Annotated in this window: 46 protein-coding genes (2 of these 46 cut by a window edge); 18 read left to right on the top strand and 28 right to left on the bottom strand. The window is 44.7% G+C overall.

Going from position 1 to position 57,671, the window contains the following annotated elements; all coding sequences use genetic code 11:
* On the bottom strand, positions 1 to 535 hold the 5' end (the start) of the coding sequence (mnmG, locus tag DWU89_RS04385) for a tRNA uridine-5-carboxymethylaminomethyl(34) synthesis enzyme MnmG (protein ID WP_115498463.1). Its footprint begins 1,343 nt before the window's first position; the window shows 535 of its 1,878 coding nt (coding positions 1-535); its start codon is at positions 533 to 535; its stop codon lies off the left edge, out of view.
* Positions 536 to 650: 115 nt separating this feature from the next.
* Between mnmG and DWU89_RS04380 the strand changes: the two genes are divergently transcribed.
* Entirely contained in the window at positions 651 to 1,148 is a 498-nt protein-coding gene (locus tag DWU89_RS04380) for a PH domain-containing protein (protein ID WP_115498462.1), read from the top strand.
* 15 nt (positions 1,149 to 1,163) lie between these two features.
* On the opposite strand, the gene DWU89_RS04375 is transcribed toward DWU89_RS04380, so the two are convergent.
* Together DWU89_RS04375 and DWU89_RS04370 are read right to left on the bottom strand one after the other, a co-directional pair.
* The gene (locus tag DWU89_RS04375; protein WP_115498461.1) at positions 1,164 to 1,919 is read right to left on the bottom strand and encodes a LytR/AlgR family response regulator transcription factor; all 756 of its coding nucleotides are present in this window, start codon (positions 1,917 to 1,919) and stop codon (positions 1,164 to 1,166) included.
* Positions 1,920 to 1,930: 11 nt separating this feature from the next.
* Positions 1,931 to 4,558 (bottom strand): sensor histidine kinase, encoded by a 2,628-nt coding sequence (locus tag DWU89_RS04370; protein WP_115498460.1) that lies wholly within the window; start codon positions 4,556 to 4,558, stop codon positions 1,931 to 1,933.
* 168 nt (positions 4,559 to 4,726) lie between these two features.
* Between DWU89_RS04370 and DWU89_RS04365 the strand changes: the two genes are divergently transcribed.
* Entirely contained in the window at positions 4,727 to 5,020 is a 294-nt protein-coding gene (locus DWU89_RS04365; RefSeq protein ID WP_115498459.1) for a nucleotidyltransferase family protein, read from the top strand.
* Positions 5,004 to 5,387 carry a HepT-like ribonuclease domain-containing protein gene (locus tag DWU89_RS04360; protein WP_392391921.1) on the top strand — a complete coding sequence of 128 codons (384 nt, stop codon included), beginning with the start codon at positions 5,004 to 5,006 and terminating at the stop codon, positions 5,385 to 5,387. Before DWU89_RS04365 ends, DWU89_RS04360 begins: the two co-directional genes overlap by 17 nt.
* A 100-nt stretch (positions 5,388 to 5,487) precedes the next feature.
* Here the strand turns inward: DWU89_RS04360 and DWU89_RS04355 are convergent, their stop codons facing one another.
* The 9 genes from DWU89_RS04355 to DWU89_RS04315 form a co-directional block, all read right to left on the bottom strand.
* On the bottom strand, positions 5,488 to 6,651 hold the full coding sequence (locus DWU89_RS04355; RefSeq protein WP_115498457.1) for a 6-bladed beta-propeller: 1,164 nt from the start codon (positions 6,649 to 6,651) through the stop codon (positions 5,488 to 5,490).
* A 131-nt stretch (positions 6,652 to 6,782) separates the two neighbouring features.
* On the bottom strand, positions 6,783 to 7,304 hold the full coding sequence (locus DWU89_RS04350) for an energy transducer TonB (RefSeq protein ID WP_115498456.1): 522 nt from the start codon (positions 7,302 to 7,304) through the stop codon (positions 6,783 to 6,785).
* The gene (locus DWU89_RS04345) at positions 7,301 to 7,657 is read right to left on the bottom strand and encodes a LytTR family transcriptional regulator DNA-binding domain-containing protein (protein WP_115498455.1); all 357 of its coding nucleotides are present in this window, start codon (positions 7,655 to 7,657) and stop codon (positions 7,301 to 7,303) included. The genes DWU89_RS04350 and DWU89_RS04345 overlap by 4 nt, the downstream gene beginning before the upstream one ends.
* Before the next feature lie 4 nt (positions 7,658 to 7,661).
* Complete coding sequence (locus DWU89_RS04340) at positions 7,662 to 8,912, bottom strand: 6-bladed beta-propeller (RefSeq protein ID WP_115498454.1); 1,251 nt, start codon at positions 8,910 to 8,912, stop codon at positions 7,662 to 7,664.
* Between the two features lie 122 nt (positions 8,913 to 9,034).
* Positions 9,035 to 9,448, bottom strand: coding sequence for a hypothetical protein (locus tag DWU89_RS04335; RefSeq protein WP_147292089.1), 414 nt, complete (start codon positions 9,446 to 9,448; stop codon positions 9,035 to 9,037).
* A 628-nt stretch (positions 9,449 to 10,076) separates the two neighbouring features.
* On the bottom strand, positions 10,077 to 10,499 hold the full coding sequence (gene ybeY, locus DWU89_RS04330) for an rRNA maturation RNase YbeY (protein ID WP_115498452.1): 423 nt from the start codon (positions 10,497 to 10,499) through the stop codon (positions 10,077 to 10,079).
* Between the two features lie 16 nt (positions 10,500 to 10,515).
* Positions 10,516 to 10,836, bottom strand: a complete 321-nt coding sequence (locus DWU89_RS04325) for a nucleotidyltransferase family protein (protein ID WP_115498451.1) — start codon at positions 10,834 to 10,836, stop codon at positions 10,516 to 10,518.
* Positions 10,809 to 11,222, bottom strand: a complete 414-nt coding sequence (locus tag DWU89_RS04320; RefSeq protein ID WP_115498450.1) for a nucleotidyltransferase substrate binding protein — start codon at positions 11,220 to 11,222, stop codon at positions 10,809 to 10,811. The genes DWU89_RS04325 and DWU89_RS04320 overlap by 28 nt, the downstream gene beginning before the upstream one ends.
* A gap of 40 nt (positions 11,223 to 11,262) precedes the next feature.
* Positions 11,263 to 12,495 carry a nucleoside recognition domain-containing protein gene (locus DWU89_RS04315; protein WP_115498449.1) on the bottom strand — a complete coding sequence of 411 codons (1,233 nt, stop codon included), beginning with the start codon at positions 12,493 to 12,495 and terminating at the stop codon, positions 11,263 to 11,265.
* Positions 12,496 to 12,668: 173 nt separating this feature from the next.
* Between DWU89_RS04315 and DWU89_RS04310 the strand changes: the two genes are divergently transcribed.
* The 5 genes from DWU89_RS04310 to DWU89_RS04290 are packed head-to-tail and all read left to right on the top strand — an operon-like array spanning position 12,669 to position 16,541.
* Entirely contained in the window at positions 12,669 to 13,478 is an 810-nt protein-coding gene (locus DWU89_RS04310; protein ID WP_115498448.1) for an alpha/beta hydrolase, read from the top strand.
* Positions 13,479 to 13,524: 46 nt separating this feature from the next.
* Complete coding sequence (locus DWU89_RS04305) at positions 13,525 to 14,487, top strand: 2-hydroxyacid dehydrogenase family protein (RefSeq protein WP_115498486.1); 963 nt, start codon at positions 13,525 to 13,527, stop codon at positions 14,485 to 14,487.
* Positions 14,484 to 15,191 carry a DNA alkylation repair protein gene (locus tag DWU89_RS04300; RefSeq protein ID WP_115498447.1) on the top strand — a complete coding sequence of 236 codons (708 nt, stop codon included), beginning with the start codon at positions 14,484 to 14,486 and terminating at the stop codon, positions 15,189 to 15,191. The genes DWU89_RS04305 and DWU89_RS04300 overlap by 4 nt, the downstream gene beginning before the upstream one ends.
* A gap of 4 nt (positions 15,192 to 15,195) precedes the next feature.
* The gene (locus tag DWU89_RS04295) at positions 15,196 to 15,942 is read left to right on the top strand and encodes a TIGR02757 family protein (protein ID WP_115498446.1); all 747 of its coding nucleotides are present in this window, start codon (positions 15,196 to 15,198) and stop codon (positions 15,940 to 15,942) included.
* Positions 15,942 to 16,541, top strand: coding sequence for an LOG family protein (locus DWU89_RS04290; protein WP_115498445.1), 600 nt, complete (start codon positions 15,942 to 15,944; stop codon positions 16,539 to 16,541). Before DWU89_RS04295 ends, DWU89_RS04290 begins: the two co-directional genes overlap by 1 nt.
* Before the next feature lie 27 nt (positions 16,542 to 16,568).
* Here the strand turns inward: DWU89_RS04290 and DWU89_RS04285 are convergent, their stop codons facing one another.
* From DWU89_RS04285 to DWU89_RS04205, 15 genes are all read right to left on the bottom strand, one after another.
* The gene (locus tag DWU89_RS04285; protein WP_147292088.1) at positions 16,569 to 17,318 is read right to left on the bottom strand and encodes a VOC family protein; all 750 of its coding nucleotides are present in this window, start codon (positions 17,316 to 17,318) and stop codon (positions 16,569 to 16,571) included.
* Between the two features lie 118 nt (positions 17,319 to 17,436).
* Entirely contained in the window at positions 17,437 to 19,428 is a 1,992-nt protein-coding gene (locus DWU89_RS04280) for a DUF2264 domain-containing protein (protein WP_115498443.1), read from the bottom strand.
* A 17-nt stretch (positions 19,429 to 19,445) separates the two neighbouring features.
* Positions 19,446 to 20,516, bottom strand: coding sequence for an aldo/keto reductase (locus tag DWU89_RS04275; protein WP_244205847.1), 1,071 nt, complete (start codon positions 20,514 to 20,516; stop codon positions 19,446 to 19,448).
* Positions 20,507 to 22,015, bottom strand: coding sequence for a RagB/SusD family nutrient uptake outer membrane protein (locus DWU89_RS04270; RefSeq protein ID WP_115498442.1), 1,509 nt, complete (start codon positions 22,013 to 22,015; stop codon positions 20,507 to 20,509). The genes DWU89_RS04275 and DWU89_RS04270 overlap by 10 nt, the downstream gene beginning before the upstream one ends.
* A gap of 23 nt (positions 22,016 to 22,038) precedes the next feature.
* Entirely contained in the window at positions 22,039 to 25,191 is a 3,153-nt protein-coding gene (locus DWU89_RS04265) for a SusC/RagA family TonB-linked outer membrane protein (RefSeq protein WP_115498441.1), read from the bottom strand.
* A gap of 184 nt (positions 25,192 to 25,375) precedes the next feature.
* Positions 25,376 to 29,482, bottom strand: a complete 4,107-nt coding sequence (locus DWU89_RS04260; protein ID WP_115498440.1) for a hybrid sensor histidine kinase/response regulator transcription factor — start codon at positions 29,480 to 29,482, stop codon at positions 25,376 to 25,378.
* 86 nt (positions 29,483 to 29,568) lie between these two features.
* Positions 29,569 to 34,188, bottom strand: a complete 4,620-nt coding sequence (locus tag DWU89_RS21000; RefSeq protein WP_244205846.1) for a cyclically-permuted mutarotase family protein — start codon at positions 34,186 to 34,188, stop codon at positions 29,569 to 29,571.
* A gap of 7 nt (positions 34,189 to 34,195) precedes the next feature.
* Entirely contained in the window at positions 34,196 to 35,815 is a 1,620-nt protein-coding gene (locus DWU89_RS04250; protein WP_115498439.1) for a sialidase family protein, read from the bottom strand.
* Positions 35,816 to 35,830: 15 nt separating this feature from the next.
* Complete coding sequence (locus DWU89_RS04245) at positions 35,831 to 37,078, bottom strand: MFS transporter (protein ID WP_115498483.1); 1,248 nt, start codon at positions 37,076 to 37,078, stop codon at positions 35,831 to 35,833.
* Entirely contained in the window at positions 37,078 to 38,274 is a 1,197-nt protein-coding gene (locus DWU89_RS04240; protein ID WP_115498438.1) for an AGE family epimerase/isomerase, read from the bottom strand. The genes DWU89_RS04245 and DWU89_RS04240 overlap by 1 nt, the downstream gene beginning before the upstream one ends.
* A 14-nt stretch (positions 38,275 to 38,288) precedes the next feature.
* Positions 38,289 to 39,206 carry a dihydrodipicolinate synthase family protein gene (locus DWU89_RS04235; RefSeq protein ID WP_115498437.1) on the bottom strand — a complete coding sequence of 306 codons (918 nt, stop codon included), beginning with the start codon at positions 39,204 to 39,206 and terminating at the stop codon, positions 38,289 to 38,291.
* Between the two features lie 132 nt (positions 39,207 to 39,338).
* A complete protein-coding gene (locus DWU89_RS04230; RefSeq protein ID WP_115498436.1) occupies positions 39,339 to 40,553 on the bottom strand; it encodes an ROK family transcriptional regulator in 1,215 nt (404 codons plus the stop codon).
* 98 nt (positions 40,554 to 40,651) lie between these two features.
* On the bottom strand, positions 40,652 to 41,341 hold the full coding sequence (locus tag DWU89_RS04225; protein ID WP_115498435.1) for an ATP-binding cassette domain-containing protein: 690 nt from the start codon (positions 41,339 to 41,341) through the stop codon (positions 40,652 to 40,654).
* Positions 41,328 to 42,281, bottom strand: a complete 954-nt coding sequence (locus DWU89_RS04220) for a hypothetical protein (protein ID WP_115498434.1) — start codon at positions 42,279 to 42,281, stop codon at positions 41,328 to 41,330. The genes DWU89_RS04225 and DWU89_RS04220 overlap by 14 nt, the downstream gene beginning before the upstream one ends.
* Positions 42,282 to 42,945: 664 nt before the next feature.
* Complete coding sequence (locus tag DWU89_RS04205) at positions 42,946 to 44,238, bottom strand: ATP-binding protein (RefSeq protein WP_115498431.1); 1,293 nt, start codon at positions 44,236 to 44,238, stop codon at positions 42,946 to 42,948.
* A gap of 307 nt (positions 44,239 to 44,545) precedes the next feature.
* Between DWU89_RS04205 and DWU89_RS04200 the strand changes: the two genes are divergently transcribed.
* From DWU89_RS04200 to DWU89_RS04160, 9 genes are all read left to right on the top strand, one after another.
* Positions 44,546 to 46,222, top strand: a complete 1,677-nt coding sequence (locus DWU89_RS04200; protein WP_115498430.1) for a hypothetical protein — start codon at positions 44,546 to 44,548, stop codon at positions 46,220 to 46,222.
* Between the two features lie 272 nt (positions 46,223 to 46,494).
* Positions 46,495 to 46,848 carry a DUF3244 domain-containing protein gene (locus DWU89_RS04195; RefSeq protein ID WP_115498429.1) on the top strand — a complete coding sequence of 118 codons (354 nt, stop codon included), beginning with the start codon at positions 46,495 to 46,497 and terminating at the stop codon, positions 46,846 to 46,848.
* 6 nt (positions 46,849 to 46,854) lie between these two features.
* Entirely contained in the window at positions 46,855 to 47,937 is a 1,083-nt protein-coding gene (locus DWU89_RS04190; protein WP_115498428.1) for a hypothetical protein, read from the top strand.
* 96 nt (positions 47,938 to 48,033) lie between these two features.
* Positions 48,034 to 48,486: a porin family protein gene (locus DWU89_RS04185; RefSeq protein ID WP_115498427.1), complete on the top strand. Its 453-nt coding sequence runs from the start codon at positions 48,034 to 48,036 to the stop codon at positions 48,484 to 48,486.
* 74 nt (positions 48,487 to 48,560) lie between these two features.
* A complete protein-coding gene (locus DWU89_RS04180) occupies positions 48,561 to 49,184 on the top strand; it encodes a hypothetical protein (protein ID WP_115498426.1) in 624 nt (207 codons plus the stop codon).
* 84 nt (positions 49,185 to 49,268) lie between these two features.
* On the top strand, positions 49,269 to 49,877 hold the full coding sequence (locus DWU89_RS04175) for a hypothetical protein (RefSeq protein ID WP_115498425.1): 609 nt from the start codon (positions 49,269 to 49,271) through the stop codon (positions 49,875 to 49,877).
* A gap of 117 nt (positions 49,878 to 49,994) precedes the next feature.
* On the top strand, positions 49,995 to 51,344 hold the full coding sequence (locus tag DWU89_RS04170; RefSeq protein ID WP_115498424.1) for an ATP-binding protein: 1,350 nt from the start codon (positions 49,995 to 49,997) through the stop codon (positions 51,342 to 51,344).
* A gap of 35 nt (positions 51,345 to 51,379) precedes the next feature.
* On the top strand, positions 51,380 to 52,405 hold the full coding sequence (gene ruvB, locus DWU89_RS04165; protein WP_115498423.1) for a Holliday junction branch migration DNA helicase RuvB: 1,026 nt from the start codon (positions 51,380 to 51,382) through the stop codon (positions 52,403 to 52,405).
* A 6-nt stretch (positions 52,406 to 52,411) separates the two neighbouring features.
* Positions 52,412 to 53,917: a lipopolysaccharide biosynthesis protein gene (locus tag DWU89_RS04160; protein WP_115498422.1), complete on the top strand. Its 1,506-nt coding sequence runs from the start codon at positions 52,412 to 52,414 to the stop codon at positions 53,915 to 53,917.
* Positions 53,918 to 54,075: 158 nt separating this feature from the next.
* Here DWU89_RS04160 and DWU89_RS04155 read toward each other — a convergent pair whose 3' ends face one another.
* Complete coding sequence (locus DWU89_RS04155; RefSeq protein ID WP_115498421.1) at positions 54,076 to 56,145, bottom strand: sensor histidine kinase; 2,070 nt, start codon at positions 56,143 to 56,145, stop codon at positions 54,076 to 54,078.
* Between the two features lie 231 nt (positions 56,146 to 56,376).
* Between DWU89_RS04155 and DWU89_RS04150 the strand changes: the two genes are divergently transcribed.
* Positions 56,377 to 57,671, top strand: partial view of a TIGR00341 family protein gene (locus tag DWU89_RS04150; RefSeq protein ID WP_115498420.1) — the 5' portion only. It continues 64 nt past the right edge of the window; 1,295 of the gene's 1,359 nt are visible here — the first part of the coding sequence; it begins with the start codon at positions 56,377 to 56,379; its stop codon lies off the right edge, out of view.

Below are 57,671 nucleotides of genomic sequence, written 5' to 3'. Positions count from 1 at the left end.
TTGCAGCCGGTTCGGCTATACGGCCGCCGCGCAACTGTGTACGTCCGATATGAAGCAGGCCGTTCAGGAAAGTCCCGTTTGTGAGCACTACGCTTTTGGCACGGAACTCGACGTCCATATAGGTTTTTACGCCGCATACCGTGTCTCCATCGAGCAAAAGCTCGCGCACGGTATCCTGCCAGATATAAAGGTTCGGAAGGTTCTCGAGTATTCCCCGCCAGCATTCGATAAAGCGGGCGCGGTCGCTTTGCGAGCGCGGACTCCACATAGCCGGCCCTTTGCTCTTATTCAGCATACGGAACTGGATGGCTGTATGATCCGTCACAATTCCCATATAACCGCCTAAAGCGTCTATTTCACGAACGATCTGCCCCTTGGCTATACCACCAACCGCCGGATTGCAGCTCATCTGCGCAATCTTGTTCATATCCATTGTTATGAGAAGTGTCTTCGAACCCAGGTTGGCTGCAGCCGCTGCGGCTTCACAGCCTGCGTGTCCGGCACCTACCACGATCACATCGTAATTGAAAGTCATTGTCCTAATTATCTTTGTTTTTGCAAAGATAGTGCAAATCGAATGCATTTTGTATGGGTTTTTGGTTATATTTGTAAATCTTGGAATATCTAAGTAATACCTAAAGAATGACATTATGGAAGCCCGGATCTCTTCTTCGACAATGGATAGTGCCAATAAGATAAAAACATCTGTCACGCTTTTTATCTTGTATGGCGTTTGCTTATTCCCGGCCTACTATGGAGATCTGTATGCATTGCTTGGCATGTTTGCTTTTAGCACCCTCCTTTCTGTTACAACTCGGGGCTTTATGCCGAAACGCTTTATCGTGGATGGGGAAAAGTTGACAATCGACACACCCTTTCGGAAATATTATATCCGCATTGAAGAGATCATTTCGGCACGAGAAGTAGATCAATCGGATTTAGGAGTTGGGATCCGTTCGTTCGGTTCCAGCTGGTTGTTTGGTTATCTTGGATATTTCTCTTTTACCACTATCGGACATGTGAAGATCTTTGCCCGTCGTTCCAATAACTGCATTCTGATTACGACAGCCGGTCGTGGAAACTTTATCATCGCCCCCGACGATCCAGAATTTATCAATTACCTGAATCGGGCAATACTATGGAGATAGGAACAGGAGGGTGGTTTATAACTGCTTTAGAACCTCCAGCACATAGTTACGCCGTTGCCGGGAGATACTGACGGTCGAACCGTCTTTCATCCGGATATAGCCGCCGTCCGTTTTGATGAAACTTCTGATTTCATCCAGATTGATCAGATGTGACTGGTGGACGCGGAGGAAATTGTAGGGCGTTAGTAATTCGTCAAACTCCTTGAGTGTTTTGGAAACGATCAGTTTTTCTCCGGACTTCAGGTAGAAGGTCGTATAATTGCTTTCTGATTCGCAGCGGATGATAGAACCGATCTCCACAAACTCTACTTTATCGGCTACGGACAAAGCTATTTTCTTCTGCTTGTCCAGTGCCCGGACGTTCTGTAGCAGGTTTTGCATCCGCTTATTTTCCTGTTTCCTGAGAATAACCTGTACCGCTTTATCGACCGCATGTACCAGCTCTTCCGGGTCGATCGGTTTCAGCAGGTAATCGAGCGCGCTGAAACGGATGGCCTGGATTGCATAGCTGTCGTAGGCTGTGGTGAAGATCACTTCAAACGAAATATCCGGGAGACTTTCCAACAGGCTAAAACCGGTATCATCCCCCAGCCGGATATCCAGAAAAAGGATATCCGGTTTTGTTTCGGGGAGGATGCTACGGGCTTCGGTCACGGAACTGCAGATCGCTGAAATCCTGATTTGCGGACAATAGGTTTCAACCATACGGAGCAGGTTTTCCCTATTCCCCTGTTCGTCTTCAACGATTGCTGCAGTTATTTTCGTTTCCATATTTCGTCTTGTTATAAAGGAATGGACAATCGGACATGGCAACCGGAAACAGATTCTTTCTCCTGTCTGTTTTCAATTGTAATACTGATTTCCGTATTATATAAAGTCTTTAATATCTCGAATTGGCTGCTGATGGCACGGATGCCGAAGCCTCCGTCTGTGTCTGTCGCTATTCCGGGACCGTCGTCTGTAATATCGATTATCAGCACTTGCTTCTGCAAAGATAATCGAATTATGATTTCTCCTTCCCCCCGCGGAGCGATTCCGTGCTTTACGGCGTTTTCAACGAACGGCTGTATCAGCATTCCCGGTATTTCGATCAGTTCCGGTTTGATGTTTTCATCAATAGCGAACGAGTAGGAGAAGGGGAAACGAAGCTGCTCGAGTTTCAAATATAACTGTAATTGTTCGAGCTCATCGGAAAGAGGCACTAACTTCTTTTCGGAAGTCGCCAGTACTTTCCGCAGCAAACGTGAGAAGTCGATCAGGTATTTGTTCGCTTCCTGATTGGCCGAACGGTTAATCAGATTCTGGATCGAACTTAATGCATTAAAGATGAAATGCGGATTCATCTGGGAACGGATCGCGCGGAGTTCAAGCTCGGAGATATGCCGCCGGTTGCGCTCCTCTTTCCGCTTACTTTTTGTCCGGAAATAGTAAACGAGACCGATGATTACAATGACTAAGAGCGAACCTAAAACACCTTCTTTGAATCCTTTTTTGAAATCACTCATCGACTCGTCTACTCTGTTCAGGTCCTTTTGTAGTACTTGGAGGAGTGGCTTTTGAGGATCAAATAACCAATTGCCAAATTTGCGATAGAGGATGGTCCCGTCTTCACGCATCAGGATCGTCATGGTGCTGAACCCTTTACGTTTTAATTCCTCGATTTGCTGGTCGGGGATCGCTTTGTAAGGCTTTACCCGATTGGCATTATGATCGGAGAATTTGGCGTATAGTTCGAGCCGTACGGCGGATGATATCCCTTCTGATTCAAGGTGTTTCTGAAAGTCAAGCGCGTTTTGAAGACTCGGTGCGGGAAGGCCTCCCCATGTCGATAAATATAGTAAGATATATTTCCGGTCGCTTCCTTTCTTCAGATTCAGGCTGTCGGCTATCATAAGGCCACTCTCCCGGATGTTTTTTCCGGCTTCGAAAGGCAAGAACTTATTGTATGCGGAGGTCAATATATTTGTCAGGCTGGTATCTGGACAGGAGCTGATAAAATCATTATAGTCTTCTTCTATTTCAGATAACATACTGTCGTACATGATACTCCCTAAAGTCGCCTCGTTTAACACATATTGGGGGAAACCGGAGAAAATCTGTTTGTTCAGAAGATAGTTTTCCTGTGGGGTTAATTCTTTCTCCTTATTCAGGCATAGGTTATCCGATTTGAGCTCCTGTTTCTTATAGAGTGAATACCTGTACAGGAAAGAATAGTAACATGTGGCAAACGGTTTTTTCGTACTGTATGCAAAGTCGATGAGTGGATTGACCGATGCGAAATGAGGCGCTTGCCAGTCGAGCAGGCCGCTTTTATGCCAGGCCTCTTTGTCGGTCGCTTTCATATAGCGCATAAGGACAAGCATTCCTTCAAAGTATTGCTCCGAACGTTCGAATACCTTTTTCCAATAGGGATCCATATTCTTAAAGTCATCGTTCTCTAATGCAGCTTGAAAAAGGGCGTTGCGGGACTGGAAGTCTTTTTTCATCTGGTCGGGAGAGTCGAAGTCAAGGTTAAGTATGTCAGATTCGTATATGTTGGCAAACCGTACGAAACTGTATTGAAAGTTGTTTTGCTCGCTTCCTCGTCCCATATAGCGCATATTGTGTGTCTTTTCATATAATTCTTTGTCCTGAATAATGGAATCTCCGGGAGTAAGCAGCAGTGTCATTCGTTCTCCGACTTTATAATCAGTCGGGTAGGCAATAAATATTTTTTTATGGACAGTCGAATCTTTGGATGCCTCGAAACTGAAATTGCTTACGGTAAATTCCGTATTCGGAGGAAGTTCAAATGATGCATCGACAATCCGTGCATCCGGAGTTAACCGGATCGTGCCGTCTTTTTCCCATTTGGCCGGAAAATTATCAAATAAGAAGGTCGAAAACCTGTCGAATTTTATGTCGTCTGCTCCTATATCTGTGGAGTTGGCAGGCATCCCTGTCCCTCTTACTCCGAAAGGAATATAGGCCATTGTGTACGTATATAGATAATCTTCTTTCTTGAAAGTTTTTGTTTTTCCGCTTTTTCGGTCGTATGTGAAACGCGCAATCAGCTTGCCTGCCTCATTCTCTTCGGCAACAAGATCCTGCATATAGCGGCTGTCGAAATAGGAAAAACCGGGGTTCTCTTTATCATTCCGGCAGTCATATACGTTTTCAAGCGTATAGTCCATGGTGAGCGTTTTAGCATTTATATCCGTTACGGTTCCCCGGATAGTAATTCTCCGGATGTTTTCCGCCCGCCAGGGTACTTCCTCTTTCAGGCCGGGGGCGATGTAAGGATAATAGTTGACAGACTCAATTACCACCCAATCGCCTTTTTTCAGGGAGTCGGGTGTATAGGGCTTGAACGTCTCGGCCGAACCGATTTGTGCCAGAAAGACAAGAAGGAATAGGAGTACTGTTTTCATGACTGTAAAAATAAGATGAATAATTTAATTACAGTCCAAATGTATTCAGCAAAGACCAGTATCCGTCCGGTAAATGAGCAGATGACGGGTTTGGATGAGTAACAGGTGAAATAAAAGATAGTTGCATATTATTGATTTTATTCCTAACTTTGTAAAAACGATAGGTTTATGCAGTCTATAGCTGAATATAAAGAAATCTTATCTAAATTCAAAAAAGAATTTGGTCCTCGATTCGGTATTAAAGAGTTGGGGATTTTTGGCTCTGTGGCCAGAGGAGAACAGACGGAAGAAAGCGATCTGGATGTATTTGTTTCGCTTGAAAAGGTTGAACCGTTCATTCTTTTTGACCTTAAAGAATTGTTAGAGTCATTATGTAAATGTAAAGTTGATTTGATTCGGCTAAGAGATTCATTACGGCCAGCGTTGAAAAATAATATCCTTAAAGATGGCATTTATGTTTGATAGGGGCAGAGTTTTAGATCGTTGTGAGCAAATTGTCGAGTCAATTGATCTGATAATGCAATGGAGTAACTCGATCCAATCGGCAGAGGACTTTTTGCTATCACCAGAGCATGTCTTGATTTTTGATGGCTGTGTAATGCGTCTTCAAATCATTGGTGAAAATATTAAGAAGATCGATGAGTGCACAAATGGAGAGCTGTTATGCGAGTATCCTGAAATACCTTGGCATAAAGTGATCGCTCTCCGGAATATTATATCACATGAATATGCCAATGTTGATGAAGAAATTATATTTGCAATTGTCAAGCAAAGCCTGTCTCCATTGAAATTAGCAATACTAAAAATCAGAAATATACTTCAGTCCTGATTTTACTAAGGTACATATTACGTACCCCTTTCAATAACATTTTCCCGCCCAGGAGGAATGAAAATACCTGTATTTGATAAGCAATAATATAACCTGGAGGTTACTTTTTGTGTTTGACCAACATGATTACCCGATTATCATCCTCTCCCAATGTCGCGGTGACTTCTTTCAGTTTGCCTTTCAACTTCCCTTTTTCATAATCTCTGCAAAGTTCGAAAGCGTTTAGAGTAGCCCATAATTCGCCTTTGGAATTGATAGGGGTCAGCATAGACATATAAAATTCTTTTTTATAAGAATAATCGCCATTGTATATGATATACCTAAAGAAATCCTTTTCCTGTGTATCATACACAAGGTACGTTCTCGGAAACCCCTCTTCTTTGCTGAAATCATATACATTCTTTATGCTTTCCATGAAATAATAACGATTGGAAACCAACTTTAAAACCAGGTAGAATCCCGGATCCATGGTATGGATGGGTGGGGTTCGTGCGATAAATGGACGCAAACTGCAATCGGGCATTAAGGTGTAGATCGTATCTGATGAGGGTTCTAACAGAATCCAATTGCCATTAAAGGGAGTTATTCTACTATACATACCAGGCCCGGCCATTCTTGTTCCCTTTTCATGTCTTAAAAGTTGAAAGAAGAGCTTTTTCTCTTTAAATGGAGTTTTAATCTCTTTGGTTATACTCCCATTTTGCTTCGAGACGAGCAGAAATGGAATATCGTCATTACATTCATCGTAACAAATCAGATTCTCTTTATCATAATTGAATATTTGCCCGTAAAACTGGGTATTACCTTCCTGCTTCTGTTTAAAACTTCGCTTAAAATTTCCCTCTAAGTCATAAACCTTTATTTTTCTTGCCCAATGATCGTTTAGAAACATTTCATTGTTTTCCTCATCCAATGTAATGCTTGTAAAAGATATGTATTCTTCTCCTCCTTGCCCTTGGCGGTTTATCTTACGGATGGCTCTTCCCGTCCGGTCATACACAAAAATATCTCCGTCTTTCCGATAGTTTGCCACTATTATGAATTTTTCGCCTACAGCCTGTACAAACCCTTGATTAACAAAATCATCGTTTGTTTCCAGCGGAATATACTCCACATCCATGAAATCTTGAAGAATCAGTTCCTTTTTGGGATAAGAATTTTTTGTGATGTCAACCGTGATCAAGTCGTCTGCCGTTTGATTCTGTCTTTTGCAACCTGTCGTTATTAACAGAATAAATAGAAAGAAAATAGTTATAGTTTTCATTCCGGATAATTTATTATTGTTACCAATCCCTTATTTGCCTGTTTCCAGGATTAGATTCAAATCTATGTGATAATATCGGGAGGGTATCCGGCAAATGAGCAAATGGCGGTTTTGGATGAGTAACAGGCGTTTTATTCATTCCTGAAAAGCACCGGAAGCGTATATTTCATATTCACCTTCTTTCCGTTGGGCAGTTCCGCCGGTTCCCACTCAGGAGATTGTTCGAGCAGGGTGATGACAGCTTCCTCGAAGGCTTTGTTCCGGGGGGCTTTCCGTATGTTGAAACCACCGAGCTTTCCATCTGTCCGGATGATGAAACTGACGACGACCAACTCTTTCTCCGTCTCCACCCCTTTGGGGTAAACGAGGTGCTTGCAGACCCAATCCATGAACGCGGACATATCGTCTGTCCCGTTAAACCGGGGCATTTTACTTCCTTGCGGCAGGATAGAAACCGTATCGAGTATTTCTCCTTCCAGGACAGGAACCGCTTTACCGCCTTTATGAAAGCTCCATGTCAGCGAGCCGGCGATTGAAAGAGCGATGATCACGATCATGCCGATCACGACTTTCCATTTCGAAAAGCTGTTTTTAGGAATGGGACGATCCTGCCCTAAGAAGTAAACTTCATTTTCGTTTATCTCGTCTTTCATATCTCGATTACTGATTTTAATGATTTCAACGCCTCTTTGGATACCTGCAGGACAAATTTATCCGGGAATTTCAGGTCTGATAATGTCAGTTCCTGTTTTGTCAGATTGATACTGTAAATATAACAACTGTTTATGATCAGGCTTCTGCCGACCCGGATGAAAATACCGGCTTCCTCCTGCAGCTGCTGTTCTATCAGCTTCTCAAAAACAGAGAGGTTGAATGAGAAAATATGCTCTTCCCCACCGATCAGCCTCAACGTCGAATAACTGCCGTCGGAAGCGATGTAAGCGACTCGGTCGGCTGTTATTCGCAGCAATTGGTAACTGTTGGATACGATGAGATATTTAGCCATTCTGTTATTTAATTAGAAGAATTACCGGATTATCGTCCTCCTTCAATTGTTTCAGCCATGCCGGTTGTTCGGATTCCGGCATCTTTTCGCGTGCATTTATCAGGTCTTCCGTCTGATAGCATACGATCAGCTCACCAGCGGTCGATATGTTGTAAATGGCGAAGCCCGGCATCTCTTCCCTGTCGCTCTCTATACGGACCGATTTCATGACTTTCGTCCGCCCGCTCCGTTTGTCGTATATTCCGCAATAGGGAGGATTACTGCCTCCTTTCATCCAGCCGTCTACATTGTACATATCTTTAAACAAATTGAAATAGATGATATTCTCTGTCTCCATCAAGCGGGTGATAATATATTTGTCCTCCATTACATCGCTGTTTTCGTAGCGGGCGAATCCGCCGGAACTGCCCATTTTGAAAACCATCCGGGGCGTCAACCGGTCAAAGCCTTTTACGGTAAAGAGGGTGTCGCAAAAGAAATCCTTCATGCACAGCTCTCCGTCGTGATACCAGTAAGCAGCGTTATTTTGCGAGCCGTATGTCCACCTGTTATCCTCAAATTGGACGATGTAAGCCATCCCGCCCAGCATTTCCGCACCGGCCAGCGGCATTACCAACTTCGATTTCCCGGCAGGGATATCGCCTCCCCATCTCAAAGGCAGGGAATCTTGTATAGCCCCACTATCCGCATCGTAAAGATACGAAAGATTATTGGTTTGTTCTGTTGGAATATTCACGTATGTGTAGATTTTATCATCCAGGAAGTAGGGGGCGATGATCATGCCCCCGGCAGCTTCTTTCCATTCGACGGTTTTCAGGAAATGGCCTGTGATATCATAACATTGTTGCTTTGAAGGGGAGATACGAACGTACACTTTCCGGGTTATCGGGTCTGTAGTGAAATTAGTTCCGTTCGGATATTCAGCCGGCCCGTTTCCGATTTGTCCGATCTGCCCGATATAGTGCCCGGTCGTTTTATCAAAGACTTTGATTGGAGCTGTACGGGCGCCGATCAGGATATGCCGGTCTGTTACGACCATCGCCGTAATGGAGGAGATGGCGACAATAGAAGAGTCTGTTGTCTCGAGGGGAATATAGCTTTGTTCTTTTCCAAGATCGGCTAACGTGAAAGCTTCCGGATGTCGGAACGCATCTTCTACATCGATTACTTTTAACGAGTTGCCGTAACTGTTCCGGTTGCTGGGATTACAAGCCGTAAGCAAGCAAATAATTAATAGGAGTGTGAGATTCTTCATGCTTCAATATGTTATTTGAAATACAAACATATTAAAAGCGAAGATTCCCGGTGTGTATTATTCTGCCCGTTTTGTGAAATGCCTGTCAGAATTTACGAAAGCCGTATTTGTGCAATTCGTTTTTAGCAAGCATACATATTACGTATCCCTTTCAATAACATTTTCCCGCCCATGAGGAATGAAAAGCCGATTAGCGGAATGCCGACAGCCAGCAAGGTAATTGCGCCCGGTTCCGTACCTAATGGAAACTCGGAATATTCGGACAGCAAAGCAAGGAACATAAATAGTGAACCAAATGTAAAAATGGTACCGAGCAGGAAACGGCTCCAAGTATTATTCCGGAAAAGTTGCATCAGCAATAAAATAACGATCGCCAGGGAAACCAGAGTGGTAACCGTATTTCCGGAATGCCAGCCGGAGGTAAACAGGCAAGCGATATCACTAATCACCAGCAGGGAGAAGAGGGTGATATACCAGATTTCAGGGAATGAGTTGATAAATCTCTTGATCCGGTTTGTTGCGATTGATGTGTTCATAATAATATGTTTGATGTTTATATTCATAGAACGTGGGGTAGAAGGCTTTAGTATAGTTAGCTTTTGTTTTTTATCTAATTGCAGGATATTCGAAGGGTGGGGTATTCTGTTAAATTTTACAATAACCCCCCTTTTCGGCTGTTTTTCTATTTCGTCTGAAATTCTGATTCATTTTGGATTGACTTTTTTTACGATTTTAGCTTTTTTGTCTGACAACAGATGAAAAGAGATGCCGAGGTCGTCCAGGAAAGTATGCAATTTGATTACCGAAAAGCGAAAACACCGACAAAGTGATAAAGCTTAACTCCCGGAGAATCGAATATTTGAAAATAAAACGGACGGCGTCCCAAATATCCCAAGGAAATTCAGGTGCTTTTTTGCCCTTAAAACGGTCCTCTTTCCAATTACGACCGTCCAAATCGCCATTACGACCGTCCTAATCTTCGCGAGGTGCCGAGTGCACTATACATTAGCACGGTCGTAATGGCAAAGAGTACGGTCGTAATTGCTGCAAACGCTCAAAAAAGGTGAAAAAGTCCCTTTTTGAAGTCAAAAAAGCGGATTAACATTTGTTTTGTTTCGCCTGTCTTTTGAGCCTGAAAAAAGCGTTTTATACAATAAGTCCCTTTCATTCCTCCGGTAGCATTGCCAGTGCCTTGTCTTCGTTTGCCTCCATGATTTCGCGTTCTCCCGGACCTTTGTCGTTGATGCCGCAGAGGTGGAGGATACCGTGGATGATGGTGCGGTGGAGCTCTTCGTTGTAGTCGGTATGGAATGTTTCGGAGTTGGTCCGGACAGTGTCCAGGCTGATGAACAGGTCGCCGGAGATTTTATCCCCGCTGGTGTAGTCGAAGGTGATGATATCCGTGTAATAATCGTGCTGGAGGTATTGGCGGTTTACTTCCAGGATTTTCTCGTCGGAACAGAAGATATAGCTGATGTCGCCCGTTTTTTTCCCGTATGTGGCGGCTACTGCCTTGATCCAGTTGCTGACCGTTCTCTTTTTGATTGCCGGAAGCTTCGTGTCTTCCGCGTAAAATGCTATTGCCATAAGTTTCCTGTTGTTTCTATTGTTTGTAAATTGTTATTCCAACCCTGTCGATATGTGCTTTTAAATCGGGGTTTGTAATGGATGAGTAGGAGAGAAGGTCAACGAAAAACGGAAGGAGAGATTCTTCGAATGCTCCTGCGAGGCTACACAAGTCTTCTCTCGTCAAGTTAGAGCCTTTGATTGCAAGGTCTATGTCCGAACCTGGCTTGTAATTGCCTTTTGCCCTTGAACCGAACACGATAACTTCCTCGACGTGCGGATATTGGGAACAGATCCGATTGATGATTTCCTTATGACCGGGTGTAAGCCCTAATCGTATGATTGTATCTCCAGCCATGCGTGTAACTCCTTTAATAGAGGAAAATATTTTGTTTGAATATTGTTCGTGACCAGTAGGGCCGTTGCCTCGTCATACGTATGAGTTGTCAGATTCCGGTCGTTCAGGGCTTGTAACCAAATGTCGCCGTCCCGGATATAACCGGATTGGAACGCTTGCCGCAAGGTGGCGCGCGGGGAGGGACATGTGAATCCTTCCGCTTCCAGATAATCTTTCAGGGTTTTCCATGAAAGTTCGAACGTGAACTCATAGATCTGTACCAGTCCGGCTTGCAAGACGAAATTGTCCGGGTCATTCCGTATGATCCGGATCGCCTCGTTTAGCCGGAGGAAAGCTTTGTCGAAGTTCTGAAAACGTTGTTTCCAGCGTATATCTTGTTGTTCCATGTTTTTTCTCTATATTTAACAGGACGAAGATACGAAATTTTCAGGTAAAAAACAGATACGTCATCGCAACCGCCGCAATAGCCCCGGCAAGGTCTGCCAACAGGGAACATTGTACCGTGTAGCGTGTATTGCGTATGCCGACGCTGCCGTAATAGAGAGCAACGACGTAAAAGGTTGTGTCGCTTGAGCCTTGTACGATGGAGGAGAGGCGGCCAACGAACGAGTCGGCCCCGTATGTGTTCATGGCGTCGAGCATCATTCCCCGTGCTCCGCTGCCGCTAAGCGGTTTCATCAGCATTGTGGGCAGGCCTTCTACGAATTTCGTGTCTAACCCAGCGGCCGAAACTCCCATGCGGATACCGTCTATCAGAAAATCCATCGCGCCCGAAGCCCTGAATATTCCGATGGCAACCAATACGGCGATGAGGTAGGGGATGATGGTGACAGCTGTCTTGAAACCCTCTTTGGCTCCTTCGATAAACGTGTCGTACACATTGATTTTCTTCCGGATTCCACTGATGATAAAGCCACAGATAATCGTGAAAAGCAATGTATTGGCAAACAGGGTGGAGTAGAGGGACACCTGTTCCTGTTCCAGCGAGTTGAACAGCCAGACCAGTCCGCCGATAAACAGCGCCAGCCCTCCGAAAAACAGCAGCAGGTTCCGTTGCAGGATATTGATCCGCTGCTTGATGCAGACGGCCAGTATGGCGACAAGGGTGGAGGTGAAGGTCGCCAGCATGATCGGAAGGAATATATCCGAAGGGTTGGCGGCTCCCATCTGTGCCCTGTACATCATGATGGTGATCGGGATTAGTGTCAGGCCCGAAGCGTTGATACAAAGAAACATGATCATCGGGTTGCTGGCGGAATCCTTTTCCGCGTTCAGCTCCTGGAGCTGCTGCATCGCCTTCAGCCCCATCGGTGTGGCGGCATTATCCAACCCTAACAGGTTTGCCGAAAGGTTCATGAAGATGGAACCTGTCACCGGATGATCTTTGGGGATTCCCGGGAAGAGCTTGCTGAATACGGGAGCTGCCAGGCGGGCAAAGGACTGGATCACACCTCCTTTTTCCCCGATTTTCATAATGCCGAGCCAGAGGGACAGGATTCCTGTCAGGCCGAGGGAGATCTCGAACCCCGTCTTTGCCGAGGCAAAAGAGGCATTGATGATTTGAGTGAACACTTCCGTGTCTCCACCGATGACCAGTTTGCAAAGTGCCACCACGAAGGCTATCAGAAAGAAGGCAATCCAGATGTAATTTAGAACCATAGCAGTTGTTGACAGGTAATAAGATACTTGTTCATGGTTACAAAAATAGGAAATAATCGGCTTTATCGGAAAAAGATGCCGGGAAATGGGCAATTGTTTGTTTAGTTGTAAAAAGCTGACTACATTTGAAAGATGAATACTTGTGTTTTATCAATTCAAATTTAGAGTGAAGTATGAGGAATAGAATTGGGTTAGCCTTTCTGCTTATATGGTTTTCTGCAATGGCTTTTGCAGCCGATTATACCTATGAGCGTAATGTCTCTTATCGTGGGAATGCGGAGGATGAATATGCCTCCAAGATGTGCCGTCTGGATATCGCTTACCAGCCGGGAGTGAAAGATGTGCCGGTTGTCGTCTGGTTTCATGGCGGCGGACTGACGGGTGGAAGCCGGGAAGTCCCGACGCAACTGTTGACGGATAATATGGTGGTCGTCGGTGTTGAATACCGCCTGTCGCCACATGTGAAAACGATGGATATCGTGGATGATGCCGCCGCAGCAATCGCCTGGGTGTTCGATAATATCGACAAATACGGGGGGAGCACCTCCTCTATCTATATCGCCGGCCACTCTGCCGGAGGTTATCTGGTCGATATGGTCGGCCTGGATAAGAAACTGCTCGCCCGTTATGGGAAAGATGCCGACAAGCTGGCCGGAATCATCCCTTTCAGCGGCCAGGTGATCACGCATTTCGAAACCCGCAACCGCCAAGGCCTGAAACCCTTGCAGCCTACGATCGACGAGACAGCGCCTTTGTATCATGTACGGAAAGACTGCGCCCCCATCCTGATCCTCTCCGGTGATCGCGAAAAAGAACTCTATGGTCGCTACGAAGAAGCCGCCTACTTCTACCGTCTCTTCAAACTCTTAGGCCATCCCGATGTGACCCTTTATGAATTAGGCGGTTTTGACCACGGCTCCATGTGTGCAGCCGGTTTCCCGCTCGCCATCCAGTTTATCAGAGAGCACGAAAAGAAGAAATAAAGTAATAGATAATTTTGTACTTTTGTATTTGATAAAAGAACTGCTTATGACAAAGATATTAGTTACCTACGACATGTTTCGCGAGGGTTTTACCGAGCTGGAAAGCAAGTATGAGGTTACTTTTCCGGAAGGAAGAGACTTCACGTATGAAGAAGTTTTTGAGATGATACCGGAGTACGATGTGTTGTGCTCGATGTTCGATTTCCCTGTAAACAAGGAATTGGTGGACCATGCACCCAATTTGAAATTAGTGGCCAACTATGCCGTCGGCTATAACAATATCGACGTTGCCTATTGCCTCGAAAAAGGCATTACGGTTGCGAATACTCCTGACCCGGTAACAGCCCCTACCGCCAACCTCGCACTCGGACTTATGCTCGATGTGGCCCGTCGCATCACGGAATGCGACCGTAAGTTGCGCACGCTGGGCCACGACATGAAGGTCGGTGTATTGGAAAACTTAGGTATCAATGTGACCGGAAAGACATTGGGTATTATCGGTATGGGACGTATCGGGAAAGCGCTTGCCAAACGGGCGAATGCCTGTGGTATGGAAGTCCTCTACCATAATCGTCGCCAGCTCTATGTCGAGGAAGAAACGAAGCTGAACGTGACGTATGCCTCTATGGAGGAACTGCTCGCCCAGTCCGATTATGTCTCGTTGAATGCCCCTTACACTCCGGAAACCTATCATATCATCGGTGAAGCCGAGCTGAAACAGATGAAACCGACCGCCGTCCTGATCAACACCGCACGCGGTCCGTTGGTCGATGAAAAGGCCTTGGTGCAGGCTTTGAAAGACGGTACGATTCATGGTGCCGGCTTGGATGTATTCGAGTTTGGCGATTACCCTTCGCCCGAACTGCTGGAAATGGACAACGTGGTCCTCACCCCTCATATCGGTACGCAGACATTGGAAACGCGTATCATCATGGCCCGTACGGTCTGCAATAACGTAATCGGATTCCTGGAAGGCGACCGTCCTGTGTCACGGGTCCTGCGTCCATGACGGCGGATTTCGTACTGAGCGAACTGCAATCGGTCGGCTCGCCGGAGAAAGCTGTCCACCTGAGCCGCTTCTTTAAGACTGGACCGGGACAATACGGCGAAGGTGACCGCTTCTTAGGCGTTGTCGTGCCGCAAACCCGCAGTGTGGCGAAAGCCAATAAAGCGATGCCTTTCGACGAATTGCAGCGTTTGCTGGACAGCCCTTGGCATGAGGCGCGTCTTTGTGCCTTGCTGATTCTGGTCTATCGTATCCAGGACCGGAAGACGACTGCCGAAGAGCGGGAAAAGGTTTATCGTTTCTATCTGAAGAATACGCGCCGGTGCAATAACTGGGATCTGGTGGATCTCTCCTGCCGGGATGTTGTCGGCGAGTATCTCGTGGATAAGGATCGTTCCATTCTGTATGAACTGGCTGAAAGCAATAACCTCTGGAAGCAGCGGATCTCTATTGTCTGCACCTGGGCTTTTATCCGTCGCTCGGATTTTACCGATACACTTGCGCTTGCCGAGAAACTGATGACGCATAAACACGACTTGATGCATAAAGCTGTGGGCTGGATGCTTCGTGAGGTCGGAAAGAAAGATCGCGATATACTTACCGACTTTTTAGAACGCAATGCGACACTACTTCCCCGGACGGCTCTTCGCTATGCCATCGAGCATTACCCCGAAGACCAGCGGCAGTATTTCCTGAAAAAGAAATGACCGGATGGATAAACAGACTGAAAAGCGCCTGAAAGAATGGGCAGGAACGTATAATGTGAAGTCTTTTATTCCGGATGATCCGGTTCAGTTTCCCCACCGCTATACGGAGAAACAAGACATCGAGATATCTGCTTTTATCACCTCCTGGATATCCTACGGACGGCGTGAATTGATCCTCCGGAAAGCCGGTTGGCTGCATGACCGGATGGGCGGAAGTCCTTATGAATGGATTGTGTCCGGACGCTACAAAGAATTGGTTTCGGAGGTCCCTGCAGGCAAGCGGGATACGTTCTATCGCTTTTATACACATTCTGATTTGCGTGATTTGTGTGACCGCTTGAACGCTATCTATGGGGAATATGATTCCCTGGAAGACGCTTTGGCGGCGAGCCCCCACCCGAATCCGGTCATGAAGCTACAGGATTTGTTTTCCGGTATCAACGGCATTCCGGTGATGAACGGAAGTTCCGCCTGTAAACGCTTGGCTATGTTCCTGCGTTGGATGATCCGCACCGATGGAATCGTCGATTTTGGCATCTGGAAGACAGCTTTCCATCCCCGCCAATTGATTATTCCGCTGGATACGCATGTGCATCAGATCTCCTTGGAATTGGGGCTGACCGCACAACGTACAGCCACCTTGAAAACGGCGCTTGAAATAACGGAAGCTCTGGCCTGTATCTTTCCCGACGATCCTTGCTTAGGAGATTTCGCCTTGTTTGGCTACGATATCAATAAGAAGAAAGAATAATGGAAAAAGAGAGAAATAAGATTACTTCGGTTTGTGTGTATTGCGCTTCCAGCACGCAAGTGGCCCCTGCCTATCAGGAGGCGGCTACCGAGTTGGGACGTCTGTTGGGTGAACGCCGGTTACGTGTCGTGAATGGCGCGGGAAATACCGGTTTGATGTGTGCCGTTTCGGATGGTACGTTATCTGCCGGAGGAACCGTTACAGGGGTAATTCCCCATTTTATGGTCGAACAGAACTGGTGCCATAAGGGACTAACCGAATTGGTCGAAGTCGACAATATGCACGAACGCAAACAACGGATGGCCGATCTGTCGGATGCCGTGATTGCCCTTCCCGGCGGTTGTGGTACGCTGGAAGAACTGTTGGAAGTGATCACCTGGAAACAGTTAGGCTTGTATCTCAACCCAATTGTGATCCTGAATATAAACGGCTATTTCGATCCCCTGTTGGAAATGTTCCGTAAAGCCGTAGACGAACATTTCATGCGCCCTCAACACGCCGGCCTCTGGGTGGTGGCCTCTACCCCGGCTGAAGCGGTGGAACTGATCTATACGGAGCCGGTCTGGGATGCGGATATACGTAAGATGGCGCTGGTATAGGTGTTACCTGTGCATTGTATGGTGAATTTACTTTATACAATATGCTTCTGTAAATTCGACTTTCGTATTATCTGGAGTTAAAAGGTTCAGTAACCAGCGTTTTGTCCTTCCTATGGAAGGTTGGTTTATGGTTTGCCCATTTCTCCTTTCCTTTAAGGTGTAGATCGTTTCCTGCATATCTTCAACAAGGAAACATGGATGACCAAAGTTTTCGTCACAAGGCGAATAGTGTTCGATGTTTTCGGTACAATTAACTAAGCCCAGATATTGGATAACACCGGGTTGGGTTTTATCCAGCGGATATCTGACGATTTCTTTACATTTCAGAACCTTAACCCAGAAAGGATCTTGTTCATCAATACTTTTGGCGTATAAGCCGGCATGATGAATTCGTTTGGAAATTCTGTTTTCAGACAGAAATTTTCCTTTGGATTTCCGGTGCAGTCCATTTGCTTTGAGATCGATGAACTCGATTTTGTTTCCTGCAGCATCTTGTGTAACAATAACCTCATTCCCTGCTCCGTCTGTGATGCATTGGGAGACGTCCATACCCTGTGATTGTAAATAACGTTGCATATCTGGTACGGATTCTGTTTCCAGTGAGAGAGAGACAAAACGTTTCTTTAGCTTGGCTTGCTTATCGACAATAAATTCCAGAAATTGACGATCATTTATTTTAAACGACACAACTGTTCCTAATGGGGACGGGTAAGAAAAGGCTTCGTCAAATCCGAGGAAACGTCCGTAATATTCCCGTGCCATCTCCATGTCGCTCACAAGAAATGTCATTTTGGCGATCCCCCATATTGCCGGACGTTTTGTTTCCTGTGCTATGAGCGAACAGATTGATATTAATCCGGTAAGAAGGATTATGAATATTTTTCTACACATCATATCAGTTAATGATTTTAATTGGATACTGTTTCCCTTCAAAAGTGATAATTAACCCGTCGAATGTTTTTGTAACGCTAACATTAACGTCTGCCGGAACCCGGTCTTTTGTTCCGTTTACGTAGACTACTATCGGTGTATGTGGAGGTACTCCTGCCTTGCTTTGCCAGAAGCAATAAGCTCCTAATCCACCGAATAGGTGCGTATGTTCCCATCCTTTACGAGGTTTTAACAAAGTGGAATTAACATCTCCATCTGGCGCCAGGATTGTCTGTAATGTTGAATAATAGTTTCCCCCATGAATACATAATCTTTGTGGAGACCGGTCTTTTTTTAATTCACTGTTGTGAGGAATACTGATTCCATATCCTCCGATTGACAGGAATAATGAATCCGGATAATTATGCCAGAATATATGGATTTCTCCGTCATTGCCAATTAATGTATGAGTAATCAATTCATCTTTTTGAAATTCCGGCGTGTGGTCTTCTTTGTTCATGGATCGCAGATGATATACACTCGCGATATGATCCGGTGTCATGAATAAAGAACGACTTCGCGATCTATACATCCATTTTTTTCCATCGTATGAATATCCGGTTCGTCCTGCTCCGATATCTTCTCCTCCTTCACCGGTCAGGCAAAAGCCGATAGTCGCCGAATAAGTATGTTGATTATATTTGATCGGAGTTTGCCAGACTACTCTGTCGAAAGGTTGTCCTACCGGATATAAACGTGCATCCCCGTCTACAGGTGTTACATTGAGAGTGAATTGAGCTCCGTCAACAACGACCTTCCCTCCGGCGATGTCAGCGGGCATAGGCTCTTCCTTTTCCGTCCAGAACGGGTGATCAGCCGGGAGTAAAAGGCAGCATAAGCCATGCATGGCGAAATAGGGATCACCGGGAACAATATAGGTCTCGGCAAGACTTTGATTTTTGCCCCAATAGCCGATATTCAGTAATCCGTTTTCTCCCATACAGCCGTTTTCCCAGAAATATTTTAAATCTCCGGACAGGATGCGCCTGGCCGTTCCCGCTGATAATGTGTTGTTATTATTGATAACGGCCCATCCGATTGCTGCATTACTGGCAAACCGGTAGGTCAGTGATCTGCCCCATGGGATGTGTCCTCCGCTACGGGCGTATTGATAAGGCACAACTTTCAGGAAGCGAGAGGCTATATCTTGTATTTTATTCCCAAATTGTTCTTTCCAGGCAGGATCGTATTTATAAATCATTTGGTTGAAGAGCTGGAATCCCCAGAGATTGTAATAATCGAATCCCCGGTTATTCCCATCTATAAACCAGCCATCTCCCCTATACCAGCCTAAAAGTCTGTTGATCATATGGGTGTGGTGTTCCCGGTTTGACTCGATACCATTTCCATACTTTTCAATAAGTGAAGTTGCAAACAGATGGAAGAAGTAGTGATTGTTATGATAAGTTGTGTTGAATGATTGTTTCCGGAAAAAGTTGACCAGATTTTTCTTTTGTTTGTCTGTCAACGGATTCCAAAAACGTTTCGGGCAGGCGTATATACCCAATGCAAACGATACGCCTATTTGATCGTTCGGATCGGGATTTCCCCAATAATCCTCGTTTTCGGGATCTGTACCTCTGGTTATTGCTTTGATAAAAGGCTTTGTAATGGAGCCCTTATATCCGGGTACTTCGTCTTTTCCTGTAGCAGTCGTGTAAATAATAACACCAACCATGATCCGTTCCATTATCCTTGCCTGGTTTTCATTCCTGAAATCCTCCAAATCCAAATAAGCTCCGGTCGATTTTGGTAAATCGAATATGCCTGTTTCCGGATTTACATAGTTTAAAGCTCCGGCTATTAGCTGTTCGGTTATTTCCAGCCAATGTGCTCTTGTATATCCGGTATAGGGACTGATTTGCTTATTTTCTTTCACCTTTAGCGGATTCGCCAATAGTACATTGGAGGAAAGTAAACCGGTAGCAATAATGAAATATAATAAAATCTTTCTCATGGTATTAACTTAATTGATTATACAGACATAGTTTCCCACATACCATCAATATAGTTATCTTGCATCCAAGGAAGATTCTCGTGACGATAGAATGGTTCAAGCTGTATGGCCAGTTCTTTCATCCGTTCCGGAGATAGTTTTTTGAAGTAGCGGAGTATTTCCAGATTGGAATCTACCACTGCTTTACTATCCATACCGATAACAACGGCATCCGGTCCTTTTAGTGAGAGGGCATATCTGACAAGGTCAGGAGCATGCAAGCCTGGTATTGTCTCTTTAGGGCGGACGGCTTTCATAATGAGTACACCCATTTTGTTTTTCTTTCCTGCCGGAACAGCGACCTCTTGACGCGGAGACGGTTGTTGAGGATTCCAGTGGTTCATCGCAACCAGCATGCTGTCGAAATTTCCCCGATTGGCTAATTCTTTTAACGCTTGTGCATCTCCATGCCCAGAAAAGCCTATGAAGCGGGTAACCCCTTCTTCTTTTAACCGATGGAGAATATCGATTAAATGGCCTTTTTTACTCATTTGGTCGACATCTTCTATGGACTGCACATCGTGTATTTTTAGCATATCCAGCTTGTCGGTATTGAGTCGCTTTAGGCTGAGTTCGATTTCTTTCATCGATTCCACCGGTTCGCGGGCTGTTACTTTTGTAGAAAGGAAAATTTCTTTGCGCCTGTATTTGACAACCTCGCCCACGCGTACTTCGCTGATGATATGCCGGGGGGATTTTTTCTTTCCCGGGGGAAGTGCAATGGTATTATCGTAAGCATGCGCCGTGTCCCAGTAATAGAAACCGTTATCGAGGGAATAGTTAAGCATTTCATACGCTTCCTCATCTTCATCTATGTGGCAGAATCGACTTCCCAGGCCCAAGACCATTCTCGGGATGATAACTCCTGTTTTTCCCAGTTCTGTGGTCGGTAGCCCTTTGGCATCATAAGGATTCTTTATTGTTGCCATATCCATCGATACCGAAGCCAGACTGTCTGCTGCAATCAGTGAGATCCCTGCACCGACTACCCCTTTTATAAAATCTCTTCTGGTGAAATCTTCCATATCTTTTTCTTTTCTTATTTCCATAACGGATGTTGTTCCAGATTTGGATTTCTACTCAATTCGTTGACTGGAATCGGATAGACATAATATTTTTTGTTTGTTCCGATATCGACACCTTTACGGGCAACACGTTCTTCCATGCAATTCATGCGCTTATAGTCATACCAGAGATGACCTTCATAGCATAATTCTACAACCCGTTCCCAAATAAGTGCTTTATTAAATGCTTCTTTATCCAGATTGGCGAGCGCATCCAAACCTGCACGTTCTCTAACCCGGTTGATGCCATAGTATTTGTCGTATGAACCGTTGAATCCGTTGGCATTATTAACGGCCTCCGAATGCATTAATAATACGTCTGCATAGCGGGTGAAGTGATAGTTCAGATTTGAGTTCTGGTCACCTACGCCAGTCTCTTCCGGATCAATGTATTTCCAGGTATGTACCAATCCTTTGTTTACATCAAAATCTTTTCCCCAGACTTTCTCTTCTCCTGTTTTTGTATCGATGAACGATAAAATGATGTTTGTAGCCAAACGTTTGTCACCCGGGTTGTTTTTCAACATGTCTTCATAAAAGTTCATGGTCCCTCCGAATGAAGACCAGCCAGCCATTCCACAAACATTTTGGTCACGTATGCTGGACATGTTTACCCAGTTGGAACCATTCAGATTTTGTTGAAATTCGGCATCAAAGATGTATTCTTTGTTATGTTCTCCAGCCTCTTTAAAGTTCATAGCATAATTAGAGTCCAGTTCGTAATTGCCGGATTTGATAATATCTTCACATTTTGTTGCGGCTAAAGCATAGTTTTCTGTTTTATTCCATGGATATCCGGCCATCGTAAGATAGGTTTTTGCTAAAAATGCCTGAGCTGCTCCTTTGGTTGCACGTCCGACATTATTTCCGCTGTAGAAATCCGGTAAAGCTGATTCCGCGAATGTGAGGTCTTCGATGATTTGTTTGAAGACGGCATCACTGGTTCCCATGTTTGGAAGATTCTGGTCATTTTGTTCGGATGCAGTCGTGAGAGGCACATTGTCGAACAAACGTATCAGATAGAGATATGCAAGTCCTCTCAGGAATCGGGCCTCCCCTTCCAGACGTTTGATTTTGACCGGATCTCCACTTATATTTGGAATGTTTTCAATCGCTACATTCGTCCGGAAAACGACTTGATAGAAGAATTTCCAGACCAATTCAATGCCGTCTGTATTGGGAGTCCACGTATAAAATTCAAATGCAAGGCGATACGGGACAGTTGAAGTTTGTGCAGAAGAACATTCTGCCGGATATTCTCCGATCATCAATGCCGCCCGGTGGAATGATATGTCGTTATCTTCACTGGATACCAACCGGCTGTATATCGCATTTACAGCAGCTTCGGCATCGGCCTCTGTTTTGTAAAAGTTGTTAGGAGAAAGAAAATCATATACATCTTCTTCCAGGAATTTGTCAAAACAAGAGGTCATTAGCCCCATAAAAATAAGGCTGACAAATATAATTTTATAGATCGATTTCATAACAATTCTGATTTATGAGTTAATTAAAAAGCGATATTCACACCCATTGTAAATACTTTGCTTGTCGGATAGGCATTGTAATCTACTCCCAACTGCCGATTGTTTTGCCCTTTACTGTTTACTTCTGGATCAAAACCGGTATAGCTGGTTATGGTAAATAAGTTTTGAGCACTGACATAAAGTCTTAATGACTCAATATATTTTTTAATGGGGAAACGATATCCCAGTACGATATTTTTCAGGCGAACATAGGAGCCATCTTCGATCATGTATGATGATAAAGGTAAATAGGCATGTGGTGCAAGACGAGGTGCAGGGATGTCTGTGTGCGTATTATTCGGAGTCCAGTAGTTCAGCATATCTTTCCGTTGTGAAGCGAATGGAGATACCATTGCATATTCTCCACGTCCAAGGTTCATAATATCGTTTCCTATACTTCCGTTAATAAAGATACTTAAATCGAAGTTCCTGTATGTAAAGTTGTTTGTCCAGCTAAAAATGAAATCGGGATTCGGATCTCCGATCACAGCCCAGTCTTCACGATCAATTTTGCCATCCTGGTTCAGATCTTTAAATTTAGCAGAACCTAATCCATCGGTTGTCAATGATTTCGGATGTTTTGCTACAGTCTCGCCATTGGCATTCACAATGGTAGCATCCATCATCTCTTGATTTTCGAATACACCGTCGTACACATAGTATTTCCATATACCAACCGGATAACCTTCTTCCAGCCAGCTTCCTTCCACTCTTAAATGCCCGGAAAGATATCCGTCCGGTCTGCCTGGTGTCACATCCGGCATACTCAAAACCTTGTTTCTATTCATCGAATACATAAGCGTGGTGCTCCATGTAAAGGCTCCGGGCTTATTACTTGTAATCAGGTCGTAGCTTACACTTGCCTCAATACCCCAGTTTCGGAGTGTCCCGTGATTACTGAAAATGGAACCGAAACCGGAAGAGAGAGGAATTGAAACATTCCAGAGAAGATCTTTTGTCTTTTTATAATAATAGTCGACGTTAAACTTCAGGCGATTGTCGATAAAGCCAAAGTCCAATCCCAGGTCTAAGTTCGAAGTTGTTTCCCATTTTAAGTTCGAATTAGGAATCTTATTGGGGGCGAATCCGGTTGCTTTGTCTCCTCCTAAATTGTAGGAGTATTGTGATAGACTCGCTACAGAAGAATAGCTTCCGAATCCTTGGTTACCAGTCAAACCATAGCTTGCGCGTAATTTCATATTGCTGAGCCAGTCTGCGTCTTCCATAAAGGCTTCTTCGGTTACACGCCAAGCTAAGGCTGCGGACGGGAAAAATCCCCATTTGTTATTGACACCGAATTTAGAAGAGCCGTCGGCACGTCCTGTCAAAGTCAATAGATATCTGTCTGCATAATTATAGTTGATACGTCCCAGCCAGGATGCCATCTGGGAAGACCATCTTGATGAGGTCGGAGTTCCTTTGGTGGTACTTGCCGATCCCATGCTGTTATCTTCCAATACGTCGTTTACAAATCCGGAAACGATCGTTCTTCCTTTTATTTCGTCGTCATATTGTATTGTCAGACCGGCTACGGCATTGATAGCGTGTTTTCCGAATGTTTTCTGATAAGTCAATAAGTTTTCATTCAGGTAGACTGAACGCCTGTTCCATCCTTTTGTTGCGATACCGTTGTCACTCTCTCCCTGAAAAACAGTTGAAGGGAGATATGAGTCGCGAAAAGCATTTGAATAGTCTGTTCCTCCGCGTATTTCAAGGGCAAGCCCATCGGTGATCTTGTTAAGGTTAAACTTTAGGTTGACATTTGCAATTACCCGATCGATGGTGGATTTATCTTTTGCCAATTCAGCCAATGCGTAAGGATTGCCTGTTGTTACTCCATAGGGAGTCTGGTTCATAGTCGAATATGTTCCATCCTCATTGTATACGTACATGGTTGAAGGGATTGCGAGAGCTCCGTTGATTACACCGCCGCCTTGGGCACCGTCACCTTCGGAAAAAGCAACATTTGAAAATGTACGGCTGGCGGTAAGAGAAGTCTGTACACTAATCCAATTGGAAATCTTTGAATCGATGTTTGCCCTGAGGGAGGCGCGTTTCAGATCCGAATTGATGACGATGCCGTCCTGGCTAAAGAAATTTCCGGTAATGGCATATTGATTGGATTCAGATCCCCCGCTCAGGTTTATTTGATGGTTATGCATAAGAGCAGTACGGAAGATCAGGTCTTGCCAGTCTGTACTGTTGTTACGGTAATAGGAAGGTTCTTTCCATTTCTCGTTTGCTCCTCCGTAAATGGGAGCCACTCCTCCATTCTCGGCTGCGATATTAGACATGGTGGCAAATTCCTCACCGTTCATCATTTCCATTTTGTTGGCAATATTTTGAATGCCAAAGTAGCCGTCATAAGTTACTTTGGTTTTTCCTGTTTTACCTCGTTTGGTCGTGATCAGAACAACTCCGTTTGCACCACGAGAACCATATATAGCGGCAGATGATGCATCTTTTAGTATCTCTATGGATTCGATATCATTTGGGTTGATAGTTACCATTCCGTTATTTGCGATTGCCCCGTTCTGGTTACCGTCTGCCATGGCTCCGGCCCCAACGGGAAAACCATCGATTACATATAAGGGTTCGTTGCTACTGGAAAGAGAGTTCCCTCCACGTACACGTATCGAGACCTGGCCTCCGGGAGCACCGGAAGTATTGGTCACCTGAACACCTGCTGCTCTTCCCTGAATACCCTGGTCCAAAGAGGTCATGGGAAGCTTTTGCAGTTCTTCTGATTTGATAGACGAAACGGCTCCTGTCAGATCGCTCTTTTTAACTGTTCCGTATCCTACAACGACAACTTCTTCAAGAGCTTTAGAATCTTCAACTAAAGTAATGTCGATTGTTGATTTGTTACCAACAGTTATTTGTTGAGATACAAATCCGATGTAAGTAAATTCTAATACAGATTTATTATTGGGCACTTCGATTGAATAGCGGCCATTAAAATCTGTAACGGTACCTTGGGTACTTCCTTTGACGACGACATTGACACCTATTAATGGCTCATCGTACGCACTTTTTACGACTCCTGTTACTTTTTGTTGAGCAAACAGAATTGTCGTACTCAACAAAAAAGCAAGTATAATTCCTACCTGCCGGAATGAATCAATGATCTTTTTCATATAATGTTAATTTAAAGTTTTACGAAGCTCGATTATCTCCTTGAGGCTAAAATTATGGATAAGATATTGATGAGGATAGAACAAAATGGCCATTAACTAACATTTTTTCGCAAATTGTTTTATTTCCGCATAAAATGCCAATTAATACAAATGAAGTGCACCTGAGAACAAAGACAGTTTCTTTTTACTTGGGTTCTTTATGATGTCTGGAAACAAAATCGGAGGGAGATTCTCCAAATTCTGTTTTAAATATTCGGGAGAAATAGGAGGCGTTATCGATTCCTACCCGTTCCATTACAGCACTGATCGAGATATTTTCTTGTGCTAATATCTGGGCTGCTTTTCTTAACCGGTAGTTCCGGATGAATTCGACGATTGATTGCCCGGTCAGAGCTTTTACTTTGCCATAGAGTGTACGTCTACTCATTGCCAAATTAGAGGCAATTTGTAATACATCGATTTCTGTATTGGACAGATTTCTTTCTATGACTTCCGTAAATTGTTTCATGAATTCAGCATCCCTTTTATTTATAGATGTTTCATTATTGTCTGTCTGCGCGAAATAGTGCTTGGCATAATATTCTTTTATTCTCGCCTGTTGCTTGAAAAGATTTGAGATACTCAATAATAAAATATCTTTATTGACTGGCTTTTTCAAATAAATGTCTGCACCGGAATATAAGCCCTCTATTTGGTTCTCATCTCCGGTTTTGGCTGTTAATATAACAACCGGTATATGGGAACTGTCGATATTTTCTTTAATATGTTTACTCAGTTCAATGCCATTCATTCCCGGCATCATGATGTCAGTCAGGACCAGATCTATATTATCATCCTCTATTTGTTTTAATGCATCTTGGCCGTTTGTAACTTCTTTTACGTTATAATATTCCCGAAGCATTTCCGCTAATAACTCTCTTAGATCGTCATTGTCTTCGACAAAAAGAATGTTTTTTGCCTTTAAGTCCGGAAGAGGTGCAGGAGTTATATGCTGGCTTGTGAGAGCAGAATGGCTCGTTAATTTATTTCCGGATAGTAGGGGTTGACTTGCAATCTCGTTATTAAAATTGTCTTTTTCGTAGGCGGATATATCGATTGGGAAACCGATTACTATATCGGAGCCTTTATCTCTTTCGCTATAGACTGCGATATAACCTTTATGAAGCTCTACCAGGCTTTTTACCAATGCAAGTCCTATGCCTGAGCCTAAATGTTGGGTTCCACTCGATTCGCTTACCCGGTAATAGCGCTCAAATATATGTCCGATAGATGCTTCTGAAATGCCGACTCCACTATCGCTTATAACCAATCCGTACAGATTTTGTGTATTATCTCCTGTTCGGATAATAATCTTGTTTGTATATGAACTTGTGAAGTTGTTAATATTAGAGAGTGTCGAGATTTTTATCTCTCCGCCGTTTGGAGTGTATTTGAGTGCATTGTTGAGCAGATTCAAAAGTATTTTTTCCATTACTTTTTTATCAAAGTAAAGCTCTGTTGTAATGGATAAATCCAGTTCTGTGGTATAACTTATCTCTTTTTGTTCTGCGGCTTCGGAGAAGTCGGAACAATTTTCTGACACAAACTGATTCCAGTTACCGGTTTGCAGGTTTAGTCTGACTTTGTTATTCTGTAAGGAGCGGAAATCCATTACTTCATTGACCAATGCTATTAACCGTTTGGCATTGTTTTCGAGGATGGAGATGTATTTTTCCGCGAGATTTCCGGACTTGATAGGTTCTAATGCCGCAAGAATTAAAGAGAGAGGGGTACGGAAATCGTGTGATACGTTTGTGAAAAATATCAATTGTGCCTGGTGATATTCTTCTTTCTGTTCTTGTTCACGTTCTTCAAGGTAATATCGCATTTTCAATTTGCGTTGATAATTATAATAACGAATACATGTATAGAGGATAATAGAAAATAAGATGATATATCCCGTGATTGCCCAGTTTGTCAGCCATGGAGCAGGCTTGACTGTGATTTTAAGAGAGGTGAGTTCGCCCCATATGCCGTCATTATTGGCCGTCATAATTTCAAAATAGTAGATGCCTTTGGGTACTTTTGAATATGAGACGGACCGGTGGCTTGCATCCGTTTCGATCCATCTGTCATCGTATCTTTTAAGACGATAGCGAAAACGGTTTTTATCGGAGTTCAGGTAATTGGTCGAGGTGAACTCGAAAGAAAAATTATTCTGGTTATGATTGAGTGTTAATTCCTTTGTTTGGAAAATAGAGGATTTTAGCGGAGAATATTTATTATTGGGGATAACCGATGTGTTATCAAGTAAAAAGTCAGAAATAATGACTTTAGATTTAAAGTCGTTGTAGGAGATTTTAGCCGGATCAATTATTGTAAATCCTTCATTTCCTCCAAAATAGAGTTCTCCATTACTTGATTTAAATGTTGAAAAAGGATAATAGGTTTGTCCTTGTGCTCCGTCTGCCTTATTAAATTGCTGAAGTCTGCCGGTTTCGATATTCATACGGAACAAGCTGTTATCGGTTCCCATCCAGATATTATCTTTACTATCTTTATTTATACTGTAAATGGAATGGACTTTATATTTTGATAAATCGGCTTTTTGCAATAAGCTTTGTTTGGATATATCATAAACCAGCAAGCCGTTACCTTGGGTTCCTATCCATATGAGTTGTTGCTTATTGTCGACATGGATGGTCTGGATATTAATGTTATGGAGATCTTTTATATCCGAATACTTATATCCGGCTACTTGTACATCATGTGTTCGGACATTCATTGTTAGTAGTTGCTGGGAGGATGCGATCCACAAGGTATCTCCATTCCCTCTTTTTATGTCACTTATATCCCCATTTGGCTGAATAGGAAGTGATTGGAAATTAAAATGTTTGGTTGTGTTCTCTTTTATTGATAAGTAGGTCAGATAATTTCTATTCATCAGATATTTGATCCAGATTCCCGAGTCTGCTTCGGCAACGATTCTTTCAACATGATCATTTATTAGCATATTGTTATTGATCGTATAATGAGTGAAATGTTCTGTTTTTGTATTCAGACAGTCTAAGCCGCCTCGTGACATACCTATCCAAAGCATATTGTTTGAGTATAGTAAACATTGGATGTTGTCGTATGAGAGGCTGTTTTGGTTAGGTCTGTATTTAAAATAGGAAAACTTGTTTGTCTGTTTATCATATCTGTTAAGTCCTCCTCCCTCTGTTCCTATCCATAAATATTTATCATCTTCGGCAAAACTACTGACGACTGAATAGCTTAACTCATCAGTTCGCCCATTGAATGACTTTAAACTCTTTTGTTCATCGAGATTGATGAAACAAAGTCCACCTGAATATGTGCCGAACCACAAGCATCCTTGTACATCTTCGGCAATTCTCCAAATAGAATTGCTTGGCAATCCGTAGGGATCTGTCTTTTCGTATGAATGATGGATGAACTCATCGGTTTCGGGATTTAATATGTATATTCCACGTTGTCCGGTAATCCATATATGATTAAATTTATCAATGAATAAAGCTCTGGCGGAAACTCGTGTATCTCCTTGTGGATAAAAAAAGTCATATTGTTTGATCTTTTGATGATTTTCGGTGGAGATTACAATCAATCCTTTACTTTCTGTCAGAACGTAGAGTAGAGAACCTTCGGATGTGATATCGACAATGTTATATTCCGGATTGTAAAGCACTTGGCGGAAAGTGTTTTTATTTTCATCATATAAATAGATTTTGCCAGTTGCTGTCCCGATGTAAATATTTCCACCTTGCGTACAAACACTCGAAACATTAGGAATGTCACTTTCTTCTGATTTTATTGGAGTAAATAGAAGACTGTCCTGGTCAAATAAACCGATTGAAGAAGGATTGGATAGCCATAATCTTTCTTTTGGGTCTTCTTTTATAAAAGAGCATCTGCCTTCTAATAAGCAGTCGAAATTATCTGTGAGGGAATTATATCTGAATAAACCGACATTGGATGTTACATAAAGATCTCCGGTTTTGTCGATCTCCAGTCTTTCGAAAACACAAGAAATAGGTGTGGTTGTATTGTTGAGTTTGTAGGTATAAAGTTTAAAGGTATAACCATCGAACCGATATAGATTATTAACTGTGATAACCCAAATGAATCCCCATTTATCTTGCCTTACGTCACGCTGTCCGTTTGTGCTTAATCCTCCTTCCGGAGACACGCGTCTGATTTTATAATTTGATTCAACGCTAAAACGACTGTCCGCATACAGATTCGTGAATGCTATTATTATGAATAGAAGGGAAAATAAGATTTTCTTAGGCATAACAAAATAGTATTACTTTGATTCAAATAGATGAGGAGACAAAGTTATAGAAAGATGTGACAAATAGGTTATCCTTTGTCATTATTTTATTTATCGGGATCGTATATGAACATATTGATTTCCGGCGTGCGTATCCCCGGCTTTAGCTCCCCGTTAATAAGGATGATCTCGTCCCCATTAATGGCAATCCCGGCTCCTGCGCGTGCCAGTTTTTCGTTTTCTTCAAGGACATTCCATTGTCGGGTGAAGGTGTTGTATTGCAACAGGGTGGTGTTGAATTTATACCATTCCACCGGGTGCAGCAGGTAATTACGGGCTTCGTTTTGTAAGGAATCTTGTAATAAAGTATTACCGGCAGCTGTTGCCTGTTCTATTTCTAACGGACGGTTAAGCGCATCGCGAAAGCGGGTGTAGTTGACACCTCCCATTAATAAGATTGAACTGTTGCCGGATGAGACAGCGCAGCCACCTGTCAGGGTATTGGGAGAACCTTCTGCTGAAAAAGGCAGAATGCTTTCCTGTCTCCACTCTTTTTTCTCCGGATGATAAGAGAGCATATCTGTCGACACAATTGCTCTCTGACGACCTGAAACCGGCTGGAAACCACCTGTTAGATAAAGACGTGTGCCGTCTTGGGATTGCTGGGCTGCTAATACAGGCTGGATGCGGGCCGGACCGGGAAAATCCGGTAACCGGGTCCATTCTCCATTTCCCGATTCTGTTAATCTGAGGGAATAGAGTGCGTTTGAAGGTCTCTGCTGTTGGTTGCCTCCCGTCACGAATATCTGTCCGTCGGCATAAGCGGCTGCGAAATTATCCATTGTTACGGGCAGTTCAGGCAGTTTGGAGATACTTGGCTTTCCTTCCGTTGTCTGCCAGTTTACCTGGAAAACCTCTTTGGAAGCCCCTTTGTCGTTATTTCCTCCGATCCAGACAATGCCTTGGGGTGTTGCGATAGAAGCGCCATACGCCAGCGGCTTGGATAGCTGTCCGGCCACTCGCCATTCGGCCTGCGTTTGCCCGGTGATATCTAAGGCATAGATTTCACTGTAATATTGTTTGGTCCCTCCTTCGGCTGCCGGCTTGCCGGGAAAGTTACAGCCTCCGGCAACTAATAGCTGCCCGTTGCTGATGCCGGCGAATGGAGCGGATACGCCCAATGCAGATTTACCGTCATCGGACAGGTCTGGCAATCCGGACCAGTCGACCTTCGAAGCCTCCGAACAGAATGTCGAAGCCGGAAGTCCTTCCCTGTTTACCAGATTGGCGCGGGTAAAAGGCTGCCAGCCGTAACGGACGAATTTCGGATGCTTGATTTGGCTGCTCCATGCTTTTATCATCTTTCCATCGGTTATTAGAGCCTCGGCAGGTACGAATAATCCATCATGTTCCGCGATTTCAAAAGTCCGCAATTCTCCGCCGTCGGAACTATGCATCCCTTCTCCGTAATCAAAAGTGATGTAGGCCGTATCGGCTTTGAAAGAGACGGAACGGTATAACGGGCCGGACGGTAGGCAATCGTGGCCGTATGTTTTGTTTAATGCCCAATGGGCAAGACGTTCTCCTATTTCACGTTTGTGACGTGGATGGACATCTAAGGAATCTCCCTTGTCGCTGCTGACAGCCATGCCGTTGTTCGGTATGGATTGCATCAATTTGCGCTGGCTGTCGCGGAACCGGGGCCAGCTGGGGCGATCGATGCTGGATAGCTGCACGTAATAGAAAGGAAGCTCTTCCCGCCAGTTTTCCCGCCAGCTTGTCGTCAACAGGCGGAATAGTTTCTCGTGCGCTTCTATGTTGTGCGCATTCGATTCTCCCTGATACCAGATGATGCCCCGTATGGGGAACTTTTCAAGTGGCTGTATGCCCGATTCGTACAGGTAGCAAGGCTCATACGGGTGGCGTTGTTGTTTATTTGTTGACTTTTTGATATTGAGGCTTGCGCGTTCCCGGGCCCACTCCTGGATGAGATCATTCTGTCTCCAGTCGTATAGAATATCCGGAAATTCTGCCTCCAGCGTTTGACGGTCGACCCAGGCTTCCGTTGGCGAGCCGCCTATGGCATTCAGGATAAGCCCGACAGGAACCTGGAGGCTATCCGAAAGCATCTGCCCGAAAGCGAAGGCAACAGCCGAGAAACGATTTGCTGTTTCTTCGTTGCATTCTTTCCATTCGGTATCCTGGTAATATTGGAGCCTGTTGAGTGAATCCAATACCGAAACACCCCATTCCACCGCATTTGTCGCCCAACGGGGCTTCATATCGAAAAGACGGATTTGCGGTTTCCCGGCAGCAAATTCCAGAAAAGCTTTCCGCTGGTTGTCGATGGCACTGTTTACCTGGAATGCCATGTTCGACTGGCCGGAACAAAGCCATACTTCGCCGATCAAGACATTTGTATAATCCAGTCTTTCGGAACCGGTAGATATACTTAACGTGTACGGCCCTCCTGCTTTCATGGGCGGCAGCGTAACAGACCATTTGCCGTTTGCACCCGTCACGGCCTGCCCTTGTTGCCCGGCAATCCGGACTGTTACTTCCTCCCCGGCATTGGCAATACCGGCTATAACAAGCGGCTTTTCCCGCTGGAGCACCATATTATCCGAGTAAGTAACGGGCATTTGCAGTCCTCCGTAGCCGTGTGTGACACTGTTGCCAGTACAGGCTACTTTGGCCTTTTGTGCATGAACGGCGGGGAGCTTCTTATCGGGTGAATAAACAAGGCCGTCGACAGCCTTTTCACCGTCCGGTGTCACAAATACGAATGTAAACATCCACTTCTGCAAGCGGATTTCCGGTTGTGTGAATGCACCGACCGGAAGTTTGAGGAAGACCTTGTTCCATCCTTTCTCCAAATGGACGGGGATGGGCGGACGGACCACACAGTTCTCGTTGCCGAGCAGCGTCTCATTCGACTTTTCGCGATGCGTCGCTGTCCAGACAGGAGGAAGAATCTCCCGGTCGTTCAGCCATACGCGGCTTTCCCGGTAATCCCATTTTCCGGGAAGTGGTGGCAGGTCCATTTCCGAACGGCTGTAATTTTGGAATTCGATCCAGGCGCCGGCATCCTGCGCTTCAGGTGAATAGACCCAAGTCCAGGCATAGGCCGTATGATTCTCTTCCGGCTGTTCGTAAATACCCGGAACCAGTGTTCCCCATACATGGCGCAGATAGATTCCGGCGCCTCTTGCCTCGCAGGTTCCGTATGTTTTCCCGTTGTATGTATATTGCGTATCCAATGTTTTTTCGGGCGGGAACGATTCGTGCAGATTCCCTTGGTTCGGGAAAGCATCCGTAATGCGCCATTTGACATTTGTCTGCCTGACGTACGCGAACGGATATCCCTGGAAATAATGTTCCTTATGCCAGAGCAACCGGTTCTCGAAATCGGCAAAAGCTTTGAACTCTTCGCTGCTTTCCGGAGGAAGGACAGTCCCGTGCTTGTCGAAATATTCGGTTCCTCCACCGCGCCAGGCACGTTCGGCGATGGCGAGCATATTCGGATAGAAGTTATTCTGTTTGATGATGTCCGCTTCCGGTTGGATCATCCGGTCGTTCCAGACGGCCAGGATCGTCCCGGCGAGATCGTCACTGCCCTGCGGCTCGTTGTAGATACGGCTGTTATAGAGGGCGAACAGGTCGGCGAACGTATCGAAGTGATTCAGGTAATGGAAGCGGGAATCGATGGCGGGAATCCCTTTTTGCGCTTTCCCGCGATAACTCCACAGATGCGTCATGTCTATTTCTCCCGGTTTGTAGTGCCAGCCGGGGTTCCAGGATATTACTTTTTTCCCTTTGGAACGGACATAAGCGACCATTTCGGGTACGAAATTAGGGTTTGTGAACTTCACCTCGTCCGTTCCGATGTGCAGGTACGGGACGTCGAATGTTTCGCAGACTTCGTCCAACAGGAGCTTTAATATCTTCATTCCTTCCGGGCTCTGCATATCGTGACCGAAAGCGCGGACAAAAGCGGCACTGTGTCCCGGCATATCGATTTCGGGAATGAGCGTGACATAATGCCGTTTGCAGAAATCAACCAATTCCCGTGCCTCTTTTAGCGTATAGAATTTCCCCGGCATACGGGTTGTGTTCGTGCTGTCGCTCAGCATCGGGAACCGTTTGCTTTGCAGGCGCCACGCTTGGTTCTCGGTCAGGTGCCAGTGAAAGACATTTATTTTGTAGCGGGACAGGGCCGCGATTTCCCGCTTCAACTCTTCAAGCGAGATATAACTCCGTCCTACATCCTGCATAAAACCGCGGACCCGGAAAGCCGGCCAGTCCACTATTTCACAGCCGGCGACCGAAATGCCTTTCCCTGTCTTTTCCGTCAGCTGCCGCAAGGTCTGGACAGCCCGGTAGACGCCTGTTTCCGTCGTTGCCTCGATGAGTATTTCGTTGGACGTGACACGCAGTTTATACGCTTCGTCCGGATTAACCGGAATACCGGGAATACTATTCACCAAGTTGACGGTCAGTCTCCGGTTACCTGGCGATTCGACGACGGATATCCCGCAGTCCGATAACCATTCCATGCCCGGGGAATTTTTATTCCATGCGCATGAAACGGAAATTTCCCGGGCATGGAACTTTTCTCCGGTCCAAGTCACTTTTTGCGGCCAGGGGAGCAAATGAGGGATACCGGCTGCTTGCGCAGCCAATATCCCTAAACCTAAACTTACTAATATGAACAGTATGCGTTTCATGAAAAACTTATTTCACTAAATCGGTCAGCTTGACCGCCTGGAATGTCATGTGGGCGACGCTCGATTCGTAGAAGATGCCGACCGTCTCGCGGTCGATCATGGAGAGGCAGGAATAGCCCCATCCTTCTTCTTCGTCCAGTGTTACCTGGTTGGCGAGCGGCCAGGTCATACCTCCGTCCGTACTGACTTTTATCGTGATATGGTTACGTCCTTTCGTCGTGTTCGGGTTGGAGAAGATCAGCAGGTCTTTTCCGGTGATATTGTCCTTTGCATCCACATGGATGAGGCTTGCCATACAGACCGGTTCCTGTAGCGCACTGCGGCTCGACGGGTGTTCGTACCACGTTTTACCCAGATCTCGGGTCGTGGCTACGGCACGGCTTCCTCCCCGGTTGTCGCGCATATTCAGCATCAGGACGCCGGGCTCTACTTCCGCCACCTGCGCTTCGGTCGTATTCGTCCGGGCCAGGTTATGCAGATGCCAGGTGGTTCCGCGGTCTTTGCTGTACATGATGCCCGCATTCGGCATGCGGGTGGAATCGATAAACTGGATCGGGAAGACCAGCGTCCCGTCCTTCATCGTGATGCCTCGCCCCGGTCCTTGCAACAGGAAATACCAGGAAGGATCTTTCACCTGCGAGGTTATATTGATCGGTTTGCTCCACGTTTTCCCGTCGTCCTCACTCTTGACAAGCATTAATTGGGCGGTGCTGTCCGGTGTCATGCCCGGCATGGAGTTCCACCAGGCGCGTCCGTTCCCCATTCCGTGTGTCCAGGCTGCAACGACCCAGATAGTATTCGTTTTCTCGTCCACCAGGATAGACGGGTCGCCCACGCCATTCTGCGCATGAGGCAGTCCGCCCGTTTCGCCGAAAGTCATGGCCACGCGCATCGGTTCCCAGGTCTGTCCTTTGTCGGTGCTCCGACTGACGCCTATGTCGACCATTTCCTGCAAGTCCACACTGCTGTTGTAGCGGATGTCGTACACACCTAACAATGTTCCGTTGTTGGAAGTCACCAGCCCCGGAATGCGGAATGCGGAAGCGCCATCGTCTCCGGCATGTCGCACGCCGATCCCCATGCGGCGCACATCCGCCTTGCCGTCCCACATGATCGTTGCCGGCATTCCGTTGATCTCGGCCATCGGCATCTGTACGGTGAGAGTCGACAATAAAGAGGTTTCCGGTTTCATTTCGATGCTGACCCAGTAATAGTTGACGCCCTCTACCATCGGTTGGTTGCTGGTGAAGGTAACCGTCCCTGTGATTTCCGTCACTTCATTCTGCTTAACGGAGTAAGCCGGATTGGCCGCTTTTGTTTTTCCTTCCGCATGGCTGGAAATATAGGATACGGGGCGGTAATGCCGGCCTTCCCTGGAGGCTGCTTCCGTGCCGCTATAAAAGAGGCGCAACGCCTTTATGTCGTTTAAATCGATTTCTCCTTTGAATTGCAGGGACAGTTTGTTGAGTACATCGCCTTTATGCGCGTCTATGCGCATTTCCAACAAAATATTATCCGTCCGGTCGATCAATATCGGAACCAGAGGTTTCCTGACAAACAGGCTGTCGGCTGCAAAGGCCGTTTGAATGAAGAGAAGGAGGCTAAAATAAAGAAGTATCTTTCTCATGATGTTTTTTTATTATTAATCGTTCATATTGATTGTTTTCGGTCGCAGGAAGATTACTTCCACGACTAAAGCGGCAAAGACCAGACCCGCCATCATGGCGAAATCGTGTCCCAGGTTTCCGGCATCCGTCGATTCGCCTAATAGTTTCGTGATGAACGCTCCGGCAAACACCCCTGTCATATTCATAATCCCGTAAGCCGTAGCCCGGTAGCGTGGCGATACGAACTGGCAAAGGATCGGCATGTTGTTGGCGTCGAATATGCCGAACCCGATACCGAAACAAAGTCCGCCGCCGATAATCATCGCAAAGCTATTGCCGAACCCTAAGAGCAGAAGCGCGGGAATAGTCAGCGCGAGTCCGATGGAACCGGTATAAATACGGCCCCGGACGTTTCGTTGTATCCATTTATCAGATAATATACCGCCCGCAATCACCCCGATAAAGGAAGAGATCGCGATGGTGAAAGTCGATAGCGGCCCTGCCTCCGACATATCGATGGACAGGTTTTCCGAGAACAGCGTCGGCAGCCAGTTCTTAGTTGCCCAACCCGGCAGGCTCGACGTGGCGAAATAGAGCAGGATAATCCAGAAAGAGATGTTCACGAATAACATTCCCATTCCTTTTATCGCAGCCGCCACCGGATTCTCTTTCGGTCCGGGAGCCGAAGCAAGCGGCTTGACAATCGTATGGTCTTTTTTATCTCTGAGGAAAAGAATCAGCACCAGGCTGTACGCAATCCCGATGATCCCGAACCAGTGGAAAGTTGTCTCCCAGCTGTATGCCCCGGCGATTGTCGCCCCGAAGCCGCCCAACGCCTGTCCGGTGTAGAGGCCGGTCATATGGACGCCGACCGCAAGCGAGCGGGTTTTCTCCTGGTGGTAATCCGTTATCAGGGAAAGTCCGGCAGGGATATACAAGGCTTCGCTGACTCCCATAATGGCCCGGAGGATATAAATCTGGTTGAAGTCAGTCGAATAGCCCATCATCAATGTCACGAATGACCAGACAAAGAGACTGCCTACGATCAGCCACTTCCGGTTCACCCGGTCGGCGATCATGCCGGCTACCGGGCTCATCAGGCCGTAAATCCAGAGGAATACAGCCATCAGGCGGCCGAAGTTGGTGGCGGATTCAAGTTCGGTAATATCGATCATCATGGCAGACTTCATGGTCGAAAGCATCTGTCTGTCCATGTAGTTTAACAAAGCTACGCCCCAAAGCAAGGCGACGACTATCCAGGGATAGTATTTCTTATTGTTCATCATAGCCCGGGCAGTATTTCCTTACATAACAGATGACATTTCAGAAGCATCCGGGGGATGTGGAACGGTCCTTTATACATGTTCCCCTTTGCAGGCTGTGAGAGTGTTCCGTCATAATGGAAATAGCCGAACCATTCGCCGTATTCCTTGTCAGGAAAACGAGCGTAGGTATATTCGTTGATCTGCCGGTGCATCTTCAGGTATTTCGGGTCGCCGGTCGCCTCATACGCATACAGCGTGGCAATGATGGCTTCGCATTGCGGCCACCAGAACTTCATATCGTGCCAGTATTCCTGTTGCGGGCGGTTTTTACAATCCCTGAAATAGGTGATCCCGCCATACTTTTCATCCCAGCCCCACTTCCAGGACCAATCGAGGATGGTCAACCCCATCTGTTTCAGCTTCGGGTCCCAATTGCGGTGTTTGGCCTCTTCGAGAATGAACCAGGCTGTTTCGATGGAATGTCCCGGATTGATGGTCCGGCCCGGTATCGAGTCGATAAACTCGCCGTCCGGTCCGACAGTCTCTAAGATCGCTTTAAACTCTGGTTTCATGAAATCGCGTTGCAGTTCGGCTATCGATTCGTCAATCTGGCAGGTCAGTACAGGATCATTGACCGCTTCGCGGATGCGGGCGGCAGTGTCGATCAGGATCATGCAAAAGGAATGACCTTTTGCAACGAATCCTTCTCGAAATTTAGGCTCTAATGCCCCGGGTGTGTTCTTGTAATAGAGAATTTGGTTGAACAATTTGACCGCTTTTTCGGCATAGCTCTTGTCGCCCGAAGCGATCGAATACTGGGCCATGGCGATGGCGGCAAATGTTTCAGAAAATACATATCGGCGTTTACGTACGGGAGTTCCTATTTTCGTTACTTCGTAAAACATGCGTCCGTCCGTATCGAAACAGTGTTTTTCGATAAAGTCGATACCGCTTTTGCAGGCATTCAACCATTCGGCGCGTTTTTCGAGATGATTGTAAGCATAAGCGAGTATAAAGGCAAATCGCCCCTGGAACCAGACCGATTTATTCGTGTCTAATAGCGAACCGTCGCGGTCCAGGCAAGTGAAATAGCCTCCGTTCTCTTTGTCTAACCCATATTTCAGCCAGAAAGGCAGAATGTCGGTCAGTAGATCTTGTTTGTATTTTTCGCCCCAATACCCTAAGTATTCGGACGGGTGTGCGATGTCATTCATGGCGTTTTGTTTTTTTAGAACTTATTGCATCTGTCGAAGAAGCCGATTGCTTCCAGTTCCGCTTTCATGGCAGCCTCTTCCGCATCCGTCATGTTCTGGAACGGCGTGCGGTTCTTACCTAAGTCGAGCCCGATCAGTTTCATGATCCGTTTTCCTCCGACGATGTTTCCGCGGTAGTGGCAGATCACGTTGATGACTTCCTGTGAGAAGTTCTGGCGTTCGCGGGCCGTTTCCAGGTCTCCGGCAGCCCAAGCTTCGAGTATTCCGGTCAGCTCCTTGCCGTTGTAGTTGGTTGTTCCTCCGATGCCGCCCTGGGCGCCGCCCATTGCTAAGCAGGGAAGGATTGTTTCGTCCTGGCCGTGAAGCATATCGAATTTACCGTCTTTGTAGAGGCGGCATTGGTTGTATTCGTACAGGCTTTCGTATGTATATTTGATCCCGGCAAAGTTCGGGATGCGCCCGTCCACCGCTTTCAGCAGTTCGACCATCGGCAGGAAAGCCCCGTTGAAAGCCGGGATATGATAGTAATAGAAAGGAAGTCCGGGAGCGCCGGATGCGATCTCCTCGCAATATTTGACAAGCTCTTCTATCCGGTTTACCTTTGGAAAAGGAGAGGCCATTGCCCCGATTCCCCAGGCGCCGATCTTCCCGGCATGGGCGGCAAGCTTACGGCTCGATTTGACACAAGTACTTCCGACATGCACGATGACCTTAAAACCTGCGGGGGCCACAGCCACCCATCTCTCGGCCAGTTTCATGCGTTCTTCGTCGGTCAGCATATAGCCTTCGCCGGAAGAACCGTTGATAAACACTCCTTTTAAACCGTTTTTGACAAGAAGTCCGGCGTAAGCTTCTATGGGTTCGTAGTTTACCTCCCCGTTTTCGTAGAACGGGGTGAAAGGTGCATCAATTAAGCCTTTAATCTTTTCCATTACTTGCGTTGTTTAATGTGTTTTATTACCTGGTATCTTTAAATACTTGGCAAATATAAATAAAATATTTTAATAACAAGCTTGATATTAAAATAATATTACAAATAATGGTCTAAAGAATAGCGAGTTCTGTTAATAACGTATCATGCCGAGCAGCTTGCTCCTTGACAGAAGACAGGCTCCGATTGCACCCGCCCGCTCTCCCAAACGGGAGATTTTGATTTCCGTATCCTGGTTGACCAGGTTAAGCGAATATTTGCGGATAGCACTTTTGATCGGGAGGCTGATGTATTCGCCCGCCAGTGAGAGTGTCCCGCCTAATATGACTAATTCGGGATTGAAGAGATTCATCAGTCCGGCAATGCCTTTCCCTAAATTGAACCCCATCTGTTCCAGTATCTCGATGCAAAGCACATCTTCTTTCCGGACAGCTTCCAGCAGGTCGCCGAGCGAAATCTCTTTCCCGCTGTCCAATTTACCGGCAAGGATCGTATTGCTGCCCTCCCGGTGTCGTTCCGTCAAGATACGGTGGAAAGCCGAGCCGGATGCTTCCGTCTCGAGACAGCCTTTTTTGCCGCAATGGCACAACACCTCGTTGTCGAACATGCAGAAGTGCCCGAACTCTCCTGAAAATCCGGACCTGCCGTAATAGAGATTCCCGTCTACAATAATGCCGAGGCCCAAGCCCCAGGCCATATTGATGAACAGGATATTTTTTTCTCCCTGTACGACGCCTTTCATATATTCGCCGTATGTCATGGCACGGCTGTCGTTCTCGATGAATACTTTTGCCTGCAACCGCTCTTCCAGTATTTGCGCAAGTGGTTTTTCATCAAAATAGAAGATGCTGTAGCTGTAGCCCGATACCGGATTCACGCGGCCGGAGATATTGACTCCGACAGCCAATATTTTATTCCGTTCGATCGGCAAAGACACGATGAAATCTTCAATAATCCGGCAAAACTCATCGAACGAGGCTGGCGTGTTTTTCAGCTCGTACGGGACGTTTTCCTCCAATTGGACTTTATCCCCTTTGAAATCGATAGCCGCCATATTGAGCTTGTCTTTGAGCATATCTACTCCCACGAAATAGCCCGATGCGGGATTAAGACCATAAATATTGGGCTTTCGTCCTCCGTTTGTGTCTTGCTTCCCGAAGTCCAGGATGTAGCTGTCCTCCTGAAGTTCGGTAACCAGCTTGGTGACGGTCGGGACACTCAAATCCATTTCCCGTCCAAGGTCCGCAATAGTCGCGTCGCCATTGGCAATATAATAGTGGATGATCTTCTTTTTAAGAAGCTCACTCCGGTTATTGCTGTCGGAAGACAATAAGAAATTTGTGTTCATGGTCGTTAGATTTTTACAATAATAAAATGCTCCACAAAAGTATATAAAATTTTTTCAAATATGTGATTGTAAAAATAAAAATGTATATGAATGTGAACTTATAATAGTTGTTCGATCGCTCCATCGGCGCGTTGCTTCACGGTGGTGCGGAGTATTTCTTGCAGTTCCCCGAAACGCTCTTTGGGATAGCTGCTGGCGATTATACCGTCTTTCATGTAGTGGATATAATCGCAAACCGTTGTCAGGGTTTCGTAAATATGGGAGGTGACAAACACTGTTTTTCCATTCTCCCGCAGGCGCGATAAGATGAGAGTCAGCAAATGAGCGCTTTCGAGGTCGAGGCCATTGTAAGGTTCGTCCAGTATCAGAATCGGTTTGTTCATTTTCAGCACGGCAAGCAGGGCAAGCTTTTTTCTCATCCCGGTGGAATAGTTTTCAGTTATTTCACCTAATGGCAGCGATAGCAGCTTTTGCCAGCTTTCCGTATCGAAATTTGTCCCGCCGGAAGGGAACAGGTTCAGATATTCGTTACCGGTCATATAGGGGTAAAAATAGTTCTCCGATTCCAGATAGCCGATCTCCTTTCTTTTTAGCAGTGAACCGTCATAGAGAATGGTTCCGCTTTGAGGACGGATGAAGGAGTAAAGCGCATTGAGCAACGTTGTTTTGCCTGCACCGTTCAGTCCGACAAGTCCGTGAATTTTTCCCGTTTCCATCGAGAGACAGATCCCTTTCAGGACATCTTTCTCTTTGTCATAGCCGACTTTCAGGTTTTCAATTGTAAGCATAAAGATATTGTATTAGATTACGGCGTGCCGTGATATATTTTTTTATCAGAAGCAATAAAGTCAGAGGAGCCAGTACCGGGAAAAGTATGCCGAACAAGGAGATCGAAATAGCGATCTGCCCGCCCGTAATCCGGGTATTCGGTAGATAAGCGGCATATTTGGACACAACCATCAACGCAATATTCAAGCTCCCCAATAGCACGAACAGCACTGCCAACCACCAATGGGCGGGATGCAGGAGCGTGTAAAGCAGGCACACCGGCATCATCGGAATGAAGTATAACCGTATATATAGGTTTAATTTCCGGTGAAGAAAACGGTTGGCCGACAGCTCCTGTGCACAAAGTATGGAGGTTGGTTCCGAATAGCAGAAAAATTCAGCCATGATGCAGGTCAAAAACCAAAGTGACACCAGAGATACATAAGGCAAAGGCAACCCGGCGTAAGCGCTGCCGTAAATAACTAACATCAGCCATCCATATTTACGGACGCCTGTTCTGTACTCGAAAGCCTTTTCCGGGATAAAACGTGGCGGCGAAAAACCTTTTTGTACCCGGCGGACAGGCTGTTCCTGAAGGCTGATCAACCAACATCCGATCCAGACTCCCAGTCCGACCCAATAATATCCGCGTATTATTTCGAGAATAAAAAGGGGTACGGACAGCAGCCAGTAATCCATAAAAAAGACTTGTTGAGGTTTTTCTTCCACGAGTTGGATAAAGTGGAAATCGTTGCGTCGTAAATGAAGCAGCCAGATCAGTAACAAAAAACATCCTCCTGTCATTGCCGCTCCTGTAAGATTGTCCATAAAAGCATAGATCCCACACAACAAAAATACAGCCATCCCGGTCAATATCACCAGATAAGGCACCGGAATATCCCGTACAATCTTGCCGAATTGCCGGAACCGGAATTTCAGGAATGCTTTGTTGTAATACATATGCTCACGCTTTTGCTGATAAATATACGATTATTCTGGAAAAAGAAGGAATCTGTTTCAAATATCTCGAGTTTTGAACGTCCTGAAAACCTAATAGATTACAATAACCCCCTTTTTGGGCTGTTTTTCTATTTCGTCCGAAATCTTGATCCATTTTGGATTGACTTTTTGCATGGTTTTAATCTTTCCGGCTGACATCGGATGAGATGAGGTGCCGGGGCCATTCCGGAAAGTGTACAATTTGATTGCCGAAAGGTAGAAATGCCGGCAAAGTGATAAACCTTAACTCCCGGAGAATCGAATATTTGAAAACAAAACGGACGGCGTTCCAAATATCCCAAGGAAATTCAGGTGCTTTTTTGCCCTTATGACGGTCCACTTTTCAATTACGACCGTCCAAATCGCCATTACGACCGTGCTAATCTTCGCGAGGTGCCGAGTGCACTACACATTAGCACGGTCGTAATGGCAAAGAGGACGGTCGTAATGGCTGAAAACACTCAAAAAAGGCGGAAAAGTTCCTTTTTGACGTCTGAAAATCGGGTTAACATTTGTTTGGAATTGGGCTTCTTCTGATCTTGGAAAATACGTTTTTTACAATAAGTACCCTTAAGTGAGTGACATGGTAAGGTTGTCTTTTGCATCCTTTCTTCCGATGATGTGTTTAATCTTTAAGACAAGCTAATGGAATAATCTTAACTCCATCAGGGCGTGTGTAAGCCATTTTCCCACCAGTTATAACAATGAGAAGATCGGGTTCTCGAAGTGGAACCTGTTTCTCTTGTTTGTTGAATTCATTAATAAGACGCTTAATTTCAAGCAAATGGTTTGCTCCTTCTTTTATTTCGTTACTTCCTAATTTGCATTCAATCAATGCATAACGTCCATCTTCCAAATGAAGAACAAGATCAGCTTCAAGACTATAACGGTCGCGATAATAAGAGATATGACTATTAAAATCAGGTGTATAAGCTTTAAGGTCGCGTACGCACATCTGTTCAAAAATGAATCCAAAAGTCTTTAGCTGAGTTATAAGAACTTCCGGGGTTAATCCTAAGGAGGCTACAGCGATAGATGGGTCTATAAAAGAACGCTTTAGACCGCTACGTATAGCTGTTTTGCTCCTAATGGCGGGACACCATGCTTCAATGTTACATATCACGAACAGATGTTTAAAAGCTGTAACATAATCTTCAAATGTAGGTGGAGTACAAGATACTTCACCGGAAGAAGTTACATCTGCCATTAACGAAGTGTTTTTTACTAAAGTGGATATATTCCGGGCATAGGCCCTAAGAATCATTCGTGCCAATCTTTCATCTCTTTGCACACCATCAACTCGTGAAATATCCTCACGACAAACAGTGTCAACATAATTTCTTGCCACAAGAAGTTTTGCTTTTGAGCTCTTTATATTGACTGTTGCTGGCCACCCTCCACGACAAGCAACATATATCAAATCTTCGATTTGCATATCAGATGTAATTCCGTCTATGTCATATTCTGGGTTGTCAAACAATTCTTTTAGAGAAATTTTGCCATTGGATTCTTGTGATTCCCAAAGGCTCATCGGTAACATATTCATACGTGAAATGCGTCCATTACCCGAATGAAAAATCTGGTCTTTTTTTACAGCGTTAGAACCTGTAAGAATATATAATCCTTGCTCTTGTCGCTTATCTACCATTGTGCGGACTGCATCCCAAAGTACTGGTGCATCTTGCCATTCATCTATCAACCTTGGGGTCTCTCCTAATAGCAAAAGCGATGGTTTGGATGCTGCTGTTGCAAGATATTCATCGCGCATATCTGTGTCTTGCATTTTAATGACACTTCGTGCTACTTGTTCGGCGGTTGTTGTTTTTCCACACCACTTGGGACCTTCAATTAGAACGGCTCCGAAGGCTTCTAAGCGTTCTAATAGGACTTTATCTGATACTCTGTTCAAATAACTCATAATATTATTTTTAGTGCTTGCAAAGATACTGAATTATAATGGTTATAACAATCTATTTTGTGTTTTTGTGGTATTTTACTTTAAATAATTGTGCTATTTCACTTTTATGTTTTGCTTTATTTCATTTTGTGTTTTTGTGGTCCTTGTTCTGTTTAGTTGTAGCAGACCATATTCTGTTTGAAAGTAATTATGGCACGTGCAACATAATGAAAGGATTGATCTGAAATCGTCACAATAACATATTGGTATATCCATTAGGAATTTGTATCTTGTCCCCATAAATCAAGAGATCTAACAAAATACACATATGAAAAATACATGGCTACTAATCCTGTTGTTTATCTGTTCATTCTTCTCCTGTCGGAATGACCGGGTTGCCCATGATCTGATGAACAGGGCGGAAGGGCTTATTGAAGTTGATCCGGACAGTGCTTATACATTATTAAACAGTATAGAAGTTTCCGATAACCTGAATGACAAACAATTTGCCCGCTGGTGTATGTTGTACTGTCGGGCTGCTGACAAGCTTTTTGAGGATATGCTATATACTGAACAACTTGATCGGGCTTTGTCTTGGTACAAAAGTCATGGGACGGCTGAGCAGCAAGTTTGGATTGGGTTATATTTGGGGCGTTCATATGTGAAAGATAAACTTTTTATTCCGGCAACAAAGGCTTATTCAGAATCGTTGGAGTTGGCAAAGGAAAAACATTTATATAATGTGGCAGGGTATATTTGTAGCTATATGGCAGATTTGTACACTTACACGAGGCAAAGAAGCGAAGAGCGGAGGAAATTTGAAGAAGCGGCAGAATTTTTTAAGCAGGCTGGCAACGGTCGGAGTTATGCTTTTGCCCTGCGGGATGTGGCTAAAACATGGTCGTTTGACGATTCTTTGTCATTGGCGCTTCACTATATGTTAATGGCGGATTCTGTTATTACAGGACTTCAGGATTCGGTAGATATTGGTAAAATAGCTAACGGATTGGGGAATATTTATGATCTGATGGGAGATGTGGAAAAATCAAAAGCATGTTTCTTCAAGTGTTTAAGTTCTGATATGGTAGATCAAGCTCCGACTTATCTGGCCTTGAGTAGTCTTTACTATAATGAAAGCCTTCTTGATTCTGCTCGGTATTATTTGGCGAAAGCTATAAATCCGACTGCGAACCCTTATACTTCGGTAGATCGCTTATATTTAGGCTATCTTATTGAAAAGGAAGCTGGCGATACGGAAAAAGCACTTTGTCTTTTGGAACAATATCAAGAAAAGAAAGATTCTTTGTATAATGAACAGAAACAGGTGGATATTATCGATGCTGAGAAACGGCATAATGTTGTCGCTATTGTTAAAAATAATAAAGAACTGGCAGCGGAGAAACAACTTTTGTTTGCTTTAGCTGCTGTCGTTTGTCTTTTGTTGGTAGTAGGCTATCAGCTGCGAGATAGAAAAAGGCTTCTTGAAATAAATCGGCAACAACAGTTTTTAGAAGAAGAAAAAAAACGCCATGAAGAGCAGGAAGCCGAACAGGAAGGCCGTCTTCAAGAGCTTACGGAAGAGATGGAAAGGAAAGTGGCTGCACATGAGGATACAAGTGAATATAAGAAAGAAATCATTGCATTGAGATTTGAAAAATTGAAACAATCTTCTTTCTATAAAACAATAAAAGAACAATGCAGGAAAGTAGAACCCGATATCGAACAAAAACTAAACGAAGAGGAGTGGAAAAGCCTGATTCGTCTGATCGATTCCCTTTTTGCGAACGTCTGTGCTTTTATGAAAGAAAATACGTTGGGACTGACAAAAACAGAAATCAAGATCTGCTATCTTAGTTTTTTTAATCTGCGTTTAAGTGAAGAGGCCATTCTTTTAGGAGTTAGTTCTGATTCTGCTAACAAATTCCGAAGCCGTACCCGACAGAAACTATGTCTGAGTCAAAAAGGGGGCGATATTAATGAGTTCATCCTCCAGCAAGGATGGTAAAAGCCTAAATTCTCATTAAAATAGGGACAATTTTATACTTGGATATGTATAATGTCTTGATTAATAGATTCAAAATATTGAATCTATGTATCTCTGAGCTGTCTATAATAAAAATGTAGCATAAAACTATATGGCTTATTATCAGGTGATATAAATTTATGTAGGACAATTTTGTCCATATCGAAAAGTGTTTTGTCCATATCCAAATTTGCAGCTTCTTATGGCTTCCTTTATGTTTGCAACCAATAATTTTTAAAACGAGTAATGCTTATATGAAGACATTTAGAAAAATCGGATGCTTGCTATTAATAGCAGTGCTTTCGTTTCCTTGCTTTGCCAAGAAACGAATAAATCTGGAGGGAAAGTGGGATGTGACTAAATCTGTTATTCTTAAACAACCTATTCAGGCATGGGTTGAAGACAACAATAAAGATTTGTTGTTGGAGTTCTCTGCTAATTTAGGAACAGTTGAAGTGACTGTGATAAATTCAGCGGGAGAAGTAGTGTATAAACAATCTGTAGAGGCACAACCTTCGGTTGTAATTTCTTTAGAAGAGGAGGTGAAAGAGGGAGATATGTTGTTTATTATGTGTGGTGAGAATTTTATTAATGGAAAAATTAATTGATAAGTTATGAAAGTAAATAGTTTGTTTATATGGATCTGTTTGTTTGCATATCTTTTAGTTTCTTGTGAAAAGGATAGCATTGTACCTGAAACAGTTGATGTTGTGAAAACCAAGTCTTTTTTGCCATTAAATGTTCCTTATTTAATAGAGGAAGATGGCGCTTTAAATTTTAGATCAATTGATGATTATTATTCTTTATCTGACTCGTTAGTTAAGCTATCTGATGACGAGTATAAGAATTGGGAAGAAAAAAATAATTTTAAATCTTATCGTACTTATGTTCAAAATATCATAGATAATTTAGAATATATGGAAGTGAATAGTTATGATGATATTATAGCGCAAAATTCTGAATATGTATATAAGGATAAATATGGATTTATTTCTCCTATAATTGAAGCTCATGTTTATCAATGTGTAGCTAATAAGAAACGCTATTTTTATGTCAATTCAATTAAGCATACTGTTAATCGTGATTATATAAGTGTAGAATATCCTTCAAAAAGTAAAGATGATGAAATTATAGACTATTCCTTAAGATCAAGAACTCGGAATACAGTTGAGTATCCAGCAATTGAATATCGGAATGGCAATAGTTTGTATAAACTGTTTACTTGGTTTAAGATATACAAGAATGTTGTAGCAGGTAGTACCTCTAAAGAAGAGAAAGTCTGTATGGACATTAGTGTGCGTCCTCGTGTATATGGTCAGCTGGTTGGATGGAAAGATTATAATGATGATTGTATGGTTGAAGAGTTAACAATTCATTTAAAAGGATTGGGAGCGACTATCTACTTTGATGAGAATGGTCGTATAACTTTCGGAAATGATCAAATGATGTATTTACAGACTGTAACATCATCAAAGAAAACGAGCTTATTTACATCAACTTATATTCTTACAGGAAGTTCTTTGAGCAGTTCTGTCCCTGAGAGAATAGAGGATCCTATTTGTGTACATTATCGGGCTCGGACAGGAAATACGGGTAAATATGGTGGTGCATATAATACATATCATCCTTATCCGGGAATGGATCCGAATACATGTGGTCATCGAATCGTAACGGAATATCAACATGTAGTGTATTAAAGAATTTTTGAGTTCTAACAAGACATATCATCAAATAAACAATATTTGATGATATGCCTTGTTGTAATTGTTTGTGTTTAATTAAAAATAATACTTATGGGAAGAATAATTATTTCTCTATTTTTACTTATATCTTCTTTGTGTGTGAGGGGAATAGAACTACAACCTTATTCCGGAATTATTTATTCACATAAATGGGGTTTGCAGACGGGTGCAGATATCGGTTTTCCTTTGAAAAATAATTTCTATTTACAAACGGGTCTGATGCTGTATTCTAATCCGGAGCCAACGTATTCTTATGATGATTGGAGGATTGGTGTCAATTTGCCTATTTATATACAATATAGGTTGCCAATAAGTAACAAGTTAAAAATGAATATCAATGTCGGACCTTATTTGGGAATTGCATCTATCGGGCAAATAGGTGTTGCATGTAAAATGGGTATTGATGTTTCAAAAGTTAATTTAAGTTTCGGTTATTATCAAAATTGTGTAACAGATAAATTTGCGGTATTAGGATTATCAGTTGGATACAAATTTACACTTTGACACACTACAGGATAGGGGTTTCCTTGATTTTTCTGTCATATAGGTAAAGCCTAAAAGACAAAAAGGGAGTTGATATGAAAAGACATTTGTTGTTTCTGTTATTATTGGTTTCAATATCTGTGTCTGCTCAGGTGGAGCACGGTTTGTTAGTTGGTGGTGGTGTCGGTTTTGCATTACGTGATGATCAACAAATTATGCCTCCTTCAGATGATCTCAAATACAATCATAATTTGAAAGTAAATGGAATGATTGGTTACCGCTTCCGCTTTCTGCCGGAACGTATGTTCTTTTATGATCTGGATGTTACGGTAGGGTTCCAGAATATGAATTCTCATAAGTATTCCCCGTTTTTAGCGGCTGATGGAGATTATGTGGGTCATAGTGATGGTGAAAAGGATTTTAGTGAATTTATCATGCCAGTATCCGTAGCAGCCAGTTGGAATATCAGGTTCTCTAAGAATTGTTATTTTGGGTTGGGCGTTGCTCCGACACTCTATGCCCGCCCGCAAGCCGTCTTCGACTTGCCTGTTTTGGCAAAGTTGGGATGCCGTGCAGGAAGGCATTGCGAATTGTCGCTTTCCTATCAATACGGTTGCTTGAATACATTAAAGCATTTCAACGACGGACCTGCTTATGGACGCACGGGACGCCTGTCCGATTTTATGTTTTCCGTGTATATCCCGTTTACCATTAAATAACAAAAACTCACATCCTTTGGATAGGGGACTTCTTTGATTTTCCGGTCATAGAGATATAGTCTAACAAATAAAAAGAGAGTTGATATGAAGAAGAGTTTGATGTTTTTATTGTTGAGTTTCGTGTGTTTATCTGTTTCTGCACAAGGTGGAAAAATCAGAAGTGGTGTGATCGGTGGGGTGTCGATGGACTGGTATAATGACAAGACGATTGCCAAAGAGGGGAAAGGATTCAACGTGCCGGATGTGAAACCGGCTTTTCATGTGGGTTATCAGTTCCAACTTGAATTGAAACACCGGTTGTCTGTGGATGCAGCTTTGCTTTATGGGCAAAAGCGGGGGGAGATAGCTTCAGTTGGCTATGAAGTGGCACCTGTCAAAGGCTATAAGAGCAAATTTGCAAGAAATTACATCGCGTTGAACGGAGTTGTTAATTATAACTTGATAGGAGGCCTGAAGGTTGGAGCAGGCGTCGAACCTACGATTCATTTTAAAGAAGATATAATGATTGGGAACAGGATTAAATCGGCATTCGATGTCCCGGTTGTACTCAAGGCTGCCTATGCCTTCAAATACTTCGATCTGGCTCTGATGTATAAACATGGTACGTGCAACGTGATGAAAGGCGTTCCTTATATGAAATACGGGCATACACGTGATTTGCAAGTCTCTATATTTGTACCGATATTCCGCTAATCTCCTATAAGCTGCTACAGCATGATATGGTTTTGATAAGAAAAGTGTGTTTTTCTGGTTGCAATAATATTGGAAAAGTGTATATTTGTGCTGTGGTAAATTAAGGAAAAGTGTAATATGTTATATCGTAAGATCGGAAATTATATTGAGAACTACCTGCAATCAGATTCCAATAAAGTGTTGATTGTAGACGGAGCACGGCAAATCGGCAAATCTTTTATTATCCGCCATATCGGACAGAAACTCTATAAAAACTATATAGAGATAAACATGGAAGAGGATAAGCTGGGAGATAGGATCTTTGCGGATACCAGGACGGTGAATGATTTCTATCTGGCATTAAGTGTGGTGGCAGGCGACCGGATGAAGGAGCGTGCCACCACGCTTGTCTTTATTGATGAGATCCAAGCCTACGATCACCTGCTTACCTTGTTGAAGTTCTTGAAAGAAGACAATTGGTTTACATATATAGCAAGTGGCTCTCTGCTGGGAGTAACTTTGAAGAATACCTCTTCTATTCCTTTGGGTAGTATTGAAATCAAACACATGTACCCGATGGATTTTGAGGAGTTTCTCATTGCCAATGGTGTTGGTGAATTGGCCCTATCCACTATGCGGACTCAGTTCTTGGAGCGTCAGTCCCTGCCGGATTCCCTGCATGCTAAAATGCTTGACCTGTTTAAGAAATATCTGATTGTTGGTGGATTGCCCGATGCTGTGAAGACATTTGTGGACGAGAAGAATGTAGTGGCTATCCGTAAAATACAGGAAGATATTTTGGCCCTTTACGGAGTGGATGCTTCCAAATATGAGAGAGACCATGCTAAATTAAAGATACAGCGTGTGTATAGTCTGATCCCGTCCAATTTGGAGAACAAGAAGAAACGTATGGTGGCGAAAGATATTGAAGGGAAGAAAGGAAAGCGGATGACTGATTATGCAGAAGAATTTGATTATCTTATTTCTGCCGGGGTTGCTTTGGAAGTGAAAGCGATCAGTGTGCCCAGCTATCCATTGGTGGAAAATTCAGGTAAGAACCTGCTTAAACTCTATTTGAATGATGTCGGATTGCTTACCGGTTTGTTTTTCAGGAATAATATACAAGCCATTATGCAAGACGTGCAAAGTATTAATTTAGGTTCGGTTTATGAAACGGTTGTGGCGCAAGAATTGTGTGCGCATGGATATAACCTGTATTACTATGATAATAAAAACAATGGAGAAGTGGATTTCTTGATAGACGATACGGATAATCTAAGCGTGATACCTTTAGAGGTTAAATCAGGTAAAGATTACACCGTCCATAGTGCGCTTAATAAACTGTTAAAAGTAGAGACATATAACATCCGCCAAGCTTTTGTCTTGTCGAATGAGCAAAAGGTTTTCCAAAAGAACGGAGTAACTTACATCCCGGTTTATTACATAATGTTTTTTGAACCTGGAACTGAGGTTGTAGGAGAGTTCTAAATTCTTACTATCTTTGCTTGTCAAAGTAAAAGAATATGGAAGATGAATTTGATATAAGGGACGCACGGGTGCCGGAAAGCGAGCGGGAGTATGAGAATGCGCTCCGGCCGCTTTCGTTTCATGATTTCAGCGGACAGGCCAAGGTGGTCGAGAACCTGAAGATATTCGTGATGGCGGCCCGGATGCGTAAGGAGGCACTCGACCATGTGCTGCTGCATGGGCCTCCCGGATTGGGTAAAACGACACTGTCCAATATTATTGCGAACGAGTTGGGAGTCGGCTTTAAAGTGACTTCCGGACCGGTGTTGGATAAACCGGGCGATCTGGCGGGAGTGTTGACCTCATTAGAGAAAAATGACGTCCTTTTTATCGATGAAATCCACCGGTTAAGCCCGATTGTCGAGGAATATCTCTATTCGGCGATGGAGGATTACCGGATCGATATTATGATCGACAAGGGGCCGAGCGCCCGTTCCATCCAGATCGACCTGGCTCCGTTTACGTTGGTCGGGGCTACGACACGCAGCGGTTTGCTGACGAGTCCGCTCCGTGCCCGTTTCGGAATCAATATGCACCTCGAATATTACGAGATGGAGACATTGACGAAGATTGTGCTCCGCAGCGCCGATATCCTGAATGTGAAGTGCGAGCTGAGTGCCGCCCGCGAGATTGCTTCCCGTAGCCGCGGTACGCCCCGTATCGCCAATGCGCTGTTGCGCCGTGTGCGTGACTTTGCGCAGGTGAAAGGGTCCGGCGAAATCGACAAGGCGATTGCTTGCTATTCGTTAGAGGCGCTCAATATAGACCGTTACGGGCTCGACCAGGTCGACAACAAGCTGTTGACGACCATTATCGACAAGTTCGGTGGCGGTCCGGTGGGGCTGACTACGATCGCGACGGCTCTTGGAGAAGATCCCGGAACGCTGGAAGAGGTCTACGAGCCTTTCCTGATCAAAGAAGGTTTTATTAAGCGTACACCGCGTGGCCGCGAGGTGACAGAACTGGCTTATACGCATTTGGGGCGTAGCAGGGGAAGTGAACATGGATTTTTATTTGATTAAAAAGTTATGGCAGGAGGAATGAAGCGGCTCGCCGGTGAGACCGCGATTTATGGCGTCAGCAGTATTGTCGGGAAGTTCCTGAACTGGATGTTGGTGCCGATGTACACGCGTGTGTTGGCTACAGAAAGCGATTATGGAATCGTGACGAATTTGTACGCCTGGACAGCTTTGCTGATGGTGATTCTTACGTATGGGATGGAAACGGGTTTTTTCCGTTTTATGAACAAGAAGGAGATTAAGCTTCCGATGCGCGTCTATGCGACGACGCTGTTCAGTCTTGCGATGACTTCTGTTTTCTTTATGGTCTTGGTGTTCGGTGCACTGACGCCGATCAGCCATTCGCTGGGCTATGAGGCTCATCCGGAATATGTCGGGATGATGGCAGGGATTGTCGCGGTGGATGCCTTTTGCTGTATCCCGTTTGCTTTCCTCCGGTATCAGGGCAGGGCGGTTCGCTTTGCCGGTATCAAGCTGTTTAATATATTCCTGAATATCGCGCTGGTGATATTCTTCCTTATCGCGTGTCCCTGGCTGTACGAGCACGTGCCGGGATTAGTCAGTTGGTTCTATGTGCCGGACTATCAGGTTGGGTATATCTTTATCGCCAATGTGGCGACTTCGGCGGTGACCTTCCTGCTTTTAGTGCCGGATATGGTTCCCGGACTTCGCGAAAAGGCCAGCTTTGTGTTGCTGAAGCAGATGCTGAAGTACTCGTTTCCGATCCTGATCCTGGGGATTGCCGGTATTTTCAACCAGACAGCGGATAAAATTCTCTTTCCTTTCCTGTTTGAAGACAAGGACTATGCGAATACCCAACTCGGGATTTACGGCGCCTGTTTCAAGGTGGCAGTGGTGATGGTGATGTTTATCCAGGCGTTCCGTTATGCTTACGAGCCGTTTATTTTTGCCAAGAATAAGAGCGACGATAATACGAGGGCCTATTCGGAGGCGATGAAGTATTTCATCATCTTCTCCCTGATTATCTTCCTGGGGGTGATGTATTACCTGGATATACTGAAATATATTGTGCCGGTGGAATATTATCCCGGACTCCGGGTGGTTCCGATTGTGATGCTGGGCGAGTTCTTCTTCGGCATCTATTTCAACCTGTCCTTCTGGTATAAACTGATTGACCAGACACAGTGGGGGGCTTATTTTTCTACGATCGGCTGTGTGGTGACGGTCCTGATAATCGTGCTGCTGGCCCCTACATTCGGCTATATGGCTTGTGCGTGGGCCTCTTTTGCCAGTAACCTGCTGATGATGATACTCTCTTATGTTATCGGGCAGAAGAAGTTTCCGATCCAATATGATTTGAAATCGGCTGCTGTCTACGGCGTGTTGGCGGTTGCATTCTATGCCGCCGGGATGTTGCCCCGGATCGATTCGGAACTCCTCCGTCTGGGCTACCGTACGGTTCTGCTCCTGATCTTCCTCGCCATTATCGTGAAACGCGATTTGCCGTTAAACGAATTGCCTTATATCGGAAAGCGGTTTGCATCTAAGAAATAGTGAACCGCCTTGTTCCCGCGCTCCGACGCGGGATCGCAAAACAGCCTGCCGCATCCTAAATCATCATTTACAAGTTCTGATAAAGCCTGTTCTTCTGCGATCCCGCGTCGGAGCGCGGGAACAGGATAGTTCAGTTCTGTCAAATTATGAACCCTTTGTTATTTATACGGATTTACCGGCAACCGTAATATGAAGCGGGCGCCCCCAGTGTAATCGGTGTCCAGGTTGAGGCTGCCGTTGAGTCGTTGGGTGATCAGGCGGCAGAGGTAGAGCCCCAGCCCTGAGCCGGGAATGAAATCATCGTTCTTGGTGAAACGCTCGAATATCCATTCGCTTTTGTCGAGGGGGATTCCGCAACCGGTGTCCGTAACGGTGATACACATTGTTTTTCCGTCGTCTTCGGTTTGATAAGAGAGAGTGATATTTCCCCGTTCCGTGAACTTATTAGCATTGTTCAACAGGTGGGAGATGATGAGGCCGAAATGGCTCGGGTCCGAATAAATCAGGTCGTTATTCTTGTCTCCTTCAATCCGGTAATCGATATCCGGCTTTTGATGTAATTTCTTCAACCGGTCCATTTCATGGTGGCAAAGCAGGTCGATATGGGTTGGTTCCAGCGGAAGGACATCATTGCTGCTATCCAGCTGGGCGATAACCAATATATCATCCATCATGGATGTGATGTTATTGCAGTTCGTGAAAATGATCTTGCTGAACTCCTTTTTGTCTTCGGAGCTGATGCCTTCGCTGGTGATCAGCTCGGCAAAGCCGTTGATCGCATTCAGCGGTGTGCGTACTTCGTGGCACATGTTTTTAATAAAGGCATTCTTCATCCGTTCGCTTTCCTGTGCCTTTTCGCTGGCGATGACCACCAACCGGTTCGATTCCTGGAGTTCTTTGTAAAGGGATTTGATCTTACCCAACCGGAAGAAAATATAGATTCCGACACTGATCGCCAGGATAAGCAAAGCGAGGAACAGATAAAGCTGGCTCTGGCTTTTGTGCAGTTCCACTTCCAGCGCCTTTTTCTCTATCACTAACTCGTCTACATTTTTCTTGATCTCGAGGTCTTCCACTTTGTTTTCCATACTTTTGGTACGGGCGGAATCCAACAGTACGGTATATTCTTTATAGGCCTCATAAGCTTCTTTATACCGGTGCAGGCTGTCGAGGCAGTCTATTTTGTCTTTTAACGACAAGACGATGTTTTCGCTCAAGTCAAACGGGAAATCACCATCGCGGAAATAGTGGATGACCGAGTCGTTATAGTCGATGGCTTTTTGGTAGTCCTGTATCGACTTATAGTAGTTGAGCGACGTAAAATAACGGTCGTATTCGGCGGAAAATGCGGCATCTTCAGGATATTTCTTATTCAGATTGATAAAGATGTTGAAATAGTAGGTCGCCATATCTTTTCCGACGGTTTCTGCCGAAGTAGCCAGGGTCGAGTAGGCATTCAGCAGGTGGCGTTTGCTTGTGTACGGACGCTTTTTCATTTCTTTTGTTTCCGCATATTCCTTTTGCATATTCAGATAGCGAAGGGAGGCTTTTGCCCGGTCTTCCGGGGCTGCTTCCATCAGGCTCAATATATTAAATGCGTTCAGGCGGAACAGAAACGAATAGTTGAGCGGGATATTATCTGATATCTTAATCAGGTTGTTGAAGTGTTGGCAGACCTCTTTGTAAATGGCATCCTGGTTTTTCGGGTCGACCCGGTTGCTGTTTGCCATGCCGAGGGTGTAATAGATCGACATCTTTTCGAGTACGGGTATATTCTTCTCCGTTTCCAGCCGCAGGCGGTATTTCTCGATCAGCTTCATGCGGTCTTCGCCTTTCGTATAATAGATGACGCGTACGTCCATGATTGTCTTCATGTAGGTGACCAGGAAATCGCGGGCTTTTCCCTTTAGCTCGCGTTCGGCCTCCGCCAGATAGACGTTTGCACTGTCTTTTACGTCGTTGTTTACGTAATAGCGTAGAATCTCCGTTAAAGCCGCTTCCTTATGATAGTCGTCATTTTCGGTCAGAGCCAGATGGTACAATTGTTTGGCATAGTCCACTTGTTCCTCCTGGCGGGAAATATCCATCAGGTTCGTCATGGTTTCCAGCTTCTGCTGAGGGGATAAAGCGGTTTGCAAAGCATTTATCAAAGAGTCTTTAACCGCAGTATTCGCTGTGGAAACAAGAGGGAAAAACAGGAGATATAGGAGAATAATGCGGTGTTTCATCTTGTCTTATGAGGGATTTATTTCATTTTACTTACGTGTTTGTATATTTGTTGTCCGCAAATTTAGCTGAAAATCAACAATTATCCAGATATTTCCACTACTTATTTTATGTTCACTTCTCTTATTTTTTATTTCTGGATACTATTTCTATCTTTGTGCGATTATTGAATGTGTTAGCTTTTACCAATCATTTAATGGGGCGTTTTGTTACCACAACATTGATTTAATAGGATGGAAAAAGGATTGTTGCACAAGCAAATTAGGGACTTCTTTGTCCGTAATTTCGATGTCCGCCAGGAAAAAGAAGATGAGCTCGAGACCATCGAGTCCATCCGCAAAGGCATAGAATTTAAGGGAACGAATCTCTGGGTCCTTATCTTCGCCACGTTTGTCGCCTCGTTAGGGTTGAACACGAACTCGACGGCGGTGATTATCGGTGCGATGTTGATCTCTCCGTTGATGGGACCTATTATGGGCTTCGGCCTGGGTTTGGGAATCTCCGATTTCGAGCTGATCAAACGCTCTTTTCGCAATTTTGCCACGGCAACGGTGTTCAGTGTGATTACTTCCACGCTCTTTTTCCTGATTTCCCCGATCAGTGAGGCGCAGAGTGAATTGCTGGCGCGTACGCAGCCGACGGTCTACGACGTGCTGATCGCTTTCTTCGGCGGTCTGGCGGGGATTGTGGCCAGCTCGACCAAGAGCAAAGGAAATGTGATCCCCGGTGTGGCTATCGCTACGGCCTTGATGCCGCCGCTCTGTACGGCCGGTTTCGGGTTGGCAAGCGGCAACCTGTATTATTTCTTCGGCGCTTTTTACCTCTATTTTATCAATACGGTGTTTATCAGCTTGGCGACTTACTTAGTGGTGCGCCTGCTGAAGTATCCGAAGAAAGTGTTCCTCGACAAGCAACGTGAGAAGATCGTGACGCGCTATGTCGGCGTGATCGTTTTCTTTACGATCGTACCGAGCCTTTTCCTGAGCTACAACCTGATCCGCGCCAGTTATTTTAACGACCGGGTCCGTATGTTCGTCACCGAAGAATTGAGCTTCCCCAATACGCAGATACTGAACAAGACGATTACCGACACCAGCGACAAGAAAGAGGTGAAAGTAGTCCTGATCGGTGAAACGGTGCCCGAAACGATGATTACAAACGCCCGTGCAAAGATGCCGAAATACGGTCTGAAAAATGTAGACCTTGTCGTGCAGCAGGGATTCGGGCAGGAAGCTACCGATATTAACGAGTTGAAAAGCCTGCTGATGCAGGACCTGTATAAAAACAACGAAGAAGTACTCCGTGCGCAGGCAGTGCAAATCGACTCACTGAAACGTGACCTGAACAGGTATCATACTTATAACCATCTCACGGTCGATCTGATGCCCGAGATGAAAGTGCTTTTCCCATACGTCGAGGAGGCCTCCTGTGCACGAACTTATCTGATGGCTGCGGATAGTGCCAAACCCGATACCGTTCTGTTAGTATATCTGAAGAGTAAGGAAAAGGTACTCGAGGCGGAGCAGAA

Origin of the sequence: Parabacteroides acidifaciens (genome assembly GCF_003363715.1) — a bacterium.
Lineage (GTDB): Bacteria > Bacteroidota > Bacteroidia > Bacteroidales > Tannerellaceae > Parabacteroides > Parabacteroides acidifaciens.
This window is presented reverse-complemented; position numbering and strand designations above follow the sequence as displayed.

Excerpts from the sequence above, each read along its gene's own strand:
- DWU89_RS04380 (WP_115498462.1), top strand. The coding sequence starts at position 651 with ATGGAAGCCCGGATCTCTTCTTCGACAATGGATAGTGCCAATAAGATA.
- DWU89_RS04375 (WP_115498461.1), bottom strand. The coding sequence starts at position 1,919 with ATGGAAACGAAAATAACTGCAGCAATCGTTGAAGACGAACAGGGGAAT.
- DWU89_RS04370 (WP_115498460.1), bottom strand. The coding sequence starts at position 4,558 with ATGAAAACAGTACTCCTATTCCTTCTTGTCTTTCTGGCACAAATCGGT.
- DWU89_RS04365 (WP_115498459.1), top strand. The coding sequence starts at position 4,727 with ATGCAGTCTATAGCTGAATATAAAGAAATCTTATCTAAATTCAAAAAA.
- DWU89_RS04360 (WP_392391921.1), top strand. The coding sequence starts at position 5,004 with ATGGCATTTATGTTTGATAGGGGCAGAGTTTTAGATCGTTGTGAGCAA.
- DWU89_RS04355 (WP_115498457.1), bottom strand. The coding sequence starts at position 6,651 with ATGAAAACTATAACTATTTTCTTTCTATTTATTCTGTTAATAACGACA.
- DWU89_RS04350 (WP_115498456.1), bottom strand. The coding sequence starts at position 7,304 with ATGAAAGACGAGATAAACGAAAATGAAGTTTACTTCTTAGGGCAGGAT.
- DWU89_RS04345 (WP_115498455.1), bottom strand. The coding sequence starts at position 7,657 with ATGGCTAAATATCTCATCGTATCCAACAGTTACCAATTGCTGCGAATA.
- DWU89_RS04340 (WP_115498454.1), bottom strand. The coding sequence starts at position 8,912 with ATGAAGAATCTCACACTCCTATTAATTATTTGCTTGCTTACGGCTTGT.
- DWU89_RS04335 (WP_147292089.1), bottom strand. The coding sequence starts at position 9,448 with ATGAACACATCAATCGCAACAAACCGGATCAAGAGATTTATCAACTCA.
- ybeY (WP_115498452.1), bottom strand. The coding sequence starts at position 10,499 with ATGGCAATAGCATTTTACGCGGAAGACACGAAGCTTCCGGCAATCAAA.
- DWU89_RS04325 (WP_115498451.1), bottom strand. The coding sequence starts at position 10,836 with ATGGCTGGAGATACAATCATACGATTAGGGCTTACACCCGGTCATAAG.
- DWU89_RS04320 (WP_115498450.1), bottom strand. The coding sequence starts at position 11,222 with ATGGAACAACAAGATATACGCTGGAAACAACGTTTTCAGAACTTCGAC.
- DWU89_RS04315 (WP_115498449.1), bottom strand. The coding sequence starts at position 12,495 with ATGGTTCTAAATTACATCTGGATTGCCTTCTTTCTGATAGCCTTCGTG.
- DWU89_RS04310 (WP_115498448.1), top strand. The coding sequence starts at position 12,669 with ATGAGGAATAGAATTGGGTTAGCCTTTCTGCTTATATGGTTTTCTGCA.
- DWU89_RS04305 (WP_115498486.1), top strand. The coding sequence starts at position 13,525 with ATGACAAAGATATTAGTTACCTACGACATGTTTCGCGAGGGTTTTACC.
- DWU89_RS04300 (WP_115498447.1), top strand. The coding sequence starts at position 14,484 with ATGACGGCGGATTTCGTACTGAGCGAACTGCAATCGGTCGGCTCGCCG.
- DWU89_RS04295 (WP_115498446.1), top strand. The coding sequence starts at position 15,196 with ATGGATAAACAGACTGAAAAGCGCCTGAAAGAATGGGCAGGAACGTAT.
- DWU89_RS04290 (WP_115498445.1), top strand. The coding sequence starts at position 15,942 with ATGGAAAAAGAGAGAAATAAGATTACTTCGGTTTGTGTGTATTGCGCT.
- DWU89_RS04280 (WP_115498443.1), bottom strand. The coding sequence starts at position 19,428 with ATGAGAAAGATTTTATTATATTTCATTATTGCTACCGGTTTACTTTCC.
- DWU89_RS04275 (WP_244205847.1), bottom strand. The coding sequence starts at position 20,516 with ATGGAAATAAGAAAAGAAAAAGATATGGAAGATTTCACCAGAAGAGAT.
- DWU89_RS04270 (WP_115498442.1), bottom strand. The coding sequence starts at position 22,015 with ATGAAATCGATCTATAAAATTATATTTGTCAGCCTTATTTTTATGGGG.
- DWU89_RS04265 (WP_115498441.1), bottom strand. The coding sequence starts at position 25,191 with ATGAAAAAGATCATTGATTCATTCCGGCAGGTAGGAATTATACTTGCT.
- DWU89_RS04260 (WP_115498440.1), bottom strand. The coding sequence starts at position 29,482 with ATGCCTAAGAAAATCTTATTTTCCCTTCTATTCATAATAATAGCATTC.
- DWU89_RS21000 (WP_244205846.1), bottom strand. The coding sequence starts at position 34,188 with ATGAAACGCATACTGTTCATATTAGTAAGTTTAGGTTTAGGGATATTG.
- DWU89_RS04250 (WP_115498439.1), bottom strand. The coding sequence starts at position 35,815 with ATGAGAAAGATACTTCTTTATTTTAGCCTCCTTCTCTTCATTCAAACG.
- DWU89_RS04245 (WP_115498483.1), bottom strand. The coding sequence starts at position 37,078 with ATGAACAATAAGAAATACTATCCCTGGATAGTCGTCGCCTTGCTTTGG.
- DWU89_RS04240 (WP_115498438.1), bottom strand. The coding sequence starts at position 38,274 with ATGAATGACATCGCACACCCGTCCGAATACTTAGGGTATTGGGGCGAA.
- DWU89_RS04235 (WP_115498437.1), bottom strand. The coding sequence starts at position 39,206 with ATGGAAAAGATTAAAGGCTTAATTGATGCACCTTTCACCCCGTTCTAC.
- DWU89_RS04230 (WP_115498436.1), bottom strand. The coding sequence starts at position 40,553 with ATGAACACAAATTTCTTATTGTCTTCCGACAGCAATAACCGGAGTGAG.
- DWU89_RS04225 (WP_115498435.1), bottom strand. The coding sequence starts at position 41,341 with ATGCTTACAATTGAAAACCTGAAAGTCGGCTATGACAAAGAGAAAGAT.
- DWU89_RS04220 (WP_115498434.1), bottom strand. The coding sequence starts at position 42,281 with ATGTATTACAACAAAGCATTCCTGAAATTCCGGTTCCGGCAATTCGGC.
- DWU89_RS04205 (WP_115498431.1), bottom strand. The coding sequence starts at position 44,238 with ATGAGTTATTTGAACAGAGTATCAGATAAAGTCCTATTAGAACGCTTA.
- DWU89_RS04200 (WP_115498430.1), top strand. The coding sequence starts at position 44,546 with ATGAAAAATACATGGCTACTAATCCTGTTGTTTATCTGTTCATTCTTC.
- DWU89_RS04195 (WP_115498429.1), top strand. The coding sequence starts at position 46,495 with ATGAAGACATTTAGAAAAATCGGATGCTTGCTATTAATAGCAGTGCTT.
- DWU89_RS04190 (WP_115498428.1), top strand. The coding sequence starts at position 46,855 with ATGAAAGTAAATAGTTTGTTTATATGGATCTGTTTGTTTGCATATCTT.
- DWU89_RS04185 (WP_115498427.1), top strand. The coding sequence starts at position 48,034 with ATGGGAAGAATAATTATTTCTCTATTTTTACTTATATCTTCTTTGTGT.
- DWU89_RS04180 (WP_115498426.1), top strand. The coding sequence starts at position 48,561 with ATGAAAAGACATTTGTTGTTTCTGTTATTATTGGTTTCAATATCTGTG.
- DWU89_RS04175 (WP_115498425.1), top strand. The coding sequence starts at position 49,269 with ATGAAGAAGAGTTTGATGTTTTTATTGTTGAGTTTCGTGTGTTTATCT.
- DWU89_RS04170 (WP_115498424.1), top strand. The coding sequence starts at position 49,995 with ATGTTATATCGTAAGATCGGAAATTATATTGAGAACTACCTGCAATCA.
- ruvB (WP_115498423.1), top strand. The coding sequence starts at position 51,380 with ATGGAAGATGAATTTGATATAAGGGACGCACGGGTGCCGGAAAGCGAG.
- DWU89_RS04160 (WP_115498422.1), top strand. The coding sequence starts at position 52,412 with ATGGCAGGAGGAATGAAGCGGCTCGCCGGTGAGACCGCGATTTATGGC.
- DWU89_RS04155 (WP_115498421.1), bottom strand. The coding sequence starts at position 56,145 with ATGAAACACCGCATTATTCTCCTATATCTCCTGTTTTTCCCTCTTGTT.